Origin of the sequence: Rothia sp. HC945, assembly GCF_051370785.1 — a bacterium.
Taxonomy (GTDB): domain Bacteria; phylum Actinomycetota; class Actinomycetes; order Actinomycetales; family Micrococcaceae; genus Rothia.
Genome location: NZ_JBFCSN010000001.1, coordinates 1,614,804 through 1,672,474 on the forward strand (window position 1 = coordinate 1,614,804; position 57,671 = coordinate 1,672,474).

General features: G+C 65.0%; 46 protein-coding genes, 1 tRNA gene, 1 pseudogene and 1 riboswitch (1 of these 49 only partly in view). Of the genes and pseudogenes, 24 read left to right on the top strand and 24 right to left on the bottom strand.

Translation table 11 applies throughout. The features are described from left to right. Nucleotides 1-268: 268 nt before the first annotated feature. The 3 genes from AB0Y14_RS07140 (at nucleotide 269) to AB0Y14_RS07150 (ending at nucleotide 4,682) form a co-directional block, all read left to right on the top strand. A complete protein-coding gene (locus tag AB0Y14_RS07140) occupies nucleotides 269-928 on the top strand; it encodes a C39 family peptidase (RefSeq protein ID WP_436588488.1) in 660 nt (219 codons plus the stop codon). A 222-nt stretch (nucleotides 929-1,150) separates the two neighbouring features. Continuing rightward, on the top strand, nucleotides 1,151-2,683 hold the full coding sequence (locus AB0Y14_RS07145) for a M48 family metalloprotease (protein WP_436588489.1): 1,533 nt from the start codon (nucleotides 1,151-1,153) through the stop codon (nucleotides 2,681-2,683). 316 nt (nucleotides 2,684-2,999) lie between these two features. Next, entirely contained in the window at nucleotides 3,000-4,682 is a 1,683-nt protein-coding gene (locus AB0Y14_RS07150; protein WP_436588490.1) for an ATP-binding cassette domain-containing protein, read from the top strand. A gap of 35 nt (nucleotides 4,683-4,717) precedes the next feature. Here the strand turns inward: AB0Y14_RS07150 and AB0Y14_RS07155 are convergent, their stop codons facing one another. Beyond that, entirely contained in the window at nucleotides 4,718-6,715 is a 1,998-nt protein-coding gene (locus tag AB0Y14_RS07155) for a glycoside hydrolase family 15 protein (RefSeq protein ID WP_436588491.1), read from the bottom strand. 112 nt (nucleotides 6,716-6,827) lie between these two features. Between AB0Y14_RS07155 and AB0Y14_RS07160 the strand changes: the two genes are divergently transcribed. From AB0Y14_RS07160 to AB0Y14_RS07170, 3 genes are read left to right on the top strand one after another with little or no spacing between them, the layout of a single operon-like run. Beyond that, entirely contained in the window at nucleotides 6,828-7,169 is a 342-nt protein-coding gene (locus tag AB0Y14_RS07160) for a metal-sensitive transcriptional regulator (protein WP_436588492.1), read from the top strand. Nucleotides 7,170-7,223: 54 nt separating this feature from the next. Further along, the gene (locus tag AB0Y14_RS07165) at nucleotides 7,224-7,439 is read left to right on the top strand and encodes a heavy-metal-associated domain-containing protein (RefSeq protein WP_436588493.1); all 216 of its coding nucleotides are present in this window, start codon (nucleotides 7,224-7,226) and stop codon (nucleotides 7,437-7,439) included. Nucleotides 7,440-7,472: 33 nt separating this feature from the next. After that, nucleotides 7,473-9,935 carry a heavy metal translocating P-type ATPase gene (locus AB0Y14_RS07170; RefSeq protein ID WP_436588494.1) on the top strand — a complete coding sequence of 821 codons (2,463 nt, stop codon included), beginning with the start codon at nucleotides 7,473-7,475 and terminating at the stop codon, nucleotides 9,933-9,935. A 97-nt stretch (nucleotides 9,936-10,032) separates the two neighbouring features. Here AB0Y14_RS07170 and AB0Y14_RS07175 read toward each other — a convergent pair whose 3' ends face one another. The 3 genes from AB0Y14_RS07175 to AB0Y14_RS07185 form a co-directional block, all read right to left on the bottom strand. After that, a complete protein-coding gene (locus tag AB0Y14_RS07175) occupies nucleotides 10,033-10,461 on the bottom strand; it encodes a hypothetical protein (protein ID WP_436588495.1) in 429 nt (142 codons plus the stop codon). A gap of 95 nt (nucleotides 10,462-10,556) precedes the next feature. Further along, nucleotides 10,557-11,156, bottom strand: coding sequence for a DUF308 domain-containing protein (locus AB0Y14_RS07180; protein ID WP_436588496.1), 600 nt, complete (start codon nucleotides 11,154-11,156; stop codon nucleotides 10,557-10,559). A gap of 86 nt (nucleotides 11,157-11,242) precedes the next feature. Continuing rightward, nucleotides 11,243-12,796 (bottom strand): PLP-dependent aminotransferase family protein, encoded by a 1,554-nt coding sequence (locus AB0Y14_RS07185; protein ID WP_436588497.1) that lies wholly within the window; start codon nucleotides 12,794-12,796, stop codon nucleotides 11,243-11,245. Between the two features lie 307 nt (nucleotides 12,797-13,103). Between AB0Y14_RS07185 and AB0Y14_RS07190 the strand changes: the two genes are divergently transcribed. The 5 genes from AB0Y14_RS07190 to AB0Y14_RS07210 all read left to right on the top strand — a co-directional run bounded on the left by AB0Y14_RS07190 (nucleotide 13,104) and on the right by AB0Y14_RS07210 (nucleotide 18,036). Beyond that, complete coding sequence (locus tag AB0Y14_RS07190) at nucleotides 13,104-13,574, top strand: hypothetical protein (RefSeq protein WP_436588498.1); 471 nt, start codon at nucleotides 13,104-13,106, stop codon at nucleotides 13,572-13,574. A 2-nt stretch (nucleotides 13,575-13,576) separates the two neighbouring features. Further along, nucleotides 13,577-13,771, top strand: coding sequence for a helix-turn-helix transcriptional regulator (locus tag AB0Y14_RS07195; protein WP_436588499.1), 195 nt, complete (start codon nucleotides 13,577-13,579; stop codon nucleotides 13,769-13,771). Nucleotides 13,772-13,934: 163 nt separating this feature from the next. Next, nucleotides 13,935-14,852, top strand: a complete 918-nt coding sequence (gene pdxS / locus AB0Y14_RS07200; RefSeq protein WP_178979172.1) for a pyridoxal 5'-phosphate synthase lyase subunit PdxS — start codon at nucleotides 13,935-13,937, stop codon at nucleotides 14,850-14,852. Nucleotides 14,853-14,859: 7 nt separating this feature from the next. Continuing rightward, nucleotides 14,860-15,444, top strand: a complete 585-nt coding sequence (gene pdxT, locus AB0Y14_RS07205; protein ID WP_436588500.1) for a pyridoxal 5'-phosphate synthase glutaminase subunit PdxT — start codon at nucleotides 14,860-14,862, stop codon at nucleotides 15,442-15,444. 168 nt (nucleotides 15,445-15,612) lie between these two features. Further along, on the top strand, nucleotides 15,613-18,036 hold the full coding sequence (locus AB0Y14_RS07210; protein WP_436588501.1) for an FdhF/YdeP family oxidoreductase: 2,424 nt from the start codon (nucleotides 15,613-15,615) through the stop codon (nucleotides 18,034-18,036). 63 nt (nucleotides 18,037-18,099) lie between these two features. Here the strand turns inward: AB0Y14_RS07210 and AB0Y14_RS07215 are convergent, their stop codons facing one another. The 9 genes from AB0Y14_RS07215 to AB0Y14_RS07255 form a co-directional block, all read right to left on the bottom strand. Next, nucleotides 18,100-19,767, bottom strand: coding sequence for an MFS transporter (locus AB0Y14_RS07215; RefSeq protein ID WP_436588502.1), 1,668 nt, complete (start codon nucleotides 19,765-19,767; stop codon nucleotides 18,100-18,102). Nucleotides 19,768-19,769: 2 nt separating this feature from the next. Next, the gene (locus tag AB0Y14_RS07220; RefSeq protein ID WP_436588503.1) at nucleotides 19,770-20,213 is read right to left on the bottom strand and encodes a DUF2871 domain-containing protein; all 444 of its coding nucleotides are present in this window, start codon (nucleotides 20,211-20,213) and stop codon (nucleotides 19,770-19,772) included. Nucleotides 20,214-20,438: 225 nt separating this feature from the next. Beyond that, nucleotides 20,439-20,807 carry an ABC transporter permease gene (locus tag AB0Y14_RS07225; RefSeq protein ID WP_436588504.1) on the bottom strand — a complete coding sequence of 123 codons (369 nt, stop codon included), beginning with the start codon at nucleotides 20,805-20,807 and terminating at the stop codon, nucleotides 20,439-20,441. An 82-nt stretch (nucleotides 20,808-20,889) separates the two neighbouring features. Then, nucleotides 20,890-22,218 (bottom strand): LLM class flavin-dependent oxidoreductase, encoded by a 1,329-nt coding sequence (locus AB0Y14_RS07230; RefSeq protein WP_436588505.1) that lies wholly within the window; start codon nucleotides 22,216-22,218, stop codon nucleotides 20,890-20,892. Beyond that, nucleotides 22,215-22,997: a 3-oxoacyl-ACP reductase gene (locus tag AB0Y14_RS07235; RefSeq protein WP_436588506.1), complete on the bottom strand. Its 783-nt coding sequence runs from the start codon at nucleotides 22,995-22,997 to the stop codon at nucleotides 22,215-22,217. Before AB0Y14_RS07235 ends, AB0Y14_RS07230 begins: the two co-directional genes overlap by 4 nt. A 78-nt stretch (nucleotides 22,998-23,075) precedes the next feature. Then, a riboswitch (TPP riboswitch) is annotated at nucleotides 23,076-23,171 on the bottom strand. Continuing rightward, complete coding sequence (gene efeB, locus AB0Y14_RS07240; protein ID WP_436588507.1) at nucleotides 23,133-24,551, bottom strand: iron uptake transporter deferrochelatase/peroxidase subunit; 1,419 nt, start codon at nucleotides 24,549-24,551, stop codon at nucleotides 23,133-23,135. (Overlaps the previous riboswitch by 39 nt.) A 14-nt stretch (nucleotides 24,552-24,565) precedes the next feature. Further along, nucleotides 24,566-25,882, bottom strand: a complete 1,317-nt coding sequence (gene efeO / locus AB0Y14_RS07245; protein ID WP_436588508.1) for an iron uptake system protein EfeO — start codon at nucleotides 25,880-25,882, stop codon at nucleotides 24,566-24,568. A 95-nt stretch (nucleotides 25,883-25,977) separates the two neighbouring features. After that, the gene (gene efeU / locus AB0Y14_RS07250; protein ID WP_436588509.1) at nucleotides 25,978-26,850 is read right to left on the bottom strand and encodes an iron uptake transporter permease EfeU; all 873 of its coding nucleotides are present in this window, start codon (nucleotides 26,848-26,850) and stop codon (nucleotides 25,978-25,980) included. 224 nt (nucleotides 26,851-27,074) lie between these two features. Continuing rightward, nucleotides 27,075-28,454: an MATE family efflux transporter gene (locus tag AB0Y14_RS07255; protein WP_436588510.1), complete on the bottom strand. Its 1,380-nt coding sequence runs from the start codon at nucleotides 28,452-28,454 to the stop codon at nucleotides 27,075-27,077. Nucleotides 28,455-28,506: 52 nt separating this feature from the next. On the opposite strand from AB0Y14_RS07255, the pseudogene AB0Y14_RS07260 reads away from it, so the two are divergent. Both AB0Y14_RS07260 and AB0Y14_RS07265 read left to right on the top strand, forming a co-directional pair. Continuing rightward, a pseudogene (locus AB0Y14_RS07260) lies at nucleotides 28,507-30,890 on the top strand (ATP-binding cassette domain-containing protein). Further along, nucleotides 30,887-31,396, top strand: a complete 510-nt coding sequence (locus tag AB0Y14_RS07265; protein ID WP_436588511.1) for a hypothetical protein — start codon at nucleotides 30,887-30,889, stop codon at nucleotides 31,394-31,396. The pseudogene AB0Y14_RS07260 and the gene AB0Y14_RS07265 overlap by 4 nt, the downstream one beginning before the upstream one ends. Nucleotides 31,397-31,514: 118 nt before the next feature. Here the strand turns inward: AB0Y14_RS07265 and AB0Y14_RS07270 are convergent, their stop codons facing one another. The 3 genes from AB0Y14_RS07270 to AB0Y14_RS07280 all read right to left on the bottom strand — a co-directional run bounded on the left by AB0Y14_RS07270 (nucleotide 31,515) and on the right by AB0Y14_RS07280 (nucleotide 33,331). Next, complete coding sequence (locus AB0Y14_RS07270; RefSeq protein WP_436588512.1) at nucleotides 31,515-31,913, bottom strand: RNA-binding S4 domain-containing protein; 399 nt, start codon at nucleotides 31,911-31,913, stop codon at nucleotides 31,515-31,517. Nucleotides 31,914-32,452: 539 nt separating this feature from the next. Then, complete coding sequence (locus AB0Y14_RS07275) at nucleotides 32,453-32,971, bottom strand: hypothetical protein (protein ID WP_436588513.1); 519 nt, start codon at nucleotides 32,969-32,971, stop codon at nucleotides 32,453-32,455. 87 nt (nucleotides 32,972-33,058) lie between these two features. Beyond that, entirely contained in the window at nucleotides 33,059-33,331 is a 273-nt protein-coding gene (locus tag AB0Y14_RS07280) for a hypothetical protein (RefSeq protein WP_436588514.1), read from the bottom strand. Between the two features lie 1,343 nt (nucleotides 33,332-34,674). On the opposite strand from AB0Y14_RS07280, the gene AB0Y14_RS07285 reads away from it, so the two are divergent. The 3 genes from AB0Y14_RS07285 to AB0Y14_RS07295 all read left to right on the top strand — a co-directional run bounded on the left by AB0Y14_RS07285 (nucleotide 34,675) and on the right by AB0Y14_RS07295 (nucleotide 36,807). Further along, nucleotides 34,675-35,445, top strand: a complete 771-nt coding sequence (locus AB0Y14_RS07285; RefSeq protein ID WP_436588515.1) for an SDR family NAD(P)-dependent oxidoreductase — start codon at nucleotides 34,675-34,677, stop codon at nucleotides 35,443-35,445. 442 nt (nucleotides 35,446-35,887) lie between these two features. After that, on the top strand, nucleotides 35,888-36,091 hold the full coding sequence (locus AB0Y14_RS07290) for a cold-shock protein (RefSeq protein ID WP_436588516.1): 204 nt from the start codon (nucleotides 35,888-35,890) through the stop codon (nucleotides 36,089-36,091). Between the two features lie 203 nt (nucleotides 36,092-36,294). After that, the gene (locus tag AB0Y14_RS07295; RefSeq protein WP_436588517.1) at nucleotides 36,295-36,807 is read left to right on the top strand and encodes a ferritin; all 513 of its coding nucleotides are present in this window, start codon (nucleotides 36,295-36,297) and stop codon (nucleotides 36,805-36,807) included. A 70-nt stretch (nucleotides 36,808-36,877) separates the two neighbouring features. On the opposite strand, the gene AB0Y14_RS07300 is transcribed toward AB0Y14_RS07295, so the two are convergent. From AB0Y14_RS07300 to betT, 6 genes are all read right to left on the bottom strand, one after another. Then, entirely contained in the window at nucleotides 36,878-37,003 is a 126-nt protein-coding gene (locus AB0Y14_RS07300; RefSeq protein WP_436588518.1) for a hypothetical protein, read from the bottom strand. A 4-nt stretch (nucleotides 37,004-37,007) separates the two neighbouring features. Then, a complete protein-coding gene (locus AB0Y14_RS07305; RefSeq protein ID WP_436588519.1) occupies nucleotides 37,008-37,385 on the bottom strand; it encodes a hypothetical protein in 378 nt (125 codons plus the stop codon). A 225-nt stretch (nucleotides 37,386-37,610) separates the two neighbouring features. Then, the gene (locus tag AB0Y14_RS07310) at nucleotides 37,611-38,396 is read right to left on the bottom strand and encodes a glycosyltransferase (protein WP_436588520.1); all 786 of its coding nucleotides are present in this window, start codon (nucleotides 38,394-38,396) and stop codon (nucleotides 37,611-37,613) included. Further along, complete coding sequence (locus AB0Y14_RS07315) at nucleotides 38,386-39,756, bottom strand: PIG-L family deacetylase (RefSeq protein WP_436588521.1); 1,371 nt, start codon at nucleotides 39,754-39,756, stop codon at nucleotides 38,386-38,388. Before AB0Y14_RS07315 ends, AB0Y14_RS07310 begins: the two co-directional genes overlap by 11 nt. Next, nucleotides 39,753-40,853, bottom strand: a complete 1,101-nt coding sequence (locus AB0Y14_RS07320; protein ID WP_436588522.1) for an acyl-CoA dehydrogenase — start codon at nucleotides 40,851-40,853, stop codon at nucleotides 39,753-39,755. Before AB0Y14_RS07320 ends, AB0Y14_RS07315 begins: the two co-directional genes overlap by 4 nt. Nucleotides 40,854-40,923: 70 nt before the next feature. Next, nucleotides 40,924-43,116, bottom strand: a complete 2,193-nt coding sequence (gene betT / locus AB0Y14_RS07325) for a choline BCCT transporter BetT (protein ID WP_436588523.1) — start codon at nucleotides 43,114-43,116, stop codon at nucleotides 40,924-40,926. A gap of 554 nt (nucleotides 43,117-43,670) precedes the next feature. On the opposite strand from betT, the gene AB0Y14_RS07330 reads away from it, so the two are divergent. Further along, on the top strand, nucleotides 43,671-45,293 hold the full coding sequence (locus AB0Y14_RS07330) for a thiamine pyrophosphate-dependent enzyme (protein ID WP_436588844.1): 1,623 nt from the start codon (nucleotides 43,671-43,673) through the stop codon (nucleotides 45,291-45,293). 306 nt (nucleotides 45,294-45,599) lie between these two features. Here AB0Y14_RS07330 and AB0Y14_RS07335 read toward each other — a convergent pair. Next, nucleotides 45,600-45,683, bottom strand: a tRNA-Leu gene (locus AB0Y14_RS07335). An 872-nt stretch (nucleotides 45,684-46,555) separates the two neighbouring features. On the opposite strand from AB0Y14_RS07335, the gene AB0Y14_RS07340 reads away from it, so the two are divergent. The 7 genes from AB0Y14_RS07340 to pknB are packed head-to-tail and all read left to right on the top strand — an operon-like array spanning nucleotide 46,556 to nucleotide 57,053. Next, nucleotides 46,556-47,632 carry an FhaA domain-containing protein gene (locus AB0Y14_RS07340; RefSeq protein ID WP_436588524.1) on the top strand — a complete coding sequence of 359 codons (1,077 nt, stop codon included), beginning with the start codon at nucleotides 46,556-46,558 and terminating at the stop codon, nucleotides 47,630-47,632. Then, nucleotides 47,632-48,135 carry an FHA domain-containing protein FhaB/FipA gene (locus AB0Y14_RS07345; protein WP_436588525.1) on the top strand — a complete coding sequence of 168 codons (504 nt, stop codon included), beginning with the start codon at nucleotides 47,632-47,634 and terminating at the stop codon, nucleotides 48,133-48,135. Before AB0Y14_RS07340 ends, AB0Y14_RS07345 begins: the two co-directional genes overlap by 1 nt. 5 nt (nucleotides 48,136-48,140) lie before the next feature. After that, nucleotides 48,141-49,994: a PP2C family protein-serine/threonine phosphatase gene (locus tag AB0Y14_RS07350; protein ID WP_436588526.1), complete on the top strand. Its 1,854-nt coding sequence runs from the start codon at nucleotides 48,141-48,143 to the stop codon at nucleotides 49,992-49,994. Then, nucleotides 49,991-51,490, top strand: a complete 1,500-nt coding sequence (locus tag AB0Y14_RS07355) for an FtsW/RodA/SpoVE family cell cycle protein (protein WP_436588527.1) — start codon at nucleotides 49,991-49,993, stop codon at nucleotides 51,488-51,490. Before AB0Y14_RS07350 ends, AB0Y14_RS07355 begins: the two co-directional genes overlap by 4 nt. Further along, nucleotides 51,487-52,929 (top strand): peptidoglycan D,D-transpeptidase FtsI family protein, encoded by a 1,443-nt coding sequence (locus tag AB0Y14_RS07360; protein ID WP_436588528.1) that lies wholly within the window; start codon nucleotides 51,487-51,489, stop codon nucleotides 52,927-52,929. The genes AB0Y14_RS07355 and AB0Y14_RS07360 overlap by 4 nt, the downstream gene beginning before the upstream one ends. After that, the gene (locus AB0Y14_RS07365; protein WP_436588529.1) at nucleotides 52,926-54,782 is read left to right on the top strand and encodes a protein kinase domain-containing protein; all 1,857 of its coding nucleotides are present in this window, start codon (nucleotides 52,926-52,928) and stop codon (nucleotides 54,780-54,782) included. The genes AB0Y14_RS07360 and AB0Y14_RS07365 overlap by 4 nt, the downstream gene beginning before the upstream one ends. Nucleotides 54,783-54,791: 9 nt before the next feature. Continuing rightward, the gene (gene pknB / locus AB0Y14_RS07370) at nucleotides 54,792-57,053 is read left to right on the top strand and encodes a Stk1 family PASTA domain-containing Ser/Thr kinase (protein WP_436588530.1); all 2,262 of its coding nucleotides are present in this window, start codon (nucleotides 54,792-54,794) and stop codon (nucleotides 57,051-57,053) included. A gap of 44 nt (nucleotides 57,054-57,097) precedes the next feature. On the opposite strand, the gene AB0Y14_RS07375 is transcribed toward pknB, so the two are convergent. After that, nucleotides 57,098-57,671, bottom strand: partial view of an anthranilate synthase component II gene (locus AB0Y14_RS07375; RefSeq protein ID WP_129315934.1) — the 3' portion only. Its footprint extends 65 nt past the window's final position; only the last 574 of its 639 coding nucleotides appear in the window; its start codon lies off the right edge, out of view — the gene reads right to left on this strand; it ends in the stop codon at nucleotides 57,098-57,100.

The window sequence follows — 57,671 nt, forward strand, 5'->3', positions numbered from 1 at the left end:
CTGCCGAAACGACACTCATATACCTATTCGTTGATGCATAATCAACCATTCGGGGAATTTTTCACGAGGACAACATATTCTCCCTATACCTCCCGAACGACACCGCGCCCGGCGCCATCACACATTGGTGTTATCTATTACAAATTGCTCATTAAGGGGTTTATCGCGGCGTTCACACATTTTGAGTGACGTCGTTGACTCGGAACACACCGTCTTCCTACGCTCAGTTCTGCCCGAAACAGTAGAAACAGACGGTAAGGAACATTCGATGATGAATAACTTCAAGCGCAGGTTCGTTGCAGGTGCGGCTATCGCTTCCCTGGCCACCGGTGCCATGGCTGGCGCCGCGAACGCGACCACCGCGACCCCCGAGAGTGCCGACACTGCCCAGGCGTCGACCCAGGCGGAGCACAAGTTCCAGTACATCAGCCAGGTCCAGGGACAGGCCTCGCAGTACAACGATTGCGGCCCCGCGAGCATCCTGATGGCTCTCCTGCAGGGTGGCGGCAAGTTGCCGAGCGACTACTCGGCTTCCGACCAGAGTGCCGCCATGACCCAGATCCGTGAAGAGGCCGGACGAGGCGATTCCGAATTCCTCCAGAGCGATGACGTCGCCACGATCCTGAGCAACCACGGCGTCAAGGGCACGGCCCATGTGAACGGAGAGGCCACCAACTCGATCGAGCAAATCAAGGACGGCAAGGGTGCCGTGGTCCTGACGCAGACCGGGGTCATTGAGGGCGAGGACGCCGAGCCGGGATACGGACACTTCGTCTACATTTCCGGTTACAACAAGGACAAGGGAACCTTCACGGTCAACGACCCGCTGAAGACCTCGAAGAAGTCCTACCAGGCCACCGAGACGCAGCTGACCAACATCATCACGACGGCGGCCCAGGGCAACACTCCCTGGGTCTACACGGTCTGAGTTTCCGGCCGTGATCTCCCACCGGCATTGAGCCGGTGAGAGTTCGGCGAGAGCAGGCGCCGGTTTCCGTCAATCGGAGACCGGCGCCTGTCCGCGTTCTCACGAGTGTGCGTCGATCGGGATTCACCCATCTCACGACCTCGCTGGGTACAGTTGGGAAGCGAAGTGTTGCCGCGGCGACCGAAACACACCTCGCTGAGATGAGCCACCGAGAGGACGTTCATGACCCAGAACCCCTACGGCCCCCCTCCAGGCCCCGATTACGAGAGGGACGCCCACAAGTACGGGGCGCCCGGGGTCCATCCGCCGGAATCCGCGTTGCCGTCCCAGCCACTGGCCGACGACGTCAGCAACGGTTGGGTCCCGGAGGACTCCCGTCAACGAGCACGTAGCCCTCTGCCGGGGCCTTCGCTGTTTTCGACGCAGTCCCTCCTGGGGGAAGGATTGCGCGGCAAGTTGCGGCATCCTGGGGAGATCCCGTGGCTCATCGTGGGGATCTGCTTCACGATCGCGGCCTACACCTTCGCTTTCTGGGTCCTCTTCATCCGGACGTTCATGCCGATGATCACGACGCCGACCACGTACACGGAGGCCGACACCGCGTCGACCTTTGACCAGCTACTGGCCCTGATGTGCATCGTTCCGATCGCGATTTTCATCAGTCGCGGCATCCTGTACGGCCAGATGCGACTCAGCGGCGTCCGCATCACCCCCACACAGTTCCCCGAGGCCTACGAGATGCTCGTGGGCGCAGCCAAAGCCCACGGTCTGCGCCGTGTACCGGACGCCTACGTGGTTCTGGGCAACGGCATGATCAACGCTTTCGCCTCGGGTCATGGTCACCGTCGCTTCGTCGCGATCTACTCCGACCTGTTCGAGGTCGGCGGCGAGGCCCGTGATCCGGACGCCTTGCGTTTCATCATCGGCCACGAGGTCGGTCACATTGCCGCCGGCCACACCTCATATTTCCGGCTCCTGGGCATTTCGGCCTTCCAGAACGTGCCGTTCCTGGCCTCGATCCTCTCCAGGGCACAGGAGTACACCGCGGACAACTTCGGTTACCGGTATTGCCCGCGCGGATCAGAGGGCACGATCCGCACCCTGGCGGCCGGCAAGTACCTGAACAAGGACGTGAATTTCCAGGAGTTGGCGGACCGTGCCGTCTACGAGCGCGGACTGTTCACGTGGCTCGCCAACCTCAACATGTCCCATCCGGCGACGACGTGGCGCGCTCACGCCCTGCGCGACCGCTCCCGTCCCGGCCGTCTCATCTGGCGTCCGCGGTTCAACCCGGCGAACAACCCGCTGTCCATGGTTCCCGCCGCGGAACCGGCGGCTTCCTGGCCGGATCCACTCCAGAGCACCGAGTTCCTGGGCACGTACCCGGAGAAGCCAGGCAATGCGCACTGGGGCGTCAACGTTGTCTCCGACAAGGAGGTCGCCGACCGCCGTGACCGCGTGATCCCCGACCTCCTGGACATCTATTGGGCCGGCCCCGGTCGACGCGGATTCGGCGACCCGAACGGCCCTGCCGGCCCGAACGGTCCTGCCAACCCGAACGGTCCTGCCGGCCGGAACCCCGCAGCAGGCCCGGAGGGTTCCACCGGTTCCACGGACGACTCGGCGCGCCCCCGCCGCTCGAGCGGCTACGGCATTGACCCCGAGCCCGGAAACGGACGCCGGTCGGCCCCTCCGGAGACCCGTGATTCGCCGGATTCCTCGGGAGACAACCCACAACCGCCCGAGAACGGCTGATTCGGACTGCGGTATCACGCGAAGCGCCCCCTGCCACGTCAAGGCAGGGGGCGCTTCGCGTAGCCGACGTCGTCGACGAGCTGGAAGAGATCGTCCGCGTCGTCACGACTCGGGATTCTCTGCCCGGCAACAACCTGTTCGCGGCGCATGAGTCCGCCTCACGCCATTCCCATCGACTCGGATCGCGTGCTACGCTCGTCTCGCTTCTGCCCCCGAACAAAGGAAATGCATTGGACAGTGCACCTCTCGCCGCCATCGGCTGAGCAGGACCTTCGCGTCCGCTCGGCCGGCCATCACACGCTGAGAGGACGCCTTTATGCCTATCCAACACAACATTTCCCTCGTCGGAATCGCCTTTTCCTGGCCGGACGGAACCCCATGCCTCACTGACGTCGACGTCGTGTACGACGCCGGCCTGCACGGCCTCATCGGGTCCAATGGCTCCGGCAAGTCCACCCTGGTCGACATCATCACGGGTAACCTCGACCCCGCGCGCGGCTCGGCCACGGCCCCGCCAAGGACCCACGTCCTGCGGCAGGATCTGGGCTTGAACACCGCGACGACGGTCGCCGATCTGCTCGGCATTTCCCCCGTTCTGTCCGCGATCGACGCGGTGACGCGGGGCGACGTCGATCCACAGCACTTCGACGTGATCGGTGACGAGTGGGATCTCCGCGACCGCGCCGAGGCAGCAATGCACCGAGCCGGGATGCCCGGGATCGGCCTGGACCGCGAGGTCGGCACTCTCTCCGGAGGTCAGGCCGTCAGGACCGCGTTACTCGGGATCCAGCTTGCACGGCCGGAGGCGCTGATCCTCGATGAACCCACCAACAATCTCGACGCCGAGGCCCGCGAGCAATTGGCGGACCTCCTGGAACGTTTGCGGCATCGCATGCCGTTACTCGTGATCAGCCACGACAAAGCGCTCCTGGAACGGTGCGACTCGATCAGCGAGCTTCGACAGGTCGACCCGCGGAACCCGGCGTCGACGCTGAGACGGTTCGAGGGAGGTTTCTCCGAGTGGGAAGCCATCGTGGACTCCGAGGAAGAGACCAAGCGTCGCGACATTCGCGATGCCCGGGCGACCGCGGACCGGGAGAAGCGCGACCGGATCAACCAGCAGATCAGGCAGTCGCGGGACGAACGGCGCGGCAAGAAATTCGCGGAAACCAAGCGCAAGCCTCCCATCGCCTTGGGCGGGGACAAAGAGAATTCGGAGAAGTCCTCGGCGCGGGCGCGTGCCCTGATGGCCGACCACGAGCGCGCCGCCAAGAACAGGCTCGCGGCGGCCGAGGACTCGCTCCGTCAGACCGAGGACGTCTACCTGGACCTGCCGGACACTGCGGTCGGCAACGGCACCAGAATCGTGGAATTACAACTTCTCGAGGACGCCGCGGAGGTCAGTTCCGCGCAGGAGCCCGAGGCCGACGTCGTTCCCTTGCCGACGGACGAAGCCCACGTCATCGTCTCCGGGCCGGAGCACCTGCGGATCGCAGGACGCAATGGTTCGGGCAAGAGCACGCTGCTCGAGCGCGTGGTGACCGGCGCTCCCGTGTCCTTCGAACCGCCGCCTGGCATGGGCCGGGTCTACGAGGTGATCGGGAGGACCGATCGCATCGGGTATCTTCCCCAGCGGATTCAGCTGGACCCGGAGGCAACCGTTCTCGAAACCGTGGCCGCGAGCAACCCTGGGGCCAGCGACCAGCGGCTCCGGGACGACTTGGCGCGTTTGCTGTTCCGACGCGACACGGTCTTCGCGAAGGTTCGGACGCTCTCCGGCGGCGAGCGTTTCCGTGTCGCCCTGGCCAGGATCCTTCTCTCGGCACCCGCGCCGAGACTCCTGGTGCTCGACGAGCCGACCAACAATCTGGACATGGGCACGGTCGACTGGTTGGTCAACGCCCTGGGCGGATTCCGGGGCGCTCTCCTGGTGGTCAGTCACAACGAGGACTTCCTGGACCGGATTCGCATCGACCGGACCGTGCCGTTGGACGGATGACGCCGTCCTCTGCGCGGGGCGGGGCGGTGAAACGTCTACAGCAGGATCGCGTCGATCGCGGAGACCAGGGCGATGTGCGCGAGCGTCTGGGGGAAATTCCCGGTCATGCGCGAGCGGGCGAGGGAGTATTCGGAAGAGAGCAGGCCGACGTCGTTGGCCTTGTCCAGCACTCCGTCCAGGATTGCGCGGCCGCGCGCGATGTTCCCGGACCGGATGTGCTGTTCGGCAAGCCACAACGAGGATGCGAAGTGGGCGTTGTCCTGTCCCTCGAATCCGTCCAGCCGGTCGGCGTTGCGGTACCGGTAGATCAGTCCGCCACCGGCATCGAGCTCGTTCTCGATGCGTTCCACGGTGCCGCGCATCTCCGGCGAATCGAAGGAGACGAATCCCGTGTGGGCGATATTCAGCAGCGCGGAATCGACGCTCGTTCCGCCGTAGTACTGCACGAACGAGTTGAGTTCCCGGTTGAAGCCGTGGGTCCAGATCTGTTCGGCGAGCCGGTCGCGGGCGGCCGCCCAGAGGTCGGCGTCGCCGGACAACCCGTGCGTCCGGACCCCGCGGACCCCGGCGTCGAGCGCGGCCCACAGCATGATCTGGGAATGGGTGTAGATGCGCGTTTCACCGTGCATTTCCCAGATTCCTTGGTCCTCTTCACCGACGTGGTCCACGGCGGACCCGAGAAGGGCCTGTTGCAGGGGCCATGAGAGGTGGTCTTCCGCGTAGCCCAAGCGGCGCAGTTTCTCGAAGGTCACCATGAGTTGGCCCATGGCGTCTCCCTGCAACTGCATGGCCGCGCCGTTCCCGCGGCGAACGGGCACGGATCCTTCATAACCGGGTAGGTCGATCTTCCGCTCGAAGTCGTCGCTCTCCCCGGCGAGACCGTACACGTTGTGCAACCGGGTCGGGTCGTTGGCGATGGCTCGGAGCAACCAGTTGCGCAACTGGGTCGCTTCACGGTCGTGGTCGTGGCCGATCGCGACTCCCACCGACTGGGCGACGTCGCGCAACCAGCAGAACCGGTGGTCCCAGTTTCGCTGGCCCCCGATGACCTCGGGCAATGAGGTAGTCGGGGAGGCAACCATGCCGCCTGTCTCGCGGTTCATGAGCGCGCGGATCACGAGCAGGGACTGGCGCCGTGCTTCGCGATAGGTCTCGAGCTTCGGGTCCTGCTCTTCTTCTTCCTCGGTCTCGCCACCCGGCACCGCGCCGAGCGGGATGGCTCCGGAATGGCCGTCGACCACGGGCATCGCCGTGGTCGTTGGGACCGGCCCGGTGCTGGTGGGAACGGGTTCGCTCGGATCGTTGTACAGATCGGACCATTCGCTCCATTGGTCGGCGGTCCGGTGCAACGAGTCGTTGAAGTCCACCGGTGCCGGCGGATTCCGGTGGGAGGCGAAGTAGGTGAGCGAAAAGTCCCTCACCTGGCCGGCGGAAATGTCGAATTGACCGGCGTGGCAACGATGGGCGACGTCGGGAATGGGGTCGCCACGGAACACCAACGCATCGGGGCCGGCCATCGCGACGAGCATCCCATCGGCCGGATCGGGGTAACCCGTCTGCGGGTCCGGGGCGCCGTCGTATCGGGTGACCCACGGGACCGTGCGGCCGTAGTTGAATCGCAGGGCGAGTTCCTGGTGCATGGTGACTTCGCCCGTGAGCCCCTCGACGCGACGAACGATCTCCGTCCTGTTGCCCAGGGGCATGAAGTCCGTGACCCTCACCGATCCGGTGCTGGTGGACCAGATGGTATGGAGCACGAAGGAGTTCTCGCCGTAGAAGCGCTCGGCCACCTTGGCGGGCGCGTCATCCTGGGCCGCGCCCTCTTCCGGTGCGCCGGTCACCGTGTCCGGGAATACTGCGGCGGCGGGGGCCAGCAGCCAACGACCGTGGTCGTCGGAGCCCAGGAGTGCTGCGAATGCGGCTTCGGAGTCGAACCTGGGTGCGCAGAACCAATCCACGGATCCGTCCCGCGAAATCAGTGCGGCAGTGCTCATGTTGGAGAGCAGGGCGTAGTCCTCAATCTTCGAAGCCATAGGTCAACTCTCGCACAAACAACCCCGAGCGTTCGCCCCTTCGGCGCCAAACGCTCCGATTCTCACAACCAACCCCTTGTATTATACCCCCAGGGGGTATACGTTCGGGGTCATGAGCGAAACATCGAGCCACCAGGCAGCGGACCCCAATCGGCCTCCGCACGGGTACACCCATGACAAAGAGGCTTACCTGAAGCGACTCCGTCGCATCGAGGGCCAGATCCGCGGGGTACAGCGCATGGTCGAGGAGGACACGTACTGCATCGACGTGCTGACTCAGATTTCGGCCGCCAACAAGGCACTGCATGCCGTCGCGATCGGTCTGTTGGACGAGCACCTCAACCATTGCGTGGTGGGTGCGGCCGAGGCCGCCGCCGGCGGGGGCGACCCCGCGATCGTCCGGGACAAGGTCTCGGAGGCGACGGCGGCCATTTCACGACTCGTTCGGAGCTAGCAACCCCGGCCTTCGCGCCCCCGCCCGAACACCACTCTCTCGAAAGGACAGCACATGAAGACCACAGACATCACGGTCCGCGGCATGACCTGCCAGCACTGCGTTGCATCCGTGACCGAGGAACTCCAGGAGATCGGGAACGTGCAGGCGGTGGAGGTCTCGCTCGAAGCGGGTGGGGACTCCCCCGTTCGCGTGACCCACGAGGGTGAGCTGGACCCTGCGGCGGTCAACGACGCCGTCGTCGAGGCCGGGTACACCCTGGTCGATTGACCCCATCCACCACTACTCGCGCTAGAAGGACTCATGCCCACCGCAACACCATCAGCGAACAACCCGTCAACCGGTGAGGGCGACCGCGTCGTCGATCTCACCGTCGAGGGGATGACCTGTGCTTCCTGCGTCGGGCGGGTCGAACGGAAGCTGGGCAAGCTCGATGGCGTCGAGGCCAGCGTGAACCTTCCGCTCGGTTCGGCGAAGGTCACCGCGCCCGCGCATATCTCCGACGAAAACTTGCTCGAGGCCGTGCGCAAGGCCGGTTACACACCCTCCCTCGCGACCGGGAAACGCACGCCCGGCACGGGATTGGGTGCACCGGCCGGCGCTACCGCGCAGGCTGACGCCGCCGCACCGGCCGGGGCCGCGGCCCGCACCGGCCATCCGTCGGGGGAAGCAGGTGAGTCCGCGCACGTGCAGCACGGGCACCACTCCCCCGGATCGGAGCAGGACACGGAGAGCAGCCACGGGGAAGGCCATGGCCACGACATGGCCATGCCTCCGGAGTCGTCCCTGATCCGGCGCATCTGGGTCTCAGCGATCTTCACGGTGCCGCTGTTCGCGATATCCATGATCCCGTGGTTCCAGTTCCCGCACTGGGCCTGGGCCGCGGCGATTCTCGCCCTGCCCGTGGCCACGTGGTCGGCCTGGCCGTTCCACGTCACCGCGGCTCGGGCTGCGCGTCACGGCGCATCGACCATGGACACGCTGGTCTCGCTCGGCGTCGTCGTCTCCTACCTGTACTCCCTCGGCAGACTGGTCACGGATCCGGGCATGACGGCGGGCGCCCACCCGGGTGGGCACATGGACATGTCTTCCCATCAGGTCTACTTCGAGACCGCCGCCGTGGTGACCTTCTTCTTGCTGATCGGCCGGTACACCGAGACTCGGGCGCAGTCCCGATCCAGCGAGGCACTCCACAAGCTGCTCGACCTGGGCGCCCGGGAGGTCGACGTCGTTCGCTCCGGCAGTGCCGAGCCGGTGCGCATCGCGGTGGAAGATTTGCGTGTGGACGACGAATTCGTGGTCCGACCGGGCGAGAAAATCGCGACGGACGGCGTCGTGGTCGATGGCGATTCCGCGGTCGACGAGTCCATGCTGACGGGCGAGTCCGTACCGGTCGAAGTCGGCCCGGGAAGCAATGTCACGGGGGCGACTCTCAACGCCAACGGCCGCCTCCTGGTGCGCGCCACGCGAGTCGGAGAAGGAACGACGCTGGCGCAGATGGGCCGCCTGGTCGCGGACGCCCAGGCGTCCAAAGCCCCGGTCGCCCGCCTCGCGGACCGGATCTCGGCGGTGTTCGTCCCGATCGTGCTGGTCCTGGCCGCCCTCACATTCATTCTGTGGTGGACCATCGGCGGCGCGCTGACACCGGCGTTCGTTGCCGGCGTCTCGGTTCTGGTGATTGCGTGCCCCTGCGCCCTCGGTCTCGCAACCCCTACCGCGCTCTTGACCGGCACCGGCCGCGGCGCCCAACTCGGCGTCCTCATCAAGTCGGCCCAGGTTCTGGAGGACACGCGACGCGTGAACACGATTCTGCTCGACAAGACGGGAACGGTCACGAGCGGGGAGCTCTCCGTGGAGGGTACCCGGGTGCTCGCGTCGTCGGCCGCGGTCCAGGACGATGATGCCCTGATGGTTCTGGCCGGTGCCGTCGAGGACGCATCCGAACACCCGATTGCGCGCGCCGTAGCCGATGCCGCCCGGCGGGCGCACGGCTCGCTGCCTCGGGTCGATGACTTCACGAGCGCGGCCGGCGGCGGAGTGCGGGGGAGCGTCGTCATGAACGGTTCCGCGCACGACGTCGCCGTCGGGCAGGCTTCATGGCTCACGGACCTCGGTGTGGATGTGCCCTCCGACCACCTCGAGGTGGTGTCCCACGCCCAGGAGGGTGGGGCAACGTCGATCCTCGTCGCGGTGAACGGAATATCGGCCGGCTTGCTCACTCTCCGCGACAGGCCCAAGGCCGACGCCGCCGCATCCATCGCGGAGCTCCGCGAGATGGGACTCCGGCCCATCCTCCTGACCGGCGACGCCGCCCCCGTGGCACGCGCTGTCGCCACGGAGGTCGGCATCGACCCCTCGGACGTGATCGCCGGTGTCAGCCCGAGCGGCAAGGTGGAACAGGTCGAGCGGCTGCAGGGCCGGGGAAGGGTCGTTGCCATGGTCGGCGACGGGGTCAATGACGCGGCCGCGCTGGCACGAGCCGATCTCGGTGTGGCCATGGGCGCGGGCACCGACGTGGCCCTTGAGGCATCGGATATCACCCTGGTCCGGGGTGAGGTGGGGGCCGTGGCCCAAGCCATCCGACTGTCCAGGGCCACGCTCCGCGTGATCAAGTCCAGCCTGTTCTGGGCGTTCGGGTACAACGTCGTGGCGATTCCCGTGGCGGCCCTCGGCCTGCTCAACCCTATGATCGCGGGTGCCGCCATGGCTTTCTCCTCGGTCTTCGTGATCCTGAACGCCCTGCGGCTCAAGAGGTTCGGCAGGTAGCCCCCGGCCGGTCCGTTCACGGACGTCAACGAAAATCACCGCCGAGCCTCTCCATAGCTCGGCGGTGATTTTCTTGTGGTTCCAGGATCCCCTGGGGTCAGTTGTGTTCTTCCGGATGGGCTCGTCGACCGTAGTCGGGGCCGGCCTCGGAGTCGGTGGACTCGGCGTCGGGCTTTTCGGAGCTGTCTCCTTCGCGAGCCTCGCGTTCGCGGGCTTCGCGTTCGCGCGCATCCTTGCGCGCTTTGGCCTGAGCGTAAAGATCGGCCGATCTCTTGTTGATGCCTGTGCCCTGACCCAGCTCTTCGTCATTCGGCTTCTCGACGATGATCAGGGTCGCGCAGACGACGAGGGTCCCGACGAAGACGCAACCGGCCACCGACAGGGCGAGACGGAATTCGGGGGCGTTGTTGGTACCGCCCGTGGCGAAGATCAGGATGCACACGAATGCGACGACGGCCAGGACGGCCGCAATGATGAGCGGTCCCTTGATGTCGGCCTTGATTCCGCGCTTGGGGCGCTGTGCCACGTGTGTTCCTCCTGGTGTCTGCGGATGCCCCATCAGTCTACGTCCCGAAGCAGGATCGCGCCGTTCGGGCCCGCCAAGGTTTCGCCCTCCGGGGACTAGTCGCCGGGGTTCTGCTGTTCCAGGGCCACGGCGTCGTGCCGGAAGGTCAGCGCCGCGAGAAGCAGGAAGATGCCGACGATGATCGCCCCGCCGCCGGTGACGCCGAAACTCGCCTTGGGGCCAATTTCGCCGACGAGGAAGAGGGCCGCTCCCGTTAGGAAAGTCACCAATCCCGCAATCTTCCAGTCCTTGGACATTGCGGAAGTCGGGGTGGTTCGCATTCCTTGGAGCAGTTCGGTGATTCCGCAGACTGTGAGGATCAGGCCAGCGATGAGCACGAGGATCGGCAGTGACGCCGCGAAAGCCACCGTGAGCACGCCGCCCAGCAAGTACAGGATCGCGAACGACTGGATCACGGAGCTGCTGGATCCTCGCTTGCCGTAGACGTGTTCGTTGAGGCTTCGTTGCATGTAGATCAGCCCGATGCCCTGGGCGATCAGGTAGAGGCCCAGGATCCAGCGCACGAGCATGAGGCTCGGCTCCTGCCAGAAGACCGTGATCAGGCCGTATACGAGGCAGATGAGGGAGCGGATCAGCACCGGTCCGAACAGAGCGTGAAGCTCCCGAACCGTCTGGCGGATTTCCTGAGCGGGCATTCGGCGGCGTGCCTTTCGCAAATTGGGTGTCGCGACCGCGCACGAGAGAGCTTCGGCGCGGGCTTTCAGCTTACCGCCCGGTTCGGTCACCGGAAACGTGAGACTTGTCCGATACAGCACTCGAGCGATTCCCGGAGCAGGGTGAGGCCGCGTGCGAATCGTTGCTCGGAGAGGCCCCCGAAGCCGACGACGACTCCGGCCCACCCGCTGCCGCCACTCCAGTAGGTGCCGAGTGCGCCCACCGCGACGCCGCGACGCCGGGCGTCGTCGATGACGTGCTCTTCCGCAGCGGCTGTGGGCAGGCGGATGACAGCGTGCAACCCGCCGTCCATGGGCAGGACCTCGGCGCCGGGGAGGTCCTTCGCCGTGTCGAAGGTCGTGGCGAGCATGTCCCGCCTGCGTCGGTAGCTCCTCCGCATGCGCGCGGTGTGCCTCTGGAGGCCTCCGTCGGCCATGAAACGAGTCATGGCGTCCTGGAGGATCCCTGAGATCGGCGGGCCGGCGTCGCTCTTGAGCCTGACCAGCTCCTTTCTCAGATGGCTCGGCATGAGCAGATAGCCCAGACCCAGCCCTGGGGTCAGGACCTTCGCGAAGGAGCCGAGGGTCACGACGGAGGTTCCCGGCTCGTCGAGGGCCGCGAGAGCCGGCAACGGGTCACCGACGTAGCGGAGTTCGGAGTCGTAGTCGTCCTCGACGAGGATCGCCTTGTTCTCTGCGGCCCACTGGATGAGTTCGAGCCGCCGCGGGGCGGGCATCGAGGCACCCATCGGGTACTGGTGCGAGGGGGTCACCAGCGCGACGTCGGGCCGGTCCGCTCCCGACGGGAGGCGAGCCGGATCGAGACCCTGGTCGTCCAGGGGGATCGGAACGATGCGGTGACCGAGCGCTTGCGGAACCTTGTGGAGCGACGGGTACCCCGGGTCCTCGACGGCGACGACCAGGGGTCGCCCTTCCCTCTCATGGAGCGTCATGAGCAGGATACGGAGCCCATCGCGTGCACCCGCGGTGACCAGAAGATCGTCTGGGCCCCGAATGGCCGATCGCATGAGTCGCAGGTATTCGCTGAGTTGGTTCCGGAGGTCGGGGGATCCTTGGGGTTCGTACCCGAGGGAGGGGTCGGCCGCGGCGGCTCGCCACGCGGCCCGCCAGGTCGTATTGGCCAGCGACGACGTGTCCGGGGTCCCGGGACGGAGGTCAAGGAGTGCGAGAGCCCGGCTTTCTTTCGCGCCTCCCACGATCGGGGCGCGATTCCGGACCTGGGTTCGCGCGTGTCCTGCCGCGGACGACGAGGTCGCATGAGGTCCCCTCGCTGGAGTCGCTGGCGCGACATTGATCGCGGCGGGGTTGTTTCCCGTGAAACCTCCCGCTCCCAGGCCGGAGAGTTCGGTGGTGATGCGCGTACTACCGCGATCTGCTTCGAGATAGCCCTCCACAGCGAGCTGGTCGTACGCCGACGTCACGGAGCCGCGCGAGACGCCGATCCGCGCCGCGAGAGCCCGACTGGAAGGCAACGGGTCACTGGGACGAAGCCGTCCCTCAGCGACCAAGGAACGGATCTGGTCAACGATCTGGCCGGGGATGGTGCCCTGCCCGCGTGTGACGCTGAGGGGCAGGTCGGCCTCGGAACGGTATCTGGGCATCGAGATCACTCCGCCTCCGCACGGGCAGTGACCAGGGTTTTCGACACGGGAACAGTCTCCACGGTCACCTGAGGAGGCAGGTCCGGAAGGTCGTTGTACGCGACGGAGGGAGACCAGGACATGCAAAAATTCTAGGAGATTTTTGCATGCCAGCCACGACATATAAACAATGTCCGGATTTTTTGCATGTTCTCTACGACCCGCATCATCGCTTTGCACGTCGGCAGGGGAGCTTGCCCGCTTGCGTCCGACGCCCTGGCATGTAAAGGTGGCTTGACACGTCAAGGATGCTTTACAAGGAGGGCTGATGGCTCAGCACACCGAAACTCACCTTCTTCCTCATTGGGGGTATACCAAGGTCGGCTCCCGAAAGATCCCGGCATGGAAACCGGCTCTAGCACTCGGATTGCTGACGGACGGCGGGGCGAGTGTGGTCGCGACGCTCCTCACGACGTCCGGCTCCTTCAACACCCTGGCCTTCTTTGTCTTCCTGGTGTTTCTCTGGGCACCGCTGACCATGCTGTGGTGGGTCGCCCTCGTGGACAGAAAAACGGTACGGGGCGCTACCCGGGACCCGGAGAAGTCGATCGAGTCGACCTGGTACTCCCGCGCCGCGGAGGGAGTGTTCCATGACCTCATGATCATCATGGGATTGGGGGCCGTGGTGACTACATGGTGGAGGCCCTCCTTCGATATGTCCTGGTTCTTCCTGGGCGCCTGCGTTGTGATGATGCTCGACTTCGCCCTGCGATACGCCGTCATCAAAGCCAGGAGCTGACGATGGAGAACCGGGTGCGAGAGTACCGAAGCTCACGGGAGTGGTCCCAGCAGCACCTGGCCGACATGTTGGGGGTTTCCCGACAGACGGTTCTCTCGATCGAAAAGGGAAAGTACGACCCTTCCCTGCCCTTGGCCTTCCACATGGCCGCCGTCTTCGAGTGCATGATCGAGGATCTCTTCCTTCCGGAACTCTGAGGTGCCTGCGTCCGTTCGGGACGGCGGGACGGTGAGTTCCGGTGCCGGGCACAAACACACCAGACCGCCCGGGGGGTGGAGAAGCCTGCGCCCGACTGGACCAAAAATTTTCCACAATTCTGGCCCTTACGGTGATCCACCCATGCGGTGGACGATGGACCCCATGACTGATTCAACGAACGAAACCTCTGCCCGCACCGGCTCCCCTCTCGTCAAGAGGGGTCTGGCCGACATGCTGAAGGGCGGCGTGATCATGGACGTGGTCACCCCGGAGCAGGCACGCATCGCCGAGGATGCGGGCGCGGTCGCCGTCATGGCTCTGGAGCGGGTGCCCGCAGATATACGGGCCCAGGGCGGCGTCGCCCGGATGTCCGACCCGGATCTGATCGACCAGATCATCGACACCGTGTCCATCCCGGTGATGGCCAAGGCCCGTATCGGCCACTTCGTGGAGGCCCAGGTCCTGGAGTCCCTGAAGGTGGACTACATCGACGAGTCGGAGGTTCTCTCCCCCGCCGACTATGTCAATCACATCGACAAGCAGAAGTTCACGGTCCCATTCGTCTGTGGCGCCACGAACCTGGGTGAGGCCTTGCGTCGCATCGCCGAAGGCGCGGCGATGATCCGCTCGAAGGGCGAGGCCGGGACCGGTGACGTGTCCGAGGCGACCAAGCACATCCGCACGATCCGGGCGCAGATCGCGGACCTGCAGGCCGCGTACGCGGCGTCGCCCGATGCCCTGTACGTCAAGGCGAAGGAGCTTTCGGCCCCGTACGACATCGTCCTGGAAGTCGCTCGCACCGGGAAGTTGCCGGTGGTTCTGTTCACCGCGGGCGGCGTGGCGACACCGGCCGATGCGGCGATGATGATGCAGCTCGGTGCGGATGGCGTGTTCGTCGGCTCCGGCATCTTCAAGTCCGGGAACCCGGAGCAGCGTGCGGCCGCCATCGTCAAGGCCACCGCCTACTACGACGACGCCGCGGCGGTCGCCGAGGCTTCTCGCGGTCTGGGCGAGGCGATGGTCGGCATCAACGTGGGCGATCTGCCCGCGCCGCACCGTCTTGCCGAACGCGGGTGGTAAGGCGGCGATGAGCAACCCAACGATTGGGGTTCTCGCGCTCCAGGGCGGGGTGGCCGAGCACCAGCGAATGCTCGGCCACCTCGGTGCGGAGACCGTATTGGTCCGTAGGCCCGAGCAGCTGGGCGCCATCGATGCCTTGGTACTGCCCGGTGGTGAATCATCCACGATCGACCGCCTGACCAGGATCTTCGGGGTACGAGACCCTTTGATCGACGCGATTCGAGGCGGCCTGCCGGTTCTGGGGACGTGCGCGGGCCTGATCTTGCTCTCCTCCCACATCGATGACCCCGCTCCGGGACAGCAGTCCCTGTCCGTGCTGGACGTGGGGGTTTCCCGGAATGCCTTCGGTTCCCAGGTGGCCTCGGCGGAAGTCACCTTGAAGTGGTTCGGTGCGGCATCGCCGTCGGTCCGTGCCGCGTTCATTCGCGCACCCGTCGTCACGAGCCATGGCCCGGAGGTCGAGCCGCTGGCTGAGCACGAGGACCGAGTGGTTGCTGTGCGGCAGGGCAACGTTCTGGGTATCTCTTTCCACCCGGAGCTGACGGGCGACACCACGGTCCACCAGGAGCTTCTGGGGATGGCATCGACCTGACCGACCAGAATCCCGGCGGGGGGACGAGGGCCTTTCGCAAGGTCCCGGCCCAGAACCCATCGTCTGGCCACTTATTTCGTGGGCGGAGTATCGTGGGCGGCAAGACGTCGATCCGACCGCTCCCGGGCCGGTCGGACGAGGGAACCATACACCGGGCGAGGAGAGAGCATGACCGTTCATCCACACGTCAGGGGACAGTCCGACGAGACTGCCAGCGCTCCCGGTGCCCACAAGGGCCCGCTCGGAAGTTCCTATCTCCGGGGGCTGACCGGTCAGCTCGTCACCGAGTGGAACACCGATGGCGAGGAGGGCCAGGGCGGTTACGGCCCCCGCACGCACCGGCCCTTCTCCCACAAGGCATACCATCACCCGGCGGCCGGCTATGGCGCCGCGCTCTCCGTGAGCCAGGTCTTGGTCAAGGAGCGGGAACCGATCGAGGGCGCCCGTTCGATCTTCACCATGAACCAGACGGACGGCGGTTTCGACTGCCCAGGGTGCGCCTGGCCGGATGATCCCGGTGTTTCGATGGATATTTGCGAGAACGGGATCAAGCACGTCACGTGGGAGATGACGCCGAAGCGGACGACGCGCGAGTTCTTCGCCAAGCACTCCGTGACGGAGCTCGAGTCCTGGACCGACCATGACCTGGAGAAGGTCGGTCGGCTCACCGAGCCCATGTCCTACGACGCCGAGTCCGACCACTACATTCCGATCACGTGGGAGGATGCCTTCGCGATGGTCGGGGACACCCTCCGGGGCCTGGACAGCCCCCACGAAGCCACGTTCTATACTTCGGGGCGCCTGAGCAATGAGGCCACGTTCCTGTACCAGCTCTGGGCACGCGAGTTCGGCACGAATAATCTGCCCGACTGCTCGAACATGTGTCACGAGGCATCCGGCCGTGCGTTGACGGCTTCGCTGGGCACGGGGAAGGGAACTGCCGACCTGAACGACTGGCTCCAGGCGGACCTGCTGTTCGTGATGGGCGTGAACGCCGGGTCCAATGCGCCGCGCATGCTCACGGCGTTGGCCGAGGCCGAGCGCAAGGGCACCAAGATCGTTCACATCAACCCGATCATTGAGGGCGCGACCAACGGAACGATCGTGCCGCACGAAATCGATCAGATGATGATGGCCAAGGTCACGCGGACTTCCTCCCTGAATCTCCAGGTGCGGCCCGGTGGCGACATGGCGCTGATGCGCGGCATCGGCAAGCGTCTGGTCGAACTCTCCGAGAACGACCCGGAGGCCATCGATCACGCATTCCTCGAGGAGTACACCCACGACTTCGAGGCGTACCGCACGCTCGTCGAGCAGACCTCCTGGGAGGACATCGAGGAGCAGTCGGGTGTTTCCAAGGGCCAGATCATGCAGCTCGCGAACCTGTACCGCGAGTCCAACAAGACGCTGATCTCCTGGTGCCTCGGTGTTTCCCAGCACGAGCACGGCGTGGACACGGTCCGCGAGATCGTCAACCTCCTCATGCTTCGCGGAAACCTGGGCAAGAACGGCGTCGGCCCCTCCCCCGTGCGCGGACATTCGAACGTCCAGGGCAACCGGACCTGCGGCATCGACCACCGTCCGAGCAAGGACTTCATCGAGAAGATCAACAACGTTTTCGGCCTGAATGCGCCGACTGAGCACGGCCTGGACACGGTCAGCTCGATCGAAGCCATGCACGAGGGTTCGGTCAAAGTATTCGTTTCTCTGGGCGGCAACTTCGTCCGGGCGGTACCGGATCCGGAGTACACCGAGAGGGCCATGCGGAATCTTGATCTGAATGTACAGGTCAGCACCAAGCTGAACCGCAGTCATATTGTGCACGGCAAGAAGTCGTTGATCCTCCCCTGCCTGGGTCGTTCCGAGAAGGACGTCCAGGCCTCCGGCGAGCAGTGCGTTTCTGCCGAGGACGCGATGTCCATGGTCCACGCCTCCTTCGGCATGAAGAAGCCGGCGTCTCCGCATCTTCTGTCGGAAATGGCGATCCTGGGCGGGATGGCTCGCGCGACTCTGCCCGATTCGACGACGCCGTTCGAGAAGTACGTGGACAACTACGACGAAATCCGTGACGTGATGGCCGAGGTTCTGCCCGGCTTCGAGAACTTCAATGAGCGCGTCCGCCAGCCGGCCGGGTTCCGCATCTACCAGGCGGCCCGGGAACTGGACTTTTCCAAGACCCCGACGGGCAGAGCGAATTTCTCGACCGCCGAGCTTCCGCAGGTCGATCCCGGTGAGGGCAAGCTGGTGCTTCAGACGATGCGCTCCCACGACCAGTGGAACACCACGATCTACTCGAACAATGACCGTTACCGCGGAATCAAGAACATCCGCACTCTGGTGTTCATGAATCCCGACGACATGCGCGCCCGCGGGATCCAGGAGGGGGATTTCGTGTCCATCACGTCCACCTCGAAGCTGGGCATCATGCGCCGACTGAACAAGTACCGGGCCTTCGCGAAGGACATCCCTCAGGGCAGCGCTGCCGGTTACATGCCGGAGATGAACGTGCTGATCGGCATCGAGGACTACAGCACGCAGTCAGAGCAGCCGCTGATGAAGAGCCAGCACGTCACGATCGAATTGGAGAAGTAGACCAGGAACCCAGCGTGTCCCGGACCCCCCCCGCTGCGCGGCACGCCCCATCGATCCTGCGGGTCATGCCCCTTCCTGACTCGCGGCTCGTGACCGCGTTGAGGCCCGACGCAACTTCACCGAACCGATGAATCCGAGGATAAGGAACACGGTGGCCACGAGCAGCGCCCACCTGACCGCGTCGGCGAAGCCCGAGGTCAGGGCGTCGACCATGGGCTGGGCGTTCGGACCGAGGTGCCCGGACTCTGCCTGTTGCCGCAGTTGCGGTATCGTCCCACCGGCAGATTGGCGCGTGGCCTCCGCAAGTTGTGTCGCACGGTCGTGGCCCAGCCCAGTGCCGTCCAACGAGGCAGGCATCGTGAGGCTCAGGGACACGGACAGTGCCGCACCGGCGAAGGCAGTGCCGAGGGCGGAGCCGATCTGGCGCACCGTGGACTGCGTGGCGGAGGCTTGGCCCGAAACGTCCACGGGAATGTCCCGCAGCACGGTTCCGGTCAGTTGCGCCGAGGCGAGACCGAGACCCAGCCCGTAGACCACCAGGGGAATCGCCACGATCCACCCCGACGTCGACGGGCCGAGCAACAGCGCGAGGACCAGCACGCCCAAAACCTCCAGTCCCAGGCCGATCAGCACGGTGCCTTCAGCGCCGAATCGCGCGGCGAGGTGGCGCGCGGAGGCCCCCGAGAAGAAGGCGCCCACGGCCATTGCCGCGAGGATCAGCCCCGAACCCATGAGACTCAGTCCGAGAGCGTTGGTCAGGTACAGCGGGAGCACGAAGATGATCGCGAACTCGCCCACGGCAACCATGGCCGCTGTGAGGTTTCCCCACGAGAATGTGGAGACCGCGAACACATCGAGGTTGAGCAGCGCCGAGCGCTGGACCTTGTCACGGTGACGTTCCCACACCCCGAACAAGACGATCGCGACGAGGCCGGTCAGCAAGGTCACAGGAACGATCGAGATCGCCGCGGTCTGCGGCCAGACCCACCCGCCGATCGAGAAATCGGCTTGAGGAGTCCACCAACCGAGGTTGGGTCCTTCGATGACCGCGAAAACGAGGGCCCCGAATCCGATGGCGCTGAGCAGGGCGCCGTCGACGTCGGCCCCCTTGCGTCGCTCCGGGTTGCGCGTGTTGGGCACCGTGATGATCGCGGCCGCGGCAATCACGAGGCCGAGCGGAATGTTGATGAGGAAGATCCAGGGCCACGAGGCCCATTGCGTCAGCGCGCCGCCGGCGAGGGGACCGACGGCGGCGGCCCCGGACATCACCGCTCCCCACACGCCGAATGCGGGCGCCCGGTACTTGCCTCGGAACACCGCGTTCACGGTGGACAGCGACGACGGCATGATGAATGCCGCCCCCACGGCCTGGAGGGCGCGGGCCGCGATGAGCGGCCCGGCGGAGACGGCCAGGGAGGCGCAGAGACTGCCGGCGACAAAGACCAACAGCCCGACGACGAACATCACCTTGCGTCCCCAACGATCCGCTAGCTTACCCGTGGAGAGCAGCAGGGCCGCGAGAAGGACCGCGTAGAGGCTGTTGACCCACTGGGCTTCCGTGAGGTCCAGGTCCAGGTCGGAGATGATCTCTGGCAGGGCGACCCCGACGATCGTGCCGTCCAGGACGATCATTCCCAGCCCGACGGCGAGGACGGCGAGCGCCAACCAGTCCTTGGAAGACGGCTTGGGCGCTTCGCCGGTTTCCGGGTTCGAATCGGCAACCGGGCTCATGACTAGGCCTGCACGGATTTCGTCGAGTCTTTCTGATCGCGGATGACGGCCCGTCGCAGAGCGATGAACAGAACGATCATGCCCGCGGTGATCAGGATATGTCCCAGCCCGGCGATGCCGGAGATCATGGCGTTGGATTCCTGTCCGAGAACGGTGAGCATTCCGTGCCACACCATGGTGCCGGAGGTGACGATGACGCCGGCGTTGTACAGCCAGAAGAACCAGGTGAACAGTTTGGGGCTGCGGGAGAATCCGAATGCCTTCTCCAGGGCCAGCGCCACGAGGAGCACGATGAATCCCAGTGTGAGAACGTGCGTGTGGACGAGGCTCAGCTGGGTGAACCCGCCCTCCGGGAAATCATGGGATTTGGTGAATTCCCGGTAGAAGAGCCCAGAGAGGACCCCCACCACCATGTAGATGAATGCAGCGTTGAACAGCTTTTTCATAATGCTCCTATAGGCGTCGTGTCGGCAGGTGAACCGACTCGGTATTGAGTCCGAAAAACCAGGTTCTTCAATTTCACCAAGCCAGCGCCTGTTCGACATCGCCGGAAAGAGTGAGTTCGGATCAACCATTCGGATGATGCACTCGCTTCGTCCAACCCGGCGGGAGCTCGATCGACCTCGTGGTCTGCAGGTTCGCGGGTTCGTCTCCGACCGACCCGCCGGGCGTCATGCGTGCATGAGGGTCTCCACAGGGTCCGTCTTCCCGGCTTTCCACGCGGGGTAGGCGCCCGCCAGCAAACCCACGGCCAGGCCCGCGACGACGCCGCCGAGCACCGTGTCCATCCGGAGGATGGGTCGCCAGTGGTTCACGAGGCTGATGGTCGCGACCGCGTCCAGGGCAAGGGCCGTGCCGAGGATCGTGCCGACGGCGCTCGTGAGCACGGCTTCGGCGGAGAACTGTGCCGCGATGCCCAGGGGTCGCGCCCCCACGGCGAGCCTCAACCCGATCTCCCGGCGTCGCTCCAGGACGGCGACCAGGAAGGTGTTCATGATGCCGATGGTCCCGATCAGCAGGGTCACACCGGAAAGAATCATCAGCAGAGAGCGTTGCTCCTGGTCAACGGCTTGTCTCAGAGTTTTGGGTTCGGGTGGAACGCTCGCGGAGAACAGTCCCGGCTTACGCGGGCTCCGCGCCGTCGGTGCCTCCCCCTCCAGCCAGATGCCCCCGGAGGGTCGCGGCGTCGTAGTCCGTGCGGAATCGGCCGCGTTTCTGGAGTTCCGGAATCACCTGGTCCACGAAGTCCTCGATGCCGCCCGGCAGGGTCGGGGGCATCAGGTTGAACCCGTCCGCTCCCCCGTGGTCCATCCAGTGCTCGATCTGATCGGCAATGGTCTCCGGGGTCCCGACCATGGTGCAGTGTCCGCCACCGGCCGCGAGTCGCCCCAGGAGCTCGCGCACCGTGGGGCGCTCGGCTTCGATAATGCGCAGAATCGTCGCGTATCGCCCTTTGGGCCCGGTGAACTGCTCGAGCGGTTCGAGTCCCGGGACCGGCGCATCGAGCTCCCAGTCGCTGCAGTCGCGCTGCACGAATTTCCCCAGCTGGCGCAGGGAGGCCTCGACGGGCAGGAGCTCGTCCAGCTCCCTTCGCTTCCGTTCGGCTTCCTCGACGGTCGAGCCCACGTAGGTCACGAGCCCGGGCATCACGACGACGTCGTCCGGGTTCCGTCCCGCGGCCGCGGCCCGACGACGAATGTCCGTGCGGTATTCCTCGCCCTGTTCGAGGTCGTAGGCGACGGCGTAGATACCTTCCGCCCGGCGCGATGCGAGGCTTCGTCCCGGTCCGGAGGCGCCGGCCTGGAACAGCACGGGACGCCCCTGCGGCGGTTCGGGCACGTTGAGCGGACCGGCGACCGAGAAGTGTTCACCCTCGTGGTCCACGCCGTGGATCATGGTCGAGTCGGCGTACCGCCCCTCGCGATCGGCGAGGATCGAGGCGCGGGGCCACGAATCCCACAGGGCCTGAACCGCGTCGACGAACTCTTCAGCCCGGCGATAGCATTCCTCGTGCCCCGGCAGGGTTGTCCCACCGTGGTTGCGCGCCTCGGCGTCGAACATGGACGTCACAACGTTCCAACCGATCCTCCCGCCGCTGATGTGGTCGAGGCTCGCGAGGATCCGGGCCGCATGGAAGGGAGTCCAGAATGAGCTGGACACCGTGCTGACCAGGCCGATCTTCGACGTCGCCCGCGCCATCGCGGAAAGGCACGTGAGCGGCTCCAGGAACCACGCGGGAGAGTCTTCGAGTCCGCCGGGGCTCAACGACTGGCCATCGGCGAAGAACACCGCGTCAAGCTTGCCGCGTTCGGCAGTGCGGGCGAGTTCCTCGTAATAGGCGATGTCCCCGAGCCTGTCGACCGAGGAGTCCGGGGCCCGCCAGGCCGCATTGTGATGCCCGCACCCGTAGATGAACAGATTGATGTGTGCTTGCTTTTTCCGGTCGCTCATCCTTTGACCAGCCCTCCGTCGACGATCAGGTTCTGACCGGTGACCGCACGCGCCCATGGGGAGGCGAAGAAGAGGACGGCGTCGGCCAGTTCGTCCGGGGAGGTGACGGAACGCAGGGGCGTGCCCTCGGCGATCGCGTCGAAGACTTCGGCCGGCGTCGCCGAACTCGCGTCGGTCTCCCGCAACAGACCACCCGAGACCATATTGACCGTAATGCCCTCCGGCCCCAGGTCATGCGAGAAGGTCCTGGTCAGGGACAACAGTGCGGCCTTGGCCGCCGTGTAGTCGTGGTACGGGACCACGGGGTTCTGAAAAAGGTTCGTACCGATGTTCACGATGCGCCCGAATCCCCGTTCGGCCATCCCGGGCCGGAGCGCCTGGATCATCGCGAGCGGCCCATGGAGGGAACCGTCGAGTTGCGTCCGGAATTCCTCGGGGGAGATATCGGCGGCCTTCGACCGCGCCTCGCCGTTGAAGCTGAAATCCACCAGGGCGTTATTCACCAGCGTAGTCGGGGCGGAATCGAAGAATTCCGAGGACGACGCCGCAAATTCCTGGATGCTCTCCCGGTCGCGAATGTCGAGGTTCGCGCACCGGGCCCGGTCGGGGTAGTCATCGACGATGCGCTGGGCATCGTCCTTGCTGCGGTGATACCCGATCACCACCCGGGCGCCTTCTCTGAGGAACGCTCGGCTGATGCTCGCCCCCAGGCCCCGCGCGCCGCCGGTGACGACGACGATGTGCTCGTTCAGGGGAATCGCGGTGCGTGTTTCTGTCATGGTCTCTGCCTCTCTGCCGAGGCGAAGGCACCCCATAGAGCGAGCCTCCCTCGACGAGAGCGGAGGTGCGCGGGTACGCGAGCGCTCTGCGGACATTCCCTTCGCCAGTGCTAACTGCATCAGGTTCGACGGGTTTCATCTCAGCCTCCCTCGGAGGCACCCCGTGTCGCGCGTCTCATCGTAGCACCGCTCATCGAACAGGCGCTGGCCCACCATGGCGTCTCCTTCTCGAATGCCCGGCGGTACCGCGAAGAGGGCAGAGGCCTGGTGCTGGAGGTACTCCGTGAGGGCATCCTTCTCGGTCATCTTCTTCAGTACCGGGTAGAAACCCGTCCGCGGATCGCGCACGAACGCAACGAAGAACATCCCAGCGTCCAGACGGCCCAGCGAGTCGTTGCCGTCGGTGTAGTTGTAACTGCGGCGGAGCATCCGGACGCCCTGGTTATTGTCGGCGCCGACCACCGCCACATGCGAGTCAGCAGGGATCGCGGTGCCACCGTCTCGACCCGGGGCGGCGAAGTCTGGTCGAGCGAATTCGTCCGAATCCTGTGGATCGGAAACCGACAAGGGCGCACCGTGATATTTGTCCCGACCGATCACCTCTTGCTGTTCGGAGAGTCGGACACGATCCCAAACCTCCAGGTGCATGTGGATCTTGCGCGCGACGACGTAGGTCCCGCCGTTCAGCCAGGAGGCCGCGGCGTCGTCCTCCGGCTGGACCCACACGTGGCGGCGCAGGAGCTCGGCGTCGTCCTCCGCCTTGAGGTTCGCGGTTCCGTCCTTGAAGCCGAGCAGATTTCGCGGGGTCCGCTGCTCTTTCGACGTCGATGAGCTGCGCCCGTATCCGATCTGACCCCACTTGAGCGTCGCGGACCCGAAGGCGATGCGGGTCAGGTTTCGGACCGCGTGCACGCAGACCTGGGGGTCGTTCGAGCAGGTCTGGATCAGGATGTCCCCGTCGCTGGCCGCCGCCCGCAGTGCCTCATTCGCGAATTTGGGGACACCGTCGGCCAGGACCCGCGGCATTCTGTCTTTGAGGCCGAAACGGTCACCGCCGTGCTCGTCCACGAACAGGGAACGCCCGAACCCGAAGGTGATGGTCAACCCGCTCGGCGGATACCCCCACACCTCGCCGGTGTCCGTCGGCGGCAGCTCGACGGTGTTCTCTGCACCTCCCACCGGTTCGCCCGCAACCATCTTCTCCGCCGCGGAAGTCCACGCGGTAAGCAGTCGCTGGAGCCCGTCCCGATTCCGGGTGGTGACCGTGTAGGCGACCGTATACATGGTGTCCTGGGCGGGCGTCAGGATTCCTTGTTGGACCTCCCCGCGGAAACGGTACCGAAGTTCGTCCGGGCCGGATGCCGCAGCGGCGTCGATCCCCCTCCGGTGCCCCAGGACCTCACCGCCGAAGCCCGAGACCCCCATGAGACCCGCGACGCCGGCCGCGCCGACCAGCCTGCGCCGGGAGAACCCCCGATTCCGCCCGCTGGTCGGCACGGCCTCACCCCCTGCCGGGTCCTTGATATCGTTCCCGGCATGCTCGTGTGCTGACATCGTCGCGGTCGCCCCTAGTGGAGGACCGTTCCGGCGATCTTGGACAGCGGCTCGCTCAGACCGTTGACGGCATCGGAGAACTTCCGCTGCGTCTCGGTGTAGGCGGAGGCGTCCGGCGTTTCCCCGGCGTCTTTCTGGACCGCGGCGACCAGAGAGTAGTCCCGGAAGGTTTCTGTGCCGTCGTCGGTCCTCCCCGAGACCTGTTCCTCGATCCGGGCCTTCACGGTCCCGAGATTCGATTCGACCGACTCCGCCAGAGCGGGGTCCTTCTTCCGCACCAAATCCGCCACGTTGCCGTACGCGACCTCGGCCCCCTCGACGTTGGCCTTGAAGTCGTACATGTCGGTGTGGGAGAAGGTCTCCTCCTCGCCGACGATCTTGGACTTCGCGACCTCCTCCAACAACGACGACGCCCCGGTCGCCACGTCCGCCAGCTTCAGCTCGAAGTCACCGTCCACGCCCTTGATCTGTCCGTAGACGAGATCGTAGAGCTTCTGGGTGTTCTCGTTCAGATCGTCCGCGGCCTTCTGGCGTTCCTCGTCGCTGGCAAACCGGAAGGGCGAGTCGTCGTTCCCGAACAGGTCCGCCTCGATGCGGTGCCATCCGGTCCACCCCTTGAGGACCTCGGGGTCGGTGGGCTCCTTGTGGGCATCCGCCGAGAGGTCCTGGACTCGGGCGTCCAGGGCGGCGTCGAGGTCCCCGGCCTCTTCGATCCCGAAGGCCTCGGCCGTGGGTTCGATGCGTTCGTAGTGCTGGCGCGCCAGCGGGTAAAGGGATTTTGCCTTCTCGACCTCACCCGAGGTGTAGGCCTTCGCGAACTCCTGGGTCGCGGTCAGTAGCTGGCCCGTCTGGTCCTTGACGTAGGACGTGTACCCGGTGATCGCTCGATCTTCCGCGGCCTTGGTGTCCTCGGAGACGTCGACGTCGTCTCCTTGGGAGACCTCGAACTCGGACAGGCCCACGAAGTTGCCCACCATGTTGGGCTTGCACGCGGTGTAGTACGTGCCTTGTCTGAGCGCGGTGGTGAGCTCGGCGGTCGTGCCGGGACCGATGTTCTCTTTCTCGGAGGCGATCTGGAGTTTGTTCTCCGTGAGGATCTCGAACTCGTTGGGTTTGGTTCCCTTGTTCGAGATGCTGAATTCGACCTTGCCCGAAGGGATCTGCGAGGGCTTCGTGGTGCATGTATCGTCCGTGATGTCCACCGTGACCTTGTGGGCTCCCGGCGCACTCGCCGACGCCCCGGACGAAGCCTGAGGGTTGTCGGCGCAGGATGCCAGGGTGAGTGCTAGGGCAAAGGTTGCGGGAACGAGCAAATATTTGGTGTTCTTCATGATTTCCTCTGGGTGTGGTGAGGGCCCGAGCGACGTCGTCCGGGCCTGCGGCGTGGAAGAAAGTCTGTGGGGCGCCCGGTGGCGGCTCCTCCGGGTCAGTGGGGTTTCCCAGCCGGCACGGTCTCGGAGGGGGCTTTCCGCCCGATCCCGGAGCGACAGGCGTACAGGACGGCTATCGGGACGAAGTACGCGATCCACGCGATGACCTGAAGCACCGTGGGCTGGAGGTTCACCTGGAAGGTGGCCTGGCCGAGGACGTAGAGCCAGAACAGAGGGGAGCCAGCGGCCGGAAGGCTGCCGCTGAGGTCCCACGCGTGATTCATGATGCCGGGAAGTACCCCCGCCTCCTGGAGGTCTCCGATCCCGTAAGAGCAGATCCCGGCCGCGACAAGGATCAGGAAGCAACTCGTGATGGAGAAGAATCTGCGGAGGTCGATGGTGCGGGCCCCGTGGTAGACGAGGTGGCCGAGCAGGAGGGCCAGGAGCAGGCCGGTGACCACTCCCGCGGTGGTCGCCACGGCGTTGGTCTCGATGGACGAACGAACCGTGGCCCAGATGAACAGCGCGGTTTCGACCCCTTCCCGTCCCACGGCCAGGACCGCGATCCACACCATCCCCCAACCCGAGGACCGCTCGACCAGGGATCGCCGCGTGGACGACTCCAGTTCCTGCTCGAGGCCCCCGGAGTGACGGCCCATCCAAAAGATCATCCACGTCACCATCGCCACGGCAACCAGAGACAGGCCACCACCGATGATTTCCTGGGCTTGGAACGTCAGGGTCTTCGGCCCCCAGGTCAGCGCGGCACCGATCGCCAGCGGGATGAGGGCTGCCAGGCCGACTCCGAGCCAGAGCCGGGGAAGCACGTCTCGTCGATCGGCCTTGACCAGGCATGCGACGAGGACCCCCACGATGAGGGACGCCTCGAAGCCCTCACGGAGGGCGATCAACAGGTTTGCGAGGAACACAGAATCTCCATGACACCGTGAATCGTCGGATGCCTACGGTGGGCCCCCGACGGCCGGATAGACAGAAGAAGTATACCCTTAATTACTATGAAGCATTGCCTATGTAGTTAGAGTAGCAAACCTTTATCGGCGGCATGTGCACAGCGGGACGTCCCCCTGAACGCGGCGTCGTCACTACCCGGGGCATGGGCATCCTCCGCCGGAATGCGTCCCAGGAATGTGCCTCAGGCCCGGATCCACACGTCAGAACGCGAGCGCCACCCCAAGGTGATACCCCGCAGGCCCATGAAGCCCAAGGCGTAGGCGAGCCATATGCAGACGAAACCCCAGCGGTCGACGCCGTCACCCTGGTCGCCGCTCACGACCAGAATCCACCAGAGCAACGGAGAGTAGACGACCAGGCACACGAAGGAGGCCAGCGCCAAGTACTTCACGTCCTGGGCCCCGATCAGCACGCCGTCGAGGATGAAGACGTACGAGGCCAAAGGCTGTCCGATGGCCACCACGATCATGGCGATCGCGAAGAGATGCTGGACCTGGGGGTCGGGGGTGAAGGCCCAGCCGAATCCGTAGCCCAGGATCGGGCAAATGAGCCCGGTGATCACGCCGAAGCCCAGCGACCACCGGATCAGGCGGTTCATGAGCCCCCGGACGTGCTGTTTCTCGGAGTCCAAGGTCAGGTCCCGGCTGCCCATTTCTTTCCCGAGCAGGGCCTGTGCGGCGATCGCGAGCGCATCGAGCCCGAAAGCCATGAACCCGAAGAGCGACATGGTCAATTGGTAGCCGGCCAGGTTGACGGGCCCCTGATGAGTGACCACGAAGACGGTCAGGAGCATCGCGGCACGCATCGAGGCCGTACGCAGCATGAGCCAGGACCCGACCGAGAGGATCTCGCCGATCCGTCGCGACGTCGTCCTCCAAGAGATGCCGTGCTCCCGAGACCCACCCATGATCATGCGCAAATAGATCGCCGCCATGCCCCACTGGACCAGGGACGTGCCGATGGCAGAACCCGCGACCCCGAGGTCGAGGAGGAACACCAGGATCAGGTTGAGGACGATGTTCACCCCGGCCCCGACCGAGGCGACGTACAGGGGCGTCCTGGTGTCCTGGAGGCCGCGCAGAATTCCCAGAGCGGCCAGAACGATCAGCATTCCGGGAAGGCCGGGCATCGACCAGCGCATGTAGGCCACCGCATGGTCCAGGGTCTCGCCCTGCGCGCCCATGTGCCCGAGGACTGTCGGCGCGAGGACGGCCCCAGCGACGGCGAGCACGATGCCGATCCCGAGCGCGACCCAGAGACCATCCCGACCCTTCTCATAGGCGGCTTTGAGGTTCCGTGCACCGAAGAACCGTGCAACGGCCGGGGTGGTCGAGTAGGACAAAAAGATCATGAGCCCGATGACGGTCTGGACCACGGTCGACGCGACGGAGAGACCGGCCAATTGTTTGGTTCCGAGGTGACCGACGATCGAAGTGTCGGCGAGGATGAAGATGGGCTCGGAGATCAAAGCTCCGAAGGCGGGGAGTGCGAGGGCCAGAATCTGCCGGTTCAGGCTTTTCGCGGACGTCTCGGCAGGGCTCTGGTCAGGAGGATTGTTCACCCGGTCAGTCTAGGAGGAGCTCGGGTCTCGGGTCATCTGGTTGAATCACATCATGAGCACCACCTCAGCCCAGGTCCACCCCGCCGACTCCCACGGCCTGATTCGGGTGCATTGCGCCCGAGAGAACAATCTCAAGGACATCAAAGTCGAGCTCCCCAAGCGGCGTCTGACCGCGTTCACGGGCGTGTCCGGCTCGGGAAAGAGCTCCTTGGTCTTCGGAACCATTGCCGCGGACTCCCAACGGCTCATCAACGAAACGTACAGCGCTTTCATCCAGGGCTTCATGCCCAGCCAGGCACGGCCCGAAGTGGATTTCCTGGACGGTCTCACCACCGCGATCATCGTGGACCAGGAGCGGATAGGCAGCAATGCCCGGTCCACGGTCGGCACGGTCACGGACGCGAACGCCCTGTTGCGGACGCTGTTCAGCAGGGTCGCGGAGCCCTCGATCGGCGGGCCCAAGGCGTACTCGTTCAACGTTCCCTCGGTGAAGGCGTCGGGCGCCATCACTGTCGAGAAGGGACATCGGAAAGCCACCAAGACGACCTTCTCGGTCACGGGTGGCATGTGCCCCAGGTGCGAAGGCATGGGGTCCGTGACCGACGTCGACCTCGAGGAACTCTACGACGAGGAAAAGTCCCTGGCCGAGGGGGCTATCAAGGTCCCCGGGTACTCCGGCGGCGGGTGGAACGTCCGGCTCTTCAGCGGGTCGGGGTTCGTGGATGCGGACAAGCCGATCAAGGAATTCACGCAGCGGGAAATGCACGATTTCCTGTACAAGGAGCCCGTGCGGATCAAGGTCGAGGGCATCAACATGACCTATGAGGGCCTGATCCCCCGCATCCAGAAGTCGATGCTGTCCAAAGACAAGGAGTCGATGCAGACCCATGTGCGCGCGTTCGTGGATCGCGCGGTCACCTACGTCACCTGCCCCGATTGCGGAGGAACGAGGCTCACGCAGGGCGCGCTGTCCTCCAAGATTGAGGGCAAGAACATCGCCGACCTGTGCAGCATGCAGATCAGCGACCTCGCTGACTGGGTTCGGGACCTGGAGATTCCTTCGGTCGAGCCGCTGCTGGCCTCGCTGCGTTATCTTCTGGACTCATTCGTGGAGATCGGTCTCGGGTATCTCTCCCTCGACCGCTCCTCCGGGACCTTGTCCGGAGGCGAGGCACAGCGCGCCAAGATGATCCGACACCTGGGGTCCTCGCTGACGGACGTCACCTATGTGTTCGACGAGCCGTCCATCGGTCTGCACCCGCACGATATCGAACGCATGAACAAGCTCCTGCTCCAGCTCAGGGACAAGGGCAACACCGTGTTGGTGGTCGAGCACAAACCGGAGATGATCCGCATCGCCGACCACGTGGTGGATCTCGGTCCAGGCGCCGGGACCGACGGCGGAGAGGTATGTTTCGAGGGCGACGTCGACGGGTTGCTGGCCTCGGACACGATCACCGGGAAGCACTTGGAGGACCGCGTCAGCCCCAAGGAGGCCGTGAGGACACCGACCGGGGCGCTCGAGATTCGCGGGCGAACCGGCACAACCTGCAGGACGTCGACGTCGATATTCCTCTCGGGGTGCTAACGGTCGTCACCGGCGTCGCCGGCTCCGGGAAGTCGTCGTTGCTTCACGGTTCCCTGTTGAAAGGCACCCACGCCGAGGACGAGGGGGTCGTTGCGATCGACCAGTCACCGGTCAAGGGGTCACGACGCAGCAACCCGGCGACGTACACCGGGCTCCTCGACCCGATTCGCAAGGCGTTCGCGAAAACCAACGGGGTGAAGCCGGGGTTGTTCAGCTCCAACTCCGAGGGTGCGTGCCCGACCTGCAACGGAGCGGGCGTCGTCTTCACCGACCTCGGCATGATGGCCGGTCTCTCGACCGTGTGCGAGGACTGCGAGGGCAAGCGCTTCCAGCCGGAGGTTCTGGAATACACCCTCGGCAACAAGGACATCAGCGAGGTCCTGGCCATGTCGGTCGCGCAGGCCCTGGAGTTCTTCGGTGCGGGCGAAAGCAAGGTGCCGGCGGCCCACAAGATCCTCAAGCGGCTCGACGACGTCGGCCTCGGCTACCTGAGTCTTGGCCAACCACTGACCACTCTCTCCGGCGGCGAGCGCCAACGCCTCAAGCTCGCCTCGCACATGGGGGAAAAGGGCGGGGTGTACATCCTAGACGAGCCGACCACGGGACTGCACCTGGCCGACGTCGAACAGCTTCTCGGTCTCCTGGACCGGCTCGTGGACTCGGGGAAGTCGGTCATCGTGATCGAGCACCACCAGGCGGTCATGGCTCACGCGGACTGGATCATCGACCTGGGACCGGGCGCTGGGCACGACGGCGGCCGGGTGGTCTTCGAAGGGACACCGGCCGAGTTGATAACATCCGGATCGACGACAACCGGCCGCCACCTGAAGGAATACCTCGAATCATGAGCACCCGCCCCAGACCCCTCGAGCACGGACCAGCAACAGACGTGGTCGAGGGGTCCGGGGCAGGGACCCCTGGGGCCGAGGCCTCCGTCGGTGCGGGGACCGGGGCGGCGGTACGCGGCGGTGTGGCACCCGGGGCGCCACGTGAGCGCGGCCGCGGGGTGTCTCGCGTCGGCGGGGTACTGACGGCGATCGGCGTCGCCCTCTCGATCGTCGCTTCCGTCCTGACCGGACTGCTCTTGGAGCACGCCGAAAGGACGTTGCCCTACCGGACCGTCAAGGAAGCCCTGGACCACGGCGACGGAGCCGCCTACGCCCCGTCGGTGGTCTGCGCGGCGTCGCAGGTCTTCTGGGTTGCGCTCGTCTTCTTGGGGTTCATCCTCCTGGTCATCGGCTTCGCCCGGGGATATCGCCGCACGTGGGTGTGGATTGCTGCCGTTCTGGGGCCCGTAGGACTGCTGGTTTCCGTGTCGGCCTTCGTGGTCACGCTGGGGTTGGCGGCGGCGTAGATTCAGGCTCGTCCGGGTCGGGTCACGCCCGACTTTTTCGCGCGACCCACGGCCTCTTCGCGCGGCGACGGCACCGTTCGGGCGGTCCGCGGCACTGTTCGGGCGGCCCCGGCGGCCTTCAGCCCCGGTGGCCCCAGAGCTTTTCGAGCTCGCGCCGTTCCTTCTTCGTCGGGCGACCGGCGCCCGGTTCACGACGTGGCACCGGTGCCGACAAGGCGCTTGGCTTCGGCGGCGAGTGGTCGACGTAGCACGTGCGCGCGATCGGCGCCCCGACGCGCTTGGTCAGCAATTTGGTGACCTCGAAGACCCGTTCCCAGCCGGGAGTCCTGACCTTGACGACGTCGCCCACCCGAATCGCCTGCGAGGCCTTGACGGGCTGGCCGTTGAGCCTCACGTGCCCCGCCCGACACGCGGTCGTGGCCGAGGACCGGGTCTTGTAGAGCCGGACCGACCAGAGCCACGCGTCGAGCCGGACGCTCGACGGCCCTTCCTGCGGAGCCTGGTTCTCGGAAGTCATGGTCACCATTCTAAATCGCACGGTCGAGACCACCCCAGCGGCCTGGGGTCGGGGTGGGCTGACCATACGGGTGCGGGGCGGCCGGTTTGGGGTGCTTTGGGTGGCCGGATTGGGTGGCGGTTGCCCACTTCGGAGGCGGTTCCCGACGCCGGCCCACGGTTCTTTGCCCCCGTTGATCCGCGCGTTGGGAGGCGGTTGCCCACTTCGGAGGCGGTCGCCGGCCCACACTTCCTGCTCTCGTGTGCTCCCCGTTAGGTGGCGGTTGCCCACTTCGGAGGCGGTCGCCGTCGTCGACCCACGGTTCTTTCCTCGTTGATTCGCACGTTGGGAGGCGGTTGCCCAATCCGGAGGCAGTTCCCGCCCTCAACCAACGATTCCTGACGCCGTTGGCCGCTACGTTGCGAGGGAGTTAGCCAATCCGGAGGCGTTCTCCGTCGTTAGGTGGCGGCGAAGCCCCCACCTAACGACGGAGAACGCCTCATTTTCGGGTAAACGCCACCCAACGCGCGGTCGGCCAATCGCACAGACCGGAACCGCGGTCATCGGAGCTTGTCCATCGCGGCCGCGATTCGCAAACGCAAGCCTGCCGGATCCCGGGTAACTTCGTTCCAGTTCGTCCGCAGGATCGTCCAGCCCTCAGCGACGATCAGTTTCTCCCGATGCCTCTCCTTGAAAACCACCTGATCCGTGGGCGCGAAGTCGAAGTACTTGGACTTTCCGTCGACCTCCAACCCCAGTTTGAAGCGCGGCCACCCGAAATCCAGATGCTTGGTCCCCTCTCTCGTACGAACGGGTTGCTGCGAGACGGGACGAGGCAGGCCGGGCGGGCACAGAACGAATCTGGTCATTGTTTCGGCGACGGACTGGCACCGTGGGTCGGCGAGCTCAAGAACCTGGCGCGCCCTTCCGATGCCATGACGACCTCGACCACGCACGACCAACGACTCGACCTCGGCCTTATCCACTCCACGTGCCAAGACCTGGTCCACAATAATCAGCCCCTCGCTCACCGGAAGGGTCAGCGAGCACTCGAAGGCCGTCCTCGCCAGCGGTGTCACATGTGGCCCTTCCCGGTATCTGACCCAGTCGTCCAGTGCATGCGGGCGAGCATGCGCCCTCACCAGAGGGTTGCTCGGGAAGGTGCGCTACGGCGTCGTGATGTGGATGCGGTCCGGAAGACGAAGAAGGCTGATGTCGTGAAACAGCGCGGCCGACACATGAGAAAAGACGAACGAGAGCTGATTTGTCTTCCATACCGCGAGGTGCCGGGCGATTGTTCTTTCACGCTCATTCGCCTGATGCCACCGGTCGGCGCGGACATAGACCCCGCGCGAGATTCGGGTGAACTCCCCTGAGCGAATCTTGTGGCTCAGTGTCTTCTCCGTCTCGCCCTGAGCCAGCAGAAATCTGGTTGTCATGACGTCCGAGGATGTTATCGGAGGGCATTTGTCGTTCATACGACCACTATCGACGCCGTTGACCGACCCTGGCACCCGTTCCGGCAATCTGTGGAAAACGGTGTTGGGAGGACGACGCCGCAAAGTTGGACGTCGGCACGCGTCGGGCGGAGGCTCCTTCGAGAATCAGTTGCCCAATTCGGTGGCGTTCGCCCGATTCGGTGGCGTTCGCCCGATTCGGTGGCGATTCCCGGCGTCAACAGCCGGTTCGCGACTCCGCCCCGACCTCCGTCAGGTGGTGGTTCCCCGCTCAGGTGGCGGTTTTCGGCGTCAATCGGCGGACTGACCGAGAACCCGACCCCGCGTTGGGAGGCGGTTGCCCAATTCGGTGGCGGTTTCCGTCCCCAACCGCGATTCCAGACCCGAATTTGCCCCCACGTTGGGAGGCGGTTGCCTCCAAATGTGGCATTCTCCGTCGTTAGGTGGGGTTTTGGCCGCCACCTAACGACGGAGAAACCCTCGCAATCGGGAAACCGCCACAAAACCGAACCTGCGGCGCGCAAAGAACCGTGGGCCGCCGCCGACCCGGACGCGAAGCGGGACCGCGGCGGCGTCGAAGTCCCGTTGCCGAGGACGCCGCATCCATCCGCGCCACCCAGGGCCCGAAACCCCGCCCCGAAGCCACCCTGTTAAAAACCAACGGCCGGGAGTGGAGCTATAGGGAAAACGCTCCACCCCCGGCCGATGATCCGAGACGGATTCGCGGTCCGCCTCTCATCAATCACTCGCACCTTATGAGGTACTTATTAACCTAATCGCCCCGACTGGAACACAACCCCCCATGGCCTGAAAGCCTCCTGTTAAACAGATAACGACTTGGACACGAAGCTGAACGCCGCGCCTACCTTGTGACCAGGTTAAATGGAACGTCCCGCTCGAGTGCGAGCACGAGCGGGACGTCAGCTTCCGCAATTCCCCCATATGGAGGGGCGCCGTACGACGTCGGTCGCCAACCTCCGTGCGGAAGCAGTTCCGGTCGCACGTGTTCGGCCGGAACAGCGTCGGATACCCTTGGCGCAAACCTGACCCACTTCCGGGCGGTGGACGGTGCCCGATGCTCCGTTGCGGAAGTGACTTTCCCCAGGACAGGAAAAGGATCACGGAAAGTCGGGGGCCGCCTCGCCGGGTGGTTTGTACAAGGACTTGTATCCGTTGCTGGTACTGATAATAACGGATGGACGAATCCTGGCAACGTGCTCGACACGCAGGTATTTATGATTTGTAGCACTCCAGGTCCCGCCCCGTGCGGCAGCGATCCCCGCCACCCCTCCCCTTGATCACACCCTGGCCGTAAAGTGACCTGTATGAACGACTCGACCGTCACACCGAACACCGTGTCCGAATCCCTCGAGAGGATCCGAGACCTCACCGCATCCCACGAGAACCACCCCGTCGTCGTCGTGACGGGGGCCTCCGGGGGGATCGGTTCCGAAGTTGCCCAAGACCTCTCCCGCGACCGTTTCGTCGTCGCCATCGGGCGCAATCGGGAAAAACTCGCAGAGCTCGCTGAATCGGGCGGGCCCGAAGGCGGGATCGTGCCGCTGGTCATGGACCTGAACGACGTCGACGCCATCGCGCAGGTGCTCAACCTTCTGCCGCGTGTCGATGCTCTGGTCAATGCGGCGGCCGTCGCGCCCCGGTTCACGCTCGAAGACGCCCGCCCCACCGACTGGCAGGACGCATTTCGAACCAACGTGACCGCGCCCGCCGAGGTCACGCGGGCCGTGCTGCCGCAACTGCGCGAGAGCCAGGGCACCGTGGTGTTCCTCGGCTCGGGAGCCTCTCGGGGGTCGAACCAGTACAACGTGATCTACTCGGCCACCAAGCACGCACTGCAGGCAACGGCCGATGGATTCCGCAAACAGGTCGCGGAGGACGGCGTCCGGGTCGCGACCGTCGCGCCCGGACCGACCGACACGAAAATGGTCCAGTGGGACGACGACTACCCCAAGTCCGAGCCTCCCAAGCTCATCGAGCCCTCGACCGTGGCGCGTTCGATCCGCCACGTGATCGACGCGCCAGCGGACACGCAGATCACTGAGGTTTGGGTCAGGCCCCGAGTCGAGGCCAAATAGCCGGGACGCGGTCTCGGGAGACATGCCGACGACGCCGCGTCCTCGCCCGCGATAACAGACGGGAGTGCGATTGCGGCGTCGTCGGACACAAAAAGCCACAGACATCGCGCCCGGCGGAATCCTCCGTCATCGTGACGACGCGTTCACACACGGTGCTCAACGCCTGGTAGGGTTGAAACCGAACACGTCGAGCCGCAGACGCACAAAGAAGTCCGTCAGCACCGCCGGCAATCACCATCGAAACCACCGCTCCCCTGAAAATATCGCGAGCATCCCATCACCAACCGAAGCGGAGACAGAACTATCTCGCTTCAACACCCCCAAAATTTTTGAGTTCTTTAAAGCAGTACGTCTGCGTTCAGCAGCTCAAGAACCGCGTCGGCAGAATCGACGCGGAGTACATGGTCACCCCAGGTGACCGACACGAAGGAAAGTTAGAATAATGGCTACAGGCACCGTCAAATGGTTCAACAGCGAAAAGGGCTATGGCTTCATTGCCCCCGATGACCATTCCAGTGATCTCTTTGCTCACTACAGCGCTATCGAGGGCGGCGGTTTCCGCAGCCTCGAAGAGGGCCAGAACGTCGAATACCAGGCTGAGCAGGGCCCCAAGGGTCTCCAGGCCACGAGCATCCGCGTTATCTGAGCGTGATTCCCCCTCGTAAGGGGGACTACCGAAGGGCCGTTGGCGAACAAGCGTTCGCCAACGGCCCTTTTTTGTCTGCCGAATGACCCAGGAATGTACTTTGGAAACCCTGACCTAAATTCAGCCGATGCACACCTGAAGTCTGTCTGAGGAAAGGCTGTACACGGCTGACAAGCCGCACAAACGGGCATATTCTCGAACCTATGAAGATGTCTACAGATCTTGAAAAGAAGTTCCAGGACCAGATCACCCTCGAGTTCGAAGCGTCCATCACCTACCGTCAGCTCGCCATCGAGGCGGACGAGCAGGACCTTCCCGGCATCGCCGCGTGGCTTCGCCACCAGGCCGATGAGGAAGTCGTCCACGCCAACAAGTTCATCGATCACCTCTCCGACCGCGGCAACCACGCCGAGATCGGCCAGATCAACGCACCGGCAGTGAAGACCGGCCTGTCCGTTCTGGAAATCTTCGAGGCCGCATTGGCCCACGAGGAAAAGGTTTCCCAGTCGATCCGCGATCTCTACCGCGAGGCAGAGGCGGAGGGCGATTTCGATTCCCGCCCGCTGCTGAACTGGTTCGTCGACGAGCAGATCGAGGAAGAAGCCACGGCTTCGGAGATCATCGGCCGCGTCAAGCTCATCGACGGCGAGGGATCCGGAATCCTCCGTCTCGACGCCGAGCTCGGCCAGCGCCCTGAAGAGGGCACCGAGGACTGATCACCCGGTCCCCCAGGCAATAGAGGGGCCCCGAACATCCATCGATGTTCGGGGCCCTTTTTCGGCGCTGTCACTTTTCGGAGTTCTTGCCGTCCTTGTCGATGCGCTGGTCCTCGGCTTCCTGGGTGGTTTCTCCCTGCCCGGGAACCTCCTCGGACAGCTCCTTTTCTTCCTTGTCACCATTCGAAGTGGTCATAGTGTCACTCCTTTCCTTGCGACGTTCCGATCCGTTCCGAACCGGCGGTGTGGCCCGAGGCCAATGAGCCAGGGGCGAGGGAAGGGAACCGCACCTGCTCGGTCGCGGTGGTCGGGTCCCTGGGCACGCGATTCCAGAGGATCCCGGCGCGGGGATCGCTCCTGTCCTTGGGGATGATCCACCCCAAGGAGATCATGGTCCTGGTCAGTTCCTTGATGTCCTTGGCGATGAGGTTTCCCGCGGCGTCGCGGACCTCACCGCTCGTCGCATGGCATTCCCACTGGAATTTCGCGCACACCTGGAGGGCCCATTGGGACTCGTGGCGCACGTATCGTGCGGGAATCGTCAGCGCAGTCACCGGTATCGGTCGTGTGTTGTCCAAGATGCTGAGCTCCTTAGCCCGGCAGAACAGTCACGCGCTCCCGACCGCAGGGCGACGTCGATGCACCCTGGGGGCATCCTCGGCCCGCTGGCGGGTGAGGGGACGCGTTCTCGTGTACTGGTCAGCCATTATCGTTCTTCTCGTGATGTCACGGCTGTACGCTTCACTGTCCACTCAACCCTGCCCGAGCCTTCTGCGCAAGTATTTTCCCTTGTCAGCGACCTTTTATTCCGTACCCGACACATTCTTGGCGGCGCTGTTCCGGGCGACGTCGATCCGCCGATCCATTTCACGCATGTATGCCGAGAAGCCATCGGGCACGCGTCCCTCCCGCCTCGCGGAGGTCATCACCCGGGTGGTGTCGGTGGCTGTCCACCGCGCGCCCGATGCCTTCAGGCGCTCAACGGCGTCCACGTCCTCCCCCAGGCGCAGGTCCCGAAAGTTTCCCACCGAGAAAAGGTTCGACATCCTCACACCCAGGTTTGCGCCATGAACCGCAGAGTGGCCCTCACCCAGAGGATGCCCCTCGAGCCACAGCTTGTAGCTAGGCGCCTCGACGGGCTCATCTGGCTCAACACTCCCGATAACGACGTCGTGACCCGCTTGCGCCAGGTCAATCTGACGACGCAGCCAGGTCGGGGGGACCCGGGAGTCGGCGTCGGTGTGGGCGGTCCAGACAACCTCGGGCGACAGGGTCGGAAAGGCCTCCACGATGCTACGGGTGCCCGCGGCCCGGGCCGCCCCGACGCTCGAGAATTGTCCTTCGAGCACCGTGATCACGACCGAGGCCCCGCTCGTATCGGCTGGACCGGTCAAGGGCGCAACGACGCGGGCGCTGGCGTCTGTGCACCTGTCCAGGACCACGACAACGCGAACTGGGAGGACAAGGTGCTCAGTAGCCGCCTGAAGGGAGGTGAGGCATCGTCCAAGATGTTCTTCCTCATTGTGCGCGGGAACGACGACGCCGACGGCGCGCACTGCGTCGAGCGGCCCTCGGTCATCACGCCCCATCAGGGTCACCGCCCCATGAGGAGGTCGCCGACCACACCGCGAGATCGAAGTCCGGGTCAGTCAGTGTGACCGTGCGCGGCAAAACCATTCTCTCGTCGAGTATTCGATGGACCTCGCGCGCGGTGAGAGGCCACCCGACCACGGGATGCACCCAGTGGCAGGCCACAACGGTCTGCGCCCCGGAGTCAGCGATACATTCGGCGAGTCGGGCCAGGCGCTCGGGGCTCAGGAAATATCCAACCTCGGACAGGATCACAGCGTCGAATGGTGCCCCTTCGGCCACCGTCTCCCATTCCTCCGGGACGGAGGCCCGTACCCAGTCGATGTCGGGCGAATCGGAGACTCGACGGGCCCGTTCCAGTGCCTTCGCGCTCTCGTCGACGGCGACGACCTTCTCGCACCGTTCGAGCAGGTCGCGGGCCAGTGTTCCCACGGAACACCCCAGCTCGAGCACAGTCCCGTACCGGGGGCTCGGCAGAGAAGCCACAGTGAGGTCGCGTTTGCGCCGTTCGTACCAGCTGCTCCGGGTCCGCCAGGGATCCTCGGAGAGGCGATGAAGCTCATCGAACGGGCTTTCCACGTCATGCCCCGGGCTCACAAAAATCTCGAATGACCGCTCGAAGTGTCTGGTGACCTGCGGCGGCAGGAGGACCTCGTTGCCCGGTTCGTTTCCGAGGGGGCGTGTCTGCGAGGCATGCGCGACCATGGCAGAGCGTTTGGCCGCCAGGGCGGCGTCGTCGATGTCCAGGCGCAGAAGTGCCCGGTCACCGGCCAGGGCGGACAGATCCTCCGGGGTTCCCCAGTGCCAGAGCCACAGGGGCGCCTCGAGGTGAGTCGCGTCGGTCCGCCATGCGGCGGCCGCAGCCGCCTGACCCGCTGCCTCGTGATCGGTGTGTCCGTCCGTACGGCACGTCGAGACGACCAACGTCCGACCTGCCGCCTGCCCGATCACGTCCACCAGCGCGGCGACCAGCTGGTGGACGCTCTCCCGGAGGCGACCGTCGCCCAAATCGAGGCGATGAACGCGCGCGGTCGGGGCCAGGATACCGACGGCTTCTCGTACTTCCCGGTCCCGGATAACGCGCAAATCGTCCGGACCGTGTGTAGGAGAGGCCGGGTGGGATGCCTCACCGGCGGTTGCGATGACGACGTCGACCCGAATCCCTTCGGAAGAAGCCGCGGCGATGAGGCCGCCAGCCGTCAGGGTTTCGTCGTCGGGGTGGGCGGCCACGACCACGAGGTTGTCGAAGCAATCGAGCCGCAACGGGTCTGCACGCTCGAGCAGTGGCTCTGATTCCCACACGGACTCCGGCGTTCCGGCGTCGTCGTGACGGAACGCGGGGGTACGGCGCGGGGTCACGCGAGACCCCCAAAGGTCGAGGGGCCATCCAGAATGGACTGGCCCAGGGCGGCAACGTCGCGTTCCGGCTTGTACTGCTGCAGGTATATCTGCAGGTCAGCGACACGGCGAGCATATTCATCGTCATGTGTCAGGGGCCCAGGGCCCAGCGTGTGACCAACGGCAGTCAGGACCACCTCGCAAGCGCGGTGCACCGACCCTCGCACTCGCAGGGCCGTGGCCCAGGCGGCCTCCGCCCCTACCGCGGTAGAGGCAACAGCCATGTCGAGCGTGTCCGCGCGGTGGGCGGCGTCGGCCAGCACCGACTGAGCGGCTTCCAGGGCAAGTGAACATTGACCCAGGTGAAACTGGGCTATCTGGTCCGGAGTGCGCGAACGGCATGAGCTCTCAAGTTGTGCCGCCAGCTTGCATGCCGCGCCCCACCAGACTGCCGCGACCCCAATGCCACCGAACGCAAAGCCGGAGCGCGTGAAATACCATTCGTCTTCGCCGACCGGCGCGGCGGGAGCTGCGTCGAACTCGAGGGATGAAGTCTGGACGCGGCTGAGTCCCCTGGCGACCCAGCGGTCCTCACCCGCACGAACCCGCGACGACGCGAGGTCCACCGCGAAGAGCCTGCGGGCCGTGGTCGATGTCCAAGCCGTCACGAGGGCGTTCGAGACGGTCCCCGCCAGGGAACACCAGGGTTTGCGGCCCGTGATCCTCCAGCGGCCATCATTCCCCTGGTTGGCCTCGAGCCGATGGTCCGGGGACTCGGCGGCGTAGACACCCCAAGTCCGCGCTCCACCGACGGCTCCGGGGACCAGCCCCACGTCTCGTGTTTGCCCAGGCATGCCTGCGTCAGGATCGCCGGCGACCCGGTCGGCTTGATCGAGGATTGCGCGAGCGTCCAGATCGGGTTCGATGGTGCGGGCCACGGTCAAGTCGATGGCGCCCAGCTCGGCCAGGCCGCGCCATAGGTGCCGGGTGTTGCCTCCTCCCGGCAGCCCGAGGGCATCGGCGATGTCCGGAGCGAGCCGCAACGCGGCCTCTGGGTCGCCCGCCGCTTCACGCGCGGACCGAGCAAGAGCGGGAGGAAGTGATGGACTGTCAAACACAATTCACCTCGGGTGTGGTTCGGTTCCCCTGTGCAAACTGAGATTATCAGCACCCGCCCCGGCCCTACCGCTAGTGCTCGCCGGGCGTCACCATCGATACGGCGTCGTGCGCCGCGCTGTACTTCAGGAAGCCGAGGTGGGCTTCGAAACGGTCCAGGACGTCGTCGATCACCTGTTGCTGCGTGAGCCCCATGAGGTCGTACCCTTCCGAGCCGGTCTGGGTAAAGACCTCGAGCCGGTAGTACACGTCGATCTCGCGGGACATGCGGCCACCGAACATCGGGACGGGCGCCTCGACCGCGGCAACCTCGTACCGGAAGGTGCGGTGATCCGGAATCTCTACCAGGAGCGTGCACTCGTCCACATCCGTCTCCTCGTTGGACTGGGTGGAGAGCGTCGCCGCATATCCTTGCTCCACGAATTCGGCGGCCACGGCCTCGAGCGCGGGTCCGATCGTCTGCTTCTCGAATTCCTTGACCGCTCGCTGCGAAGGGTAGGAACGCATCCTGGCCAGTCGCTGTCGCCAGGTCTTCTCAGGCTTGACGCCGCCGTCGGACGCTATCGACGACCTCATCAGCAGCCGCCCCTCGCGCTCGGCGCGCTCCATACGCAGAACCTTGGAGAACGAGGCCATGACCAGGTAGGCCACGATCGTGACGGGGAGAGCGAAGATCAACGTCGCGTATTCCATGGTCGTGACGCCGCCGGCAACCAGCATCGCGATCGTCAGCAATGCGGTCAGCACGGCCCAGAAGATGCGCAGCCACTTCGCGCCGTCCTGGGAGGGGTCGGGAATCGTCGAGGAGAAGTTCGACATGACCATCGCCCCCGAGTTCGCGCTGGTCAGGTAGAACAGCAAGCCGGACAGCGTGGCCAGGCCGATCAGGAAGGCCGCCCCCGGGAAATTCTCCAAGAGCGCGTACCACCCGGCTTCGGGCGAATCCATCGCGAGCTGCGCGAAGTCCTTGTCACCGCTCATGACCCGGGAGAGAGCGCTGTTGCCGAAGATGGTGACGATGAAGAAGTCGCACATCACCGGAGCGGTGATCGCGGCGATGACGAATTCTCGGAGCGTGCGGCCACGGGAGATGCGCGCCAGGAACAGGCCGACGAAAGGCCCCCAGGCCAGCCAGAAAGCCCAGAAGAACAGGGTCCACATGGACATCCACCCGGACCCGCCGTCTTCATAGGCCATGGTCTGCATGGTCCGCTCGGGGAGGGACCACACGAAGCGGCCGATGTTTTCGACCATCGCGTTGAGAAGGAAGGCCGTCTTGCCCGTGACCAAGATGTAGATCATCATCGCCGCCGCGGACCACAGGTTCAGCTCCGAGATCAGGCGAATCCCCTTGTCCACGCCGGAGGTGCAGGCAGCAATCGTCATGATGACAGCAACCAGGACCAGCGCGATCTGGAGGGCGAGCCCTTCGGGAAGTCCGAAGAGCCAGGCGAAGCCGACGTTGAGGAGAACGACGCCGATACCCATCGACGTCGCCACGCCGAACACCGTGCCCACAAGGGCAAAGATGTCGATGACGTCGCCGGTGGCCCCGCGGACGCGCTTGCCCAGCAACGGGTAGAGCACCGCACGAATCGACAGGGGCATACCCCAGCGGTAGGCGAAGTAGCCCATGGCCATACCGAGCAGCGAATAGGTTGACCACCCGGCGACGCCGTAGTGGAACATCGTCCAGACCACGGCCTCATGGGCTGCCTCGGAGCTCTCGGGAGACGCGTTGATCGGCTGGATGTACTGGGTCACCGGGCCGGTCACGGAGTAGAACAGCATGTCGATCCCCACGCCCGCGGCGAAGAGCATCGATACCCAGGTGAACAGTTTGTATTGGGGTCTGGAGTGGTCCGGTCCAAGACGGACGCTGCCCTGCTTGGAGAAAGCCACCCAGAGGACGAAAAGGATCACGCAGGTGACCGTGAGGACGTAGAACCACCCCAGGTTCTCGGCGATCCAGGCCACCACCTGGCTCATGGTCGATTCGGCGGATTTCGGAACGACGATGGCCCACAGCGAAAAGGCCAGGACCACGGCCGATGAGATGAGCAGGACTTTCCAGTTGACCTTCGGCTCCGCGGCCTTGCGCAGCTCGGAGGGGCCGCGCCGCATGTCCTCGCTCGAACTAGGAGGTCGGTTCTCCTTGCGCTCGACCACGTCAGCGAAGGAACGCTGCGAACCACCGAAGCGTTCGCGCTCCACCCCTCGGGACGTCGCGTTCTCCGGCGAACTGAACTCCTGCGAATCCGACACTTCTCTCCTGACTACTTGGGGCCCGGTCCACGAGTCGTGGGCGTCGGGCACACACGTGCCCTAATTCCCACGGGATCTCGATCGCGCACTCGCTCTCTGGCTCCGTCCGCGAGGCGATGTGAGCCGGTTTCTCGACTCCGGGTGGCGGCCCGGCATACGGCCGCACACGAATAGGCGCGCTATTCAAGTTAGTAGCCTGTGAATTTTCTGGCAATTTCGTGACGGCCGCGGGTTGGTGAGGTTGAGTCAGTTCGGGCGTGGTCGTCCGGGCGGTGCGGGCTGCCGAGGTGGCAACCCCGTGCGTGGGTCGGCGCGAGGCGGACCGACCCCACGTCCGCACCGAGACTCATCGCCCCCGGCAGCACGGCGATTCCGTCATACGAACGAATATTAAGGACCAGATCACCGCGAACGATACTGTGATGTCCGGTGACCGGGGCCACGCGCAAGGACGCGCGCGGTCGAGGCCACTGACGCCGTTCGGTTCCCGTCCGTACTCGGTGCGCGAACCGCCCGACGGCGTCCGCTCCTACCGCCGGAAAGAGACCCACTCCATGACCTCAGCGGGACACGCGATCGTCCGCTCCCTCGAAAACCACGGCATCGACAGGATTTACACCGTTCCGGGGGAAAGCTTCCTCGACGTCCTCGATGGCCTCCACGACTCGTCGATCGACACCGTCGTCTGTCGACATGAGGGCGGGGCCGCCTACATGGCCGAAGCCGAAGGAAAACTGACCGACCTCCCCGGCGTCGCTATGGTCACCCGCGGGCCGGGTGCCGCGAACGCGCACGTCGGGTTGCACACGGCGTGGCAGGATTCCACGGCGATGGTGCTCTTCGTCGGGCTGATTCCGTTCGAGCACAGGGAAAAAGAAGCGTTCCAGGAATTCGATCCCAAGGCCTGGTTCGATACGGGCGCCAAACGCGTGATGGTGCTCGACCACCCGGAACGGGCCAATGAACTCGTCGCTGAGGCGATCTTTGCGGCACGTTCGGGGCGGCCCGGGCCCGTCGTCGTCGGCCTGCCCGAGGACATCATTCAGCAACAGATTAATCCCGTCCCGCATCCGCAGATCCCGATCGCCATGGGCGGCATGACGGTCAGCGACTGGAAAGAACTCCACAACGCTCTCCTCGACTCGGAGAAACCCTTGTTCGTGTTCGGGGGCAACGACTGGACCCAGAAGGCCGCGGCCGATTTCACCGCATGGCTGGAGGCCCACGATCTGCCGGCGGGCGCCGAGTGGCGCTGCGAGGGCACCGTCCCCTTCACGTCCCCCAGTTACATCGGTCCCCTCGGGTACGGGCGTCCTGCGCATTCTCAGCGGGTTCTGGACGAGGCGGACCTGATCGTATTCGTGGGTACGGTTCCGGGCGACGTCATCACCGGAGGCTTCACCTCTCGACAGGACTGGAACAAAAGGAACTTCCTGGTGACCATCGACCCGGGACTCCGGGGACGCTCAGGCCCGGTCACGCACCAGATCGTGGCGAAACCGGACGTTTTCGTGCGGGATCTTCTGCGCATGGATCTTCCCGTCAATGACTCGTGGAAGAGCTGGCGGGACAAGCTCCGGGGCCTTCAGGTCGAGTTTTCGACCCTCCCCGAAACGAAAACTTCAGGCCAGGTCACCATGGACTCGCTGATGAGCAACCTGGTCCCCCGCTTGCCCGAAGACTGCATGGTCACCTTCGGGGCCGGTGAGCACACCAACTGGGCCCACCGCTACTTCCCGACCCACGGCTATGCGCGGATGATTTCTGCGCGCAACGGTTCGATGGGCTACTCGGTACCGTCCGCGGTGGCGGCTTCGCTGCGTCACCCGGAACGACTCGTTGTTTCGATCGCGGGCGACGGCGAGTTCCTGATGAACGGCCAGGAGCTGGCGACGGCGACCCAGTATGGCGCGAAACCGCTGGTCATCGTAGCCGACAACGGCGAGTACGGAACCATCCGCACCCACCAGGAGCGCCAGTATCCCGAACGGATCAGCGGAACCCAGCTGCAGAACCCGGATTTCGCCCTTCTGGCCCAGGCCTACGGCGGTTTCGGAATCCGCGTCGAGGACAACGAATCCCTGCCCCAGGCCCTCGACGACGCGCTGCACGCCGTCGACGACGGCCGGTTCGCGGTGATCCACCTGGTGGTCCCCCAGCGCGACAAGGCCTACTGATCCGCCCTATTCATGTACCGATACCGGATGAAGGCGCCACGGTTGCCTGGAGTCCTGACGGCAGGCCAGCCGACCGATGATCCGAATCCGTGTCGTTGGCCGGCGTCGGTCGACCAGCTCTTGGTACGGGGCTGACGTCGTCGGCGATCCCCTATCCCGCGGGTGAACAGTGCGGCAGAGCACAATTCTGGCCTCGTCCTTGGAGGGTCTTCTTCAGCTCCACCGAGACGAGGAGGTTAAAAGAAAATCCCCGATCAATGTGTTGATCGGGGATTTTTGCTCCAAATTCGCTCTTGGAGCCATGGGTGCGCGAGGGGGGAGTTGAACCCCCACGCCCTCTCGGGCACACGGACCTGAACCGTGCGCGTCTGCCTATTCCGCCACTCGCGCAAGTGACTCGCTCGCCACCCAGCAGGCGACGCGCGAAAAGCAACGCTGATTATCGTACCCAGACCTTAAGCGGCCTGTCCAATCGCGGGGCAGGTGTCTTCCGACACCTCACTCACATCGTGACCTCGCAGATCCCGAGGCTCCGGGCAGGTCATTCATCGGGCCGGGTCGGGGCTGGCCGGGTCGGGGCTGGCCGCGTTGGGTGGCGGTTACCCGATTCGGCGTCGTCCGCCGCCGTTAGGTGGCGGTTTAACCTCCACCTAACGGCGGCAAGCACCTCTCCTTCGGGCAACCCCCACCCCACCAGGGCACGCTCCCGCGGCAGCGCCCCGCGAGGTGGTGCCGCTGCGCACATTTTGGCCTTCTTGCCGTTCTTGTTTCCGATTCCGATTCCCACCGTCCGACTTCTGCGTTCCGACGTCCGCCGCGAGGAGGCAATCTGGTGCGGCAAACGCGCCGAGGTGGCGATCCTGCGCACAAATCGGCGGCAAAAGTGCACAAAGTTGCCGTCTCGCACCACAGGATGCACAAGACTGCCACCTCGCGCCGCAAGGCGCACGAAACCGCCACCTCGCCGCGCCGAACGACCCACAGAAAAGTCCGCGACCCGCCCCGGCCATTCCCCACATTTGATCCGGCCCGCATCCGCTCCTCGCCCGCTCTTCCGCGCATCGAACGGCTCGTCCACACGCTGCAGATCCAGGTCCGCGAGGACTGTTCGTCCACGCGGAAGCGGCCTCGATGCGCCGTTGACGGTCTATTCAGGATGAGTCTCTACTATCCTTGTGTCCGAAGCCGTACGCGGTTGCGGTAGCCCGTACCCTAAAACAGGGGCGGCTCGGAACCGACGTCGCAGAACCAGGAGGCAACCCATGGGACTCATTGAAAACGTTGAGCGGAGTCTCGAAAAGGCTGTGCGAGGGGTTTTCTCGGCCGGGTCGAAGAACCGCATCGAGCCGGTGGACGTCGCGAGTCGACTGCGTTCGGAGATGGACAAGAAGTCCTATGCGATCGCCGAAGGGCGCACCATCGCGCCCAATGTCTTCACCATCGAATTTTCCGACGCCGATTTCTCGCGCGCCCAGTCCTGGGGTCAGGACCTCGCCGAGGAACTGTGCGACGTCGCCATCCGGCACGCCAGGTCGCAGGGGTACACCCTCAGGGGCGCCGTACGAGTGACGTTCACCCGAGCACACACGGAAGAGCTTCAGAAGGGCGAATTCCTGGTGCTCTCCACCCAGGAACGGGCCGGCAGGTCGGCATCGAGGAGACAATCGACCCGCACGGCACCGTCGACGTCGGCCGCCGCGGCCAGCGAGCGCTACGGTGCGGCGCAGCAGGGCGGACGGGGCGGGGCATCGCCGGTCGCGCAACAAGCGACCACCACACCGTCCGAGCCCGAACCGGCTTACGCCCCCGGGTACGCACCTGAGTACGAATCAGATCCGGCCGACGCCGCCGCCTCCGCCGCTCCCGCGGCCACCGCGGCCGCATCCAGTGGGAGACTTCCCAGCGGCTCTTCCCGGATAGCTCCTCGCGTGCCCGGACGCGGCGCCGGAAATGCGAACCGGCACCACGGCGAGGACCAGAACGCCACCCAGGCCATTCCTTCCCCGCAGCGGCAGGAACAATCCCCTGGTGCTTCTCCGAGCTACAAGCCGGTTCTGGACATCAATGGGCAGCGGTTCTCGATCCAGGCCAGCTCGATCGTTCTCGGTCGGTCGTCGGAAGCGGATATCACCGTCGAGGACACGGGCGTCTCACGGCGTCATTTGGAAATCCTCAACCAGGACGGCGTTTTCCTCGCCGTGGACCTGGGTTCGACCAATGGATCCTCCGTGGACGGGACCCGACTCAGGGGTCGCCGCGAGCTCGTGGACGGGACAGTCATTACAATGGGTCGGACCAAGATCACTTTCCGTCTGCTGGCCCCGAGGAGTAGTCGCTAATGGCCTCAGAGCTGACCGTCACGCTGCTCCGTTTCGGATTCCTCGCCCTGTTGTGGGTTTTCGTCTTCGTGATCCTCGCCGGACAGCGTCGGGACCTCGGTCTCGGACAGACCCTGCGGTTCACGTCCCTGCCTGGCAGGAAGAAGAACAAGAAGAAGGGTGAAGCCGGTGCAACCGGCACAGCAGGCACCGAAAAACAGCAGGCCCCCAAACGGCCCAGCCAGCTCGCGATCATCGGTGGGCCGGGAACCGGGAGCATTGCGCGCCTGGGCGATTCCCCCGTGCTTCTGGGACGCGCCCAGGACTGCACCCTGCCCCTGGATGATGACTACTGCTCCGGCCACCACGCGCGCCTCTTTCCGCAGGGTTCGCGCTGGTTCCTGGAGGACCTCGGATCCACCAACGGCACTTTCGTCAATGATCAGAGACTGACCCGCGCCACGCTCGTCGAGCCGGGCGTTCCCTTCACCGTGGGACGCACCGTCATCGAGTTGAGGGCGTAAGGCCCATGAATATTGCCTTCCGGTATGCCGCCCGCTCGGACACGGGCCGAGTGCGCAGCAAGAACGACGACTCCGCCTACGCGGGGCGCTACCTGGCCGTGGTCGCCGACGGCATGGGAGGCCATGTCGGGGGCAATGTCGCCTCGGCGTCGACGGTCCTGGACCTGACGCCCCTGGACCATTCGGAGTACGAGGGCTCGGCGGGGACCATCCTCGCCGACGAGATCCAGACGGCCAACATCATCCTCAACCAGTTGGTCGAGATGAACCCCCTTCTGGCGGGCATGGGCACCACCTGCACGGCCCTCCTGGTGGACGGCGACGAACTCGAGCTCGCCCACATCGGAGATTCCCGCGCCTACCGGCTCCGAGGCAAGAAGTTCGAGCAGATGACCACGGACCACACCTTCGTTCAGCGTCTGGTCGAGGAAGGAAGGCTGAAACCGGAGGAGGCGGAGAATCACCCGCACAAAAATGTGATCATGCGCGTCCTCGGCGACACGGACGCCTCCCCGGAGCTCGAGCTGAAACGCGTGGACGCGCAGGTCGGAGACCGATGGTTGCTGTGCTCGGACGGCCTGTCCGGCGTCGTCTCCGACGAAGTGATCGAATCCGTTCTCGGATCCACCAATGACCTCCAGGAGATCTGCGAATCCCTCGTGGAATTGACCCTCGACGGTGGCGCACCGGACAACGTCACCGTGGCCGTCGTCGAGATCAACGACTCCGCCAACCTCGCCAACGCGGTGACGAGCCGTCTCGACGCCGTCGGCCGGGACAGCCGCGCGGACGAGCACCAAGAGGGCGTCTCGGAAGAACCCCAGGCACCGGCGTCTCGTTCCGGCGTCTCCGACCCGGAGGCGGATCAAGGCTGGCCCGAGTTCCGGGAGATCGATGACGACTCGGGACTGGCGCCCTGGGAAGAAACCTCCCCGGAAACCGGCGCCTCCGATGTGGGCCCGGACGACGTCGCCGGCGTCGGAAACCCCTCCCACGGGTCGCACTCGGGTGAGCAGGACCCTGGGGGCGACCCCGAGGACAGGAGGGCGCCGTGGCGGCGTCGTCTTCCGCGCCAAAGGGGAGAGAGCTTCCGGCACACCCTCCGGCACGGCAGGTGGCGGGGAGATTCGTTCTCCGACTCCGTGCTGAACGCCATGGTCCAGCGCTCGGGCATCGACCTGGAGGAGGCCAGCCAGCAGGAAGAGAGCTCGGCCTCCGTGCTGCGTCGCGAGCTCGAAGAGCGGCCGCACCTCCTGGTGGGGGCGGCATCGTCCGCAACCCACACGGGCCAGATCCCCACCGTCACGGATGCGACCCTGCAACGCAGGGCGACTCTGGCCCGCACACCCTCGATGGACACAGACGAAGGCGAGGAGCTCCCGGACGAACTCCTGGAGGAACTGGACAGCCCACGGCGCCGCAAACGACGCTGGGGCTTGGCGGCCTTCATTTGGGCGTTCATCGCGGTGCTGGTCGTCGGGGCCGTTTGGGCCGGTCTGACATGGGTGAACAACCAGTACTACGTCGGCGTGAACGAAGGCAAGGTCGCCATCTACCGCGGCGTGGACCAGTCCCTCGGGCCGTTGCATCTGAACAGCCTGGAAAAGGAGACCGATGTGAAGGTCTCCCAGTTGCCGAACTATTCCAAGTCTCGCGTCCAGGAGGGGATCCACACCTCGTCGAAGGCCGAAGCCGAACGGGTCATCTCGGATCTCGACCTAGGCGCCCAGGAAGACAACCCCAGTCCGGCGCCGCAAGGAACGGTCTCGAGCGCGCCGCCGTCCAGTGATAAATCCTCGGATTCGGGGAATGATAGTCAGAAGCCCGATCGCAACGACCAGGGAGGTGACAACCAGTGACAACACGTGCGCAGTCTTCGCAGGAGCAGTCCACCGCTCCCGACGCCGAGCAGCATGTCCCCAAGCCACGGCGGCTCTTTGAGCTGCTGTTGCTGGTCATCTCGTGGATCGTCGCCATCGGCGCGATGTGCCTCGTAGACCTGGGCAATACGGCCTCATGGGACCATCGCATCGTCTCGGCCGCGGCAGTGCTGATCGTGGGCTCCCTGATCATCCACGTGATCCTCCACCTCAAGGCGCGATACGCGGATCCTTTCATCCTGCCCATCGTCGTGGTTCTCAATGGAATCGGTCTGACGATGATCTATCGGATCGATCTCACGACGCCGAACTCCTCGGTTGGCTCCCAGACGGCCTGGAGCGCCGTCGCGATGATCGCGTGCGCCGCCGCGCTCTGGTTCCTCACCGATCACCGGGCCCTGGTCCGGGTGACCTACATCAGCCTTGCCGCCTCGATCTTCCTCCTGCTGCTGCCGCTCGTCCCAGGTCTCGGGACGGAGATCAACGGTGCCCGGATCTGGATCTCGATCGGCGGGCGCACGTTCCAGCCGGGAGAGATCGCCAAGATCACGCTGGCCATATTCTTCGCCGGGTATCTTTCGACGAACCGTGACCTCATCCTCTTGGCCGGAAAGAAGATCGGAAGGGTGCGCCTGCCGCGTTTCAAGGACTTCGCCCCGATGTTCGTGGCCTGGCTCGTGAGCATCGGCGTGCTGGTGGTCCAGCACGATCTGGGCTCGGCCATTCTCTTCTTCGGGCTTTTCCTGGCGATGTTGTACTTGGCAACCAACCGGTTCACTTGGGTCGGCGTCGGGCTGGTCCTCGTGGCCATCGGCGCTTTCTTCGCGTACAAGACCATCAGCCACGTCACCGTCCGCATCGACTCCTGGCTCCACGCCTTCGACCCCGCGGTCTACAACCAGCAGGCCGGCGGTTCCGGCCAGATCATCCAGGGCCTGTTCGGCCTCGCCTCGGGCGGGTTGTTCGGTCGCGGGCTCGGCAACGGGCGGCCGGATCTCGTCTCCTTCGCGAACTCCGACATGATCGTCACCGCAATCGGCGAGGAGCTGGGTCTCCTTGGCCTCGGCGCGATCCTGATGCTGTTCCTGATGCTGGTCTCTCGCGGCTTCCGCGCCGCCTTGGGGACCCCGGACGCATTCGGCAAGCTCTTGGCAGCGGGCCTCTCCTCCGCCATGGTTCTGCAACTGTTCGTGGTGATCGGTGGCGTGACCCGTTTGATCCCCCTGACCGGACTGACGACGCCGTTCATGTCCGCCGGTGGTTCATCCCTCCTGGCGAACTGGTTCATCGTCGGGCTGCTGCTCGCAATCTCCCATTCGGCCCGCTCGCCGCGCGTGGTCAACGAGGACGCCGGCCAAGCCGAGGACATTGCGGACACCGGCCAGTTGGGGGCCACCGCCGCCATCTCCAAACTTGGTTCGTCTTCTCATGAGGAAACTGCTTCTTCCCCACATACAGCAGGAGGTCACTCGTGAATCAGGCCATCCGAAGAACATGGCTCGCGGTCGCGGGCGTGTTCATCCTCCTCGTCGGTTCCCTGACATACGTTCAGTTCATCCATGCCGGAGCCCTTGAGGACAATCCCTGGAACTCCCGGCAACTGTACGACCAGTACGGCTCCGCCCGCGGCTCCATCCTCGTGAACGGGTCCGAGATCGCCCAGTCCGTCCCCTCGGACGACAGCTTCGGGTACAAGCGCGAGTACTCGCAGACGGACGAATACGCCGCCCTGACCGGCTACTTCTCGATGGTGTACGGCTCCACCGGGCTCGAGTCAGCGCTCGGCGAGGAACTGTCCGGCAAGTCGGACTCACAGTTCTACGACCGCATCGCGCAGATCTTCTCCAACAAGGAGACCCACGGGGCCTCGGTGGAGCTGACGATCGACCCGAAGCTGCAGAAGAAGGCCACCGAGTTGATGTCGGGGCACAAGGGGTCGATCGTCGCGATGAACCCCAAGACGGGTGAGATCAAGGCGATGGTTTCGGCGCCCAGCTACGATCCGAACCAGCTGTCCTCCCACGACTCGAAATCGGTCATCCAGTCCTATTCGGAGCTGAACCAGGACCAGGACAAGCCGTTGTACAACCGCGCGGTCTCGGGGGATCTCTACTCGCCGGGTTCGACGTTCAAGATCATGGATGCCGTCGCGGCCCTGGAATCCGGGAAGTACAACAAGGATTCCGAGCTGGACAACCCTCAGAACCTGCCTCTGCCGGGCACGGACACGACCTTGCCGAACTACGTCAACGGCCAATGCGCGTCCCGTTCCAAGGCGGACATCGAGTGGGCTCTGGAGCAGTCCTGCAACACTCCGTTCGCTCAGATCGCCATGGACCTCGGTGAGGATAAGATTGCCAAGACGGCCAAGAACTTCGGCTACGGACAGGATCTGTCCGTACCGTTGAAGGTCACCCCATCAAACTTCCCCAGTGGCATGTCCAAGAGCGAGCTAGCGTTGTCTTCGATCGGTCAGTACGACGTCAAATCCACCCCGATGCAGGTGGCCATGATGTCCTCCGCTATCGCCAATGACGGCGTCCAGATGAAACCGAACATGGTCAAGACCGTTCGGTCGAACAGCTTGAGCACGCTCTACGATTTCTCCGCGGAGAAGCTGCGCGAGTCGACCTCGCCCGACGTCGCGCACCAGGTGCGAGACTGGATGGTCAACGACGTCGACAACGGCATCGCGTCCGGGGCACAGGTCGACGGGACCAAGGTCGCAGGAAAGACCGGTACCGCCGAGACCGGTACGGACGGGAACAACCAAGCATGGTTCACCGGCTTCGCGCCGGCGGACGACCCGGAACTAGCTGTTGCTATTGTCTATGAAGATGTAGACGCGGTCACAGGAGCCCAGCTCACGAGCCCCGGTGCCAAGCAACTTTTCGAGGCGGTGTTGAATCAGTGAGGCCCTCATCATCGACGACCCTCGGTGGTCGCTACGGCCTGACCGAACGCATCGCCGTCGGAGGCATGGGCGAGGTCTGGAAGGCCAAGGACAAGGTCCTGGGCCGCATCGTCGCCGTCAAGATCCTGAAAGAGGAATACACCGGCGACCCGGGCTTCCTCGAGCGTTTCCGCGCGGAGGCACGGCACACGGCGTTGCTGAATCACCCGGGTGTCGCCAACGTCTTCGACTACGGCGAGGAAGAAGGCTCGGCCTACCTGGTCATGGAGCTGGTCCCCGGCGAACCCCTGTCCAACATCATCGAACGGGAGAAGACTCTCCCGGCGGACCGCACGCTCAACATCATCGCCCAGACGGCGCGTGCCCTGGCGGCCGCGCACGCCCAGGGTCTCGTGCACCGCGACGTCAAGCCCGGCAACATCATGATCACGCCGGACAACCGAGTGAAGGTGACCGATTTCGGCATCGCCCGCCTCGCCGACCAGGTTCCGCTGACGGCGACCGGGCAGGTCATGGGCACCGCCCAGTATCTTGCCCCGGAGCAGGCAACCGGCCAGACCGCCACGGCTTCGTCGGATCTGTACTCGCTGGGCATCATCGGGTACGAGTGCCTCGCGGGCAAGCGCCCCTTCACGGGCGAGTCCCAGATCGCGATCGCGTTGGCCCAGGTCAACGATCCGCCGCCGTCACTGCCCAAGTCGGTTCCCGTACCGGCGCAGGCGATGATCATGTGCCTGCTGTCCAAGGACCCGGCGCAACGACCGGCGAACGCGACCACGCTGGCCAGCGCGGTGGACGCCATCCGGCGCAACGACCTCAAGGCAGCGGTCAAGGCCGTCCCCGGCCTGTCGACCTACCTTCCGATCAGCACCGATACCGGACAGACGCAGCCGGTGACCGCCCCTACGGAGTCGATGGGCGGCACCGACGCGACCCGACAGTTCGGTTCCGGGGCATCGGCGGCGGGTTACCAGCCGCAGCCGACGACGTCACAATTGCCCACCGTGGGCGAGCCCCGGTCCCTCCAGTACCAGGGGGACTACACGGACAAGGGCGAGCAGAAGTCCCGTCAGGGCACGGCCGTGTGGAAGTGGCTCGTCCCGCTCCTGGTCCTGCTCCTGGCCGCGGGTCTGGGGATCTGGTGGGTCATCCAATCCGGCTCCGGCACGGACGCATCGGCCTCCCCGAGCACCGCGGGCCCGGCCGCCACGAGCGCGCCCTCGTCGTCCTCGCACCCGACCTCCAGTTCGAGTTCGGCGGAGATGATCACCATCAAGTCGTCCGACTACAAGGGAAAGAAGCTGGACGACGTCGTCTCCCAGCTCGCCAGCATGGGCTTGTCCGCCCACTCCGAGGGCAAGAGCTCGAGCGAGGAGAAGAACTCCGTGCTCGAGGTGTCCCCCGAAGGTGAGGTCGCCGCCGGTTCGAACGTGACCGTGGTGTACTCGACGGGCCCCGAATCCGTGAGCCTGCCGAACAAGATGGTGGGCAGGGATGGGCAGACGGTGATCGACGAGATCACCCAACTGGGCGTCAACGTGACCCGCCACGACGAGAACTCGAGCGAGCAATCCGCCGACAAGGTCATTCGGACCTCGCCGAGCGAGGGCAACAAGGTGACGGTCGGCTCCAACGTGGACGTCTACGTGTCCAAGGGCTCCGGGAAGAGCTCATCGTCCGCCCCAGCCCCGGAGAATCCGAGCCAGGAACCCTCCACGACCGCCCCCACCCCTCAGCCGAGCGAGCCCTCAGCTCCGTCGACCGACTCACCACAGGCCGCGCCTTCTGCGGCACCCGAGAACGACCACCCGGGTGAGCCGTCGGGAGACGGCACCCAAGGCTCCAACGAATAACTGAGACCTATGATTCTGCGCGTTCCACGTATTCTCGACCACCGGTACGAACTGGGTGAGATCCTGGGCTCCGGCGGTATGGCGACCGTCTATGCCGCCGAGGACAATCGCCTCGGCCGTCAGGTGGCCATCAAAGTCTTGCGTCCGGAACACGCGGAGAACGGCGTGTTCCGCACTCGTTTCCGCCGGGAGGCCGAGGCGATTGCCTCGATGAACCACCCGACCGTCATCGCCGTTTTCGACACGGGCACCTTCAGCCCCGTGACCGAGGAAAAGGCGTTGGAGGACCCGGATGCGACCGCGCCGATGCCCAAGGTCGAGCCGGAACATCCCGAAGACGATGTCGAACCCATCGAAGAGGTCGACTCGGACTCGGTCCCGTACATCGTGATGGAGCGCCTGCACGGGAACACGCTGAAGGACGTCCTGGCCGAAAAGGGCCAGCTCCCGATCGACGACGCCATCAGTTACGCCGAAGGGATTCTGGACGCGCTGCAGTACAGCCACGAGCGCGGCATCATCCACCGGGACATCAAGCCCGGGAACGTCATGGTTCTGGACCGCACCGAAGAGGATGAGGCCCTGGGGCGTCCGGCCAGGATCAAGGTCATGGACTTCGGCATCGCCCGGGCCATGACCGAGACCGCGCGCCCCCTGACCGAAGCACAGACGATCATGGGCACGGCCAGATATATCTCCCCCGAACAGGCGCGGGGCGAAACCGCCGACGAACGCTCCGACCTGTACGCGGTCGGGTGCCTGCTCTATCAGATGCTCGCGGGACGGCCGCCCTTCGACGGCTCGTCGAGCGTTGAGGTCATGGGGCAGCACATGCGCGATACCGCGGAGCCCCCGAGCACGTTCCGGCCGGAGATCTCACCGGCGCTGGATGCCCTCGCCCTCCGCTCTTTGGAGAAGAACCGGGCAGACCGTTTCCAGTCCGCCGAGGACTTCTCCTTCGCCCTCCAGAACGCCTCTCACGGAATCAGCGTGGACCACGCCGGTAACCCCGATGAAGACCCCACGCAGGCCATCGGTGGAGTGACCGGTATTGCCGCGGGTGCAACGGCCGCAGGTGCCGGGGCAGCCGCATCGCGGTCCGCGGACGATGCGAACGTCGCAAACGGCGACCACGCGTATACGTCCTCCCTGAACTCTCCCGAGGACACGCCGGGCGGCCAGGACTCGGAATACACGATGCACGAAGGGCGCACTCCCCAGATGGAGGACTCCAGCGTCTCGGGCTTCTTCCCTTCGGCACAGGACGAATACACCGACGAAGAGTTGTACGACTACGAGCGGCACAAGGCGTTGGCCGCCAGGAAGCGGCGTCGTGCCGCCTGGAAGAACGTGATCCTCGGACTCATCATCTTCCTGTTGGCAGCCACCGCCCTCGGCGCCTGGCTCTACTATCAGAATGAGCTCAACAAACCGGTCTACGTCAACGTGCCCGCGGTCGAGAACCAGTCCGAATCCGATGCTGAGGACCATCTCCGCAACGAGGGGCTGAAGGTCAAGGTCACGGAAGACTTCTCGGACAAGGTCGAGAGCGGAAACGCCATCAAGACGGACCCGAGCAAGGGAACCGAAGTCGAGAAGGATTCGACCGTGACCCTGCACGTGTCCAAGGGTCCGGAGAACCTCAGTCTGCCCGATGACCTCGCCGGCCAGTCCGAGGCCTATGTCCGTTCCCGCCTCGAGGAGCTGGGACTCAAGGCCGGACGCGTCGAGACCGCCAACAACCCGACCATCCAGGCCGGCCTCGTGGTGGGGACCCATCCGAACCTGGGCGAACAGGTCAAGGCCGGCAGCACCGTGAACCTGGTGCTCTCCACCGGAAAGGTCCAGGTGCCCGACGTCGTCGGCAAAACTCGCGACGAGGCCGTGGCCGAGCTGACCGGCAAGGACACCCTGCTCTCGACAGAGATCACGACCGAGAACTCGAGTCAGCCCGCCGGAACCGTGATACGGCAGTCAGCCCAGGGCGGCACGTCCGTCGCCCAGGGTTCCACGGTCACGATCACCGTATCCTCGGGCCCGCGGCCGACGTCGACGCCGGCCCCCAGCCCCTCGAGCAGCCACCGCGACTCGAACGGGTCGGGCCAGGGATCCAACGGTTCAGGTTCGGACAGCGGCTCGGGCAATAACAGTGGAAACAACGGGAACGGCAACAACAACGCCAACGGGGACGACAAGCCGGGGAATACCCCGTCTCCCAGCAGCAGCCCCTCGAACGCCTCGCCGTCGCCCAGCGCCAGCCAACCACGGTGACCCCTGGGGACGAGACGGCCCAACAAGGAGTCACCGGGCGGTGATCACGCCTCGATCAACGGGGACAGGTCGCGGCCCTTCATGACGGCCCCGGAGAGCCCGAGGGATTCGAGCCAGTTGCCCACCATCAGGTAGCCGTCCTCGGTCAGCACCGACTCGGGGTGGAACTGCACCCCGTGGATCGGGGCCGTGCGGTGACGCACGCCCATGATAATCCCCGACTCGGTCCAGGCGGTGGCTTCCAGGACCTCCGGCAGGGTGCCGTCCTGGATCGCCAGCGAATGATAGCGGGTTGCCGTGAACGGTGTCCTGACCCCCGAAAAGACCGAGGTCGAGTTGTGGGTCAACCGGGAGGTCTTGCCGTGCATGAGTTCGGGCGAATGGGTCACCGTCCCACCGAAGGCCTCGGCAATCGCCTGGTGACCGAGGCACACCCCGAAGAGAGGTTTGTCGCGCTCGGTGGCCCAGTTGATGAGGTCGATGCAGACACCGGCCTCGGCGGGTGCGCCGGGGCCGGGCGAGAGCAGGACGCCGTCGTGCTGTTCGGCCAAGTCCCTGGCCTCTGCCGACGTCAGGTCGTCATTGCGGATCACGGTGGTCTCCGCCCCGAACTGTTGG

What these genes read in the sequence shown, in the direction of transcription:
- AB0Y14_RS07140 (WP_436588488.1), top strand. Translation starts at nt 269, where the DNA reads ATGATGAATAACTTCAAGCGCAGGTTCGTTGCAGGTGCGGCTATCGCT.
- AB0Y14_RS07145 (WP_436588489.1), top strand. Translation starts at nt 1,151, where the DNA reads ATGACCCAGAACCCCTACGGCCCCCCTCCAGGCCCCGATTACGAGAGG.
- AB0Y14_RS07150 (WP_436588490.1), top strand. Translation starts at nt 3,000, where the DNA reads ATGCCTATCCAACACAACATTTCCCTCGTCGGAATCGCCTTTTCCTGG.
- AB0Y14_RS07155 (WP_436588491.1), bottom strand. Translation starts at nt 6,715, where the DNA reads ATGGCTTCGAAGATTGAGGACTACGCCCTGCTCTCCAACATGAGCACT.
- AB0Y14_RS07160 (WP_436588492.1), top strand. Translation starts at nt 6,828, where the DNA reads ATGAGCGAAACATCGAGCCACCAGGCAGCGGACCCCAATCGGCCTCCG.
- AB0Y14_RS07165 (WP_436588493.1), top strand. Translation starts at nt 7,224, where the DNA reads ATGAAGACCACAGACATCACGGTCCGCGGCATGACCTGCCAGCACTGC.
- AB0Y14_RS07170 (WP_436588494.1), top strand. Translation starts at nt 7,473, where the DNA reads ATGCCCACCGCAACACCATCAGCGAACAACCCGTCAACCGGTGAGGGC.
- AB0Y14_RS07180 (WP_436588496.1), bottom strand. Translation starts at nt 11,156, where the DNA reads ATGCCCGCTCAGGAAATCCGCCAGACGGTTCGGGAGCTTCACGCTCTG.
- AB0Y14_RS07185 (WP_436588497.1), bottom strand. Translation starts at nt 12,796, where the DNA reads ATGCCCAGATACCGTTCCGAGGCCGACCTGCCCCTCAGCGTCACACGC.
- AB0Y14_RS07190 (WP_436588498.1), top strand. Translation starts at nt 13,104, where the DNA reads ATGGCTCAGCACACCGAAACTCACCTTCTTCCTCATTGGGGGTATACC.
- AB0Y14_RS07195 (WP_436588499.1), top strand. Translation starts at nt 13,577, where the DNA reads ATGGAGAACCGGGTGCGAGAGTACCGAAGCTCACGGGAGTGGTCCCAG.
- pdxS (WP_178979172.1), top strand. Translation starts at nt 13,935, where the DNA reads ATGACTGATTCAACGAACGAAACCTCTGCCCGCACCGGCTCCCCTCTC.
- pdxT (WP_436588500.1), top strand. Translation starts at nt 14,860, where the DNA reads ATGAGCAACCCAACGATTGGGGTTCTCGCGCTCCAGGGCGGGGTGGCC.
- AB0Y14_RS07210 (WP_436588501.1), top strand. Translation starts at nt 15,613, where the DNA reads ATGACCGTTCATCCACACGTCAGGGGACAGTCCGACGAGACTGCCAGC.
- AB0Y14_RS07215 (WP_436588502.1), bottom strand. Translation starts at nt 19,767, where the DNA reads ATGAGCCCGGTTGCCGATTCGAACCCGGAAACCGGCGAAGCGCCCAAG.
- AB0Y14_RS07220 (WP_436588503.1), bottom strand. Translation starts at nt 20,213, where the DNA reads ATGAAAAAGCTGTTCAACGCTGCATTCATCTACATGGTGGTGGGGGTC.
- AB0Y14_RS07225 (WP_436588504.1), bottom strand. Translation starts at nt 20,807, where the DNA reads ATGATTCTTTCCGGTGTGACCCTGCTGATCGGGACCATCGGCATCATG.
- AB0Y14_RS07230 (WP_436588505.1), bottom strand. Translation starts at nt 22,218, where the DNA reads ATGAGCGACCGGAAAAAGCAAGCACACATCAATCTGTTCATCTACGGG.
- AB0Y14_RS07235 (WP_436588506.1), bottom strand. Translation starts at nt 22,997, where the DNA reads ATGACAGAAACACGCACCGCGATTCCCCTGAACGAGCACATCGTCGTC.
- efeB (WP_436588507.1), bottom strand. Translation starts at nt 24,551, where the DNA reads ATGTCAGCACACGAGCATGCCGGGAACGATATCAAGGACCCGGCAGGG.
- efeO (WP_436588508.1), bottom strand. Translation starts at nt 25,882, where the DNA reads ATGAAGAACACCAAATATTTGCTCGTTCCCGCAACCTTTGCCCTAGCA.
- AB0Y14_RS07265 (WP_436588511.1), top strand. Translation starts at nt 30,887, where the DNA reads ATGAGCACCCGCCCCAGACCCCTCGAGCACGGACCAGCAACAGACGTG.
- AB0Y14_RS07270 (WP_436588512.1), bottom strand. Translation starts at nt 31,913, where the DNA reads ATGACTTCCGAGAACCAGGCTCCGCAGGAAGGGCCGTCGAGCGTCCGG.
- AB0Y14_RS07280 (WP_436588514.1), bottom strand. Translation starts at nt 33,331, where the DNA reads ATGACAACCAGATTTCTGCTGGCTCAGGGCGAGACGGAGAAGACACTG.
- AB0Y14_RS07285 (WP_436588515.1), top strand. Translation starts at nt 34,675, where the DNA reads ATGAACGACTCGACCGTCACACCGAACACCGTGTCCGAATCCCTCGAG.
- AB0Y14_RS07290 (WP_436588516.1), top strand. Translation starts at nt 35,888, where the DNA reads ATGGCTACAGGCACCGTCAAATGGTTCAACAGCGAAAAGGGCTATGGC.
- AB0Y14_RS07295 (WP_436588517.1), top strand. Translation starts at nt 36,295, where the DNA reads ATGAAGATGTCTACAGATCTTGAAAAGAAGTTCCAGGACCAGATCACC.
- AB0Y14_RS07300 (WP_436588518.1), bottom strand. Translation starts at nt 37,003, where the DNA reads ATGACCACTTCGAATGGTGACAAGGAAGAAAAGGAGCTGTCCGAGGAG.
- AB0Y14_RS07310 (WP_436588520.1), bottom strand. Translation starts at nt 38,396, where the DNA reads ATGGGGCGTGATGACCGAGGGCCGCTCGACGCAGTGCGCGCCGTCGGC.
- AB0Y14_RS07330 (WP_436588844.1), top strand. Translation starts at nt 43,671, where the DNA reads ATGACCTCAGCGGGACACGCGATCGTCCGCTCCCTCGAAAACCACGGC.
- AB0Y14_RS07340 (WP_436588524.1), top strand. Translation starts at nt 46,556, where the DNA reads ATGGGACTCATTGAAAACGTTGAGCGGAGTCTCGAAAAGGCTGTGCGA.
- AB0Y14_RS07345 (WP_436588525.1), top strand. Translation starts at nt 47,632, where the DNA reads ATGGCCTCAGAGCTGACCGTCACGCTGCTCCGTTTCGGATTCCTCGCC.
- AB0Y14_RS07350 (WP_436588526.1), top strand. Translation starts at nt 48,141, where the DNA reads ATGAATATTGCCTTCCGGTATGCCGCCCGCTCGGACACGGGCCGAGTG.
- pknB (WP_436588530.1), top strand. Translation starts at nt 54,792, where the DNA reads ATGATTCTGCGCGTTCCACGTATTCTCGACCACCGGTACGAACTGGGT.